The 54117-nt window shown below is 71.8% G+C and carries 57 protein-coding genes (1 of these 57 only partly in view); 27 read left to right on the plus strand and 30 right to left on the minus strand.

All coding sequences use genetic code 11. The features are described from left to right. Window positions 1-127: 127 nt before the first annotated feature. Window positions 128-1018, minus strand: a complete 891-nt coding sequence (locus tag ACTOWY_RS13045) for an AraC family transcriptional regulator (protein ID WP_441309865.1) — start codon at window positions 1016-1018, stop codon at window positions 128-130. Window positions 1019-1117: 99 nt separating this feature from the next. Between ACTOWY_RS13045 and ACTOWY_RS13050 the strand changes: the two genes are divergently transcribed. Both ACTOWY_RS13050 and ACTOWY_RS13055 read left to right on the plus strand, forming a co-directional pair. After that, complete coding sequence (locus tag ACTOWY_RS13050; protein ID WP_441309866.1) at window positions 1118-2293, plus strand: DUF1015 family protein; 1176 nt, start codon at window positions 1118-1120, stop codon at window positions 2291-2293. Window positions 2294-2471: 178 nt separating this feature from the next. After that, a complete protein-coding gene (locus ACTOWY_RS13055) occupies window positions 2472-4583 on the plus strand; it encodes a putative bifunctional diguanylate cyclase/phosphodiesterase (RefSeq protein ID WP_441309867.1) in 2112 nt (703 codons plus the stop codon). Here ACTOWY_RS13055 and ACTOWY_RS13060 read toward each other — a convergent pair. The 4 genes from ACTOWY_RS13060 to ACTOWY_RS13075 are packed head-to-tail and all read right to left on the minus strand — an operon-like array spanning window position 4561 to window position 8184. Beyond that, window positions 4561-5064, minus strand: a complete 504-nt coding sequence (locus ACTOWY_RS13060) for a DUF5666 domain-containing protein (RefSeq protein WP_441309868.1) — start codon at window positions 5062-5064, stop codon at window positions 4561-4563. The two genes, ACTOWY_RS13055 and ACTOWY_RS13060, sit on opposite strands and share 23 nt — an antisense overlap. Window positions 5065-5075: 11 nt before the next feature. Then, complete coding sequence (locus ACTOWY_RS13065; protein WP_441309869.1) at window positions 5076-6263, minus strand: ABC transporter permease; 1188 nt, start codon at window positions 6261-6263, stop codon at window positions 5076-5078. Then, window positions 6260-6964: an ABC transporter ATP-binding protein gene (locus ACTOWY_RS13070; RefSeq protein WP_441309870.1), complete on the minus strand. Its 705-nt coding sequence runs from the start codon at window positions 6962-6964 to the stop codon at window positions 6260-6262. Before ACTOWY_RS13070 ends, ACTOWY_RS13065 begins: the two co-directional genes overlap by 4 nt. Next, window positions 6961-8184: an efflux RND transporter periplasmic adaptor subunit gene (locus tag ACTOWY_RS13075; protein WP_441309871.1), complete on the minus strand. Its 1224-nt coding sequence runs from the start codon at window positions 8182-8184 to the stop codon at window positions 6961-6963. Before ACTOWY_RS13075 ends, ACTOWY_RS13070 begins: the two co-directional genes overlap by 4 nt. 74 nt (window positions 8185-8258) lie before the next feature. On the opposite strand from ACTOWY_RS13075, the gene ACTOWY_RS13080 reads away from it, so the two are divergent. Then, complete coding sequence (locus ACTOWY_RS13080; protein WP_441309872.1) at window positions 8259-8897, plus strand: maleylpyruvate isomerase N-terminal domain-containing protein; 639 nt, start codon at window positions 8259-8261, stop codon at window positions 8895-8897. Here the strand turns inward: ACTOWY_RS13080 and ACTOWY_RS13085 are convergent. Next, window positions 8884-9408: a nuclear transport factor 2 family protein gene (locus ACTOWY_RS13085; protein WP_441309873.1), complete on the minus strand. Its 525-nt coding sequence runs from the start codon at window positions 9406-9408 to the stop codon at window positions 8884-8886. The genes ACTOWY_RS13080 and ACTOWY_RS13085 overlap by 14 nt on opposite strands. A 61-nt stretch (window positions 9409-9469) precedes the next feature. Here ACTOWY_RS13085 and ACTOWY_RS13090 point away from each other — a divergent pair, with 61 nt between their 5' ends. After that, entirely contained in the window at window positions 9470-10354 is an 885-nt protein-coding gene (locus ACTOWY_RS13090; protein ID WP_441309874.1) for a LysR family transcriptional regulator, read from the plus strand. Between the two features lie 94 nt (window positions 10355-10448). Here the strand turns inward: ACTOWY_RS13090 and ACTOWY_RS13095 are convergent, their stop codons facing one another. After that, complete coding sequence (locus tag ACTOWY_RS13095) at window positions 10449-11417, minus strand: hypothetical protein (protein ID WP_441309875.1); 969 nt, start codon at window positions 11415-11417, stop codon at window positions 10449-10451. Window positions 11418-11598: 181 nt separating this feature from the next. Here ACTOWY_RS13095 and ACTOWY_RS13100 point away from each other — a divergent pair, with 181 nt between their 5' ends. Continuing rightward, window positions 11599-12747 (plus strand): mechanosensitive ion channel family protein, encoded by a 1149-nt coding sequence (locus ACTOWY_RS13100; protein ID WP_441309876.1) that lies wholly within the window; start codon window positions 11599-11601, stop codon window positions 12745-12747. On the opposite strand, the gene ACTOWY_RS13105 is transcribed toward ACTOWY_RS13100, so the two are convergent. Both ACTOWY_RS13105 and ACTOWY_RS13110 read right to left on the minus strand, forming a co-directional pair. Then, window positions 12713-12952 (minus strand): hypothetical protein, encoded by a 240-nt coding sequence (locus ACTOWY_RS13105; RefSeq protein ID WP_441309877.1) that lies wholly within the window; start codon window positions 12950-12952, stop codon window positions 12713-12715. The two genes, ACTOWY_RS13100 and ACTOWY_RS13105, sit on opposite strands and share 35 nt — an antisense overlap. A gap of 105 nt (window positions 12953-13057) precedes the next feature. Beyond that, on the minus strand, window positions 13058-13678 hold the full coding sequence (locus tag ACTOWY_RS13110; RefSeq protein WP_441309878.1) for a Crp/Fnr family transcriptional regulator: 621 nt from the start codon (window positions 13676-13678) through the stop codon (window positions 13058-13060). A gap of 233 nt (window positions 13679-13911) precedes the next feature. Here ACTOWY_RS13110 and ACTOWY_RS13115 point away from each other — a divergent pair, with 233 nt between their 5' ends. Then, a complete protein-coding gene (locus tag ACTOWY_RS13115) occupies window positions 13912-15045 on the plus strand; it encodes a hypothetical protein (RefSeq protein WP_441309879.1) in 1134 nt (377 codons plus the stop codon). On the opposite strand, the gene ACTOWY_RS13120 is transcribed toward ACTOWY_RS13115, so the two are convergent. The 3 genes from ACTOWY_RS13120 to ACTOWY_RS13130 are packed head-to-tail and all read right to left on the minus strand — an operon-like array spanning window position 15038 to window position 18027. Beyond that, a complete protein-coding gene (locus ACTOWY_RS13120; RefSeq protein ID WP_441309880.1) occupies window positions 15038-16090 on the minus strand; it encodes a copper resistance D family protein in 1053 nt (350 codons plus the stop codon). The genes ACTOWY_RS13115 and ACTOWY_RS13120 overlap by 8 nt on opposite strands. Before the next feature lie 20 nt (window positions 16091-16110). Then, window positions 16111-17031, minus strand: a complete 921-nt coding sequence (locus tag ACTOWY_RS13125; RefSeq protein ID WP_441309881.1) for an alpha/beta hydrolase — start codon at window positions 17029-17031, stop codon at window positions 16111-16113. Window positions 17032-17058: 27 nt separating this feature from the next. Then, on the minus strand, window positions 17059-18027 hold the full coding sequence (locus ACTOWY_RS13130; protein ID WP_441309882.1) for an FUSC family protein: 969 nt from the start codon (window positions 18025-18027) through the stop codon (window positions 17059-17061). 47 nt (window positions 18028-18074) lie between these two features. Between ACTOWY_RS13130 and ACTOWY_RS13135 the strand changes: the two genes are divergently transcribed. After that, the gene (locus ACTOWY_RS13135; RefSeq protein ID WP_441309883.1) at window positions 18075-19310 is read left to right on the plus strand and encodes a cation:proton antiporter; all 1236 of its coding nucleotides are present in this window, start codon (window positions 18075-18077) and stop codon (window positions 19308-19310) included. Window positions 19311-19320: 10 nt separating this feature from the next. Here ACTOWY_RS13135 and ACTOWY_RS13140 read toward each other — a convergent pair whose 3' ends face one another. Then, complete coding sequence (locus ACTOWY_RS13140; RefSeq protein ID WP_441309884.1) at window positions 19321-20175, minus strand: DUF4436 family protein; 855 nt, start codon at window positions 20173-20175, stop codon at window positions 19321-19323. A gap of 117 nt (window positions 20176-20292) precedes the next feature. On the opposite strand from ACTOWY_RS13140, the gene ACTOWY_RS13145 reads away from it, so the two are divergent. Next, on the plus strand, window positions 20293-21885 hold the full coding sequence (locus ACTOWY_RS13145; protein WP_441309885.1) for a phytoene desaturase family protein: 1593 nt from the start codon (window positions 20293-20295) through the stop codon (window positions 21883-21885). 29 nt (window positions 21886-21914) lie between these two features. On the opposite strand, the gene ACTOWY_RS13150 is transcribed toward ACTOWY_RS13145, so the two are convergent. Both ACTOWY_RS13150 and ACTOWY_RS13155 read right to left on the minus strand, forming a co-directional pair. After that, the gene (locus tag ACTOWY_RS13150; RefSeq protein WP_441309886.1) at window positions 21915-22358 is read right to left on the minus strand and encodes an SRPBCC family protein; all 444 of its coding nucleotides are present in this window, start codon (window positions 22356-22358) and stop codon (window positions 21915-21917) included. Between the two features lie 92 nt (window positions 22359-22450). Beyond that, window positions 22451-22711 carry a hypothetical protein gene (locus tag ACTOWY_RS13155; RefSeq protein ID WP_441309887.1) on the minus strand — a complete coding sequence of 87 codons (261 nt, stop codon included), beginning with the start codon at window positions 22709-22711 and terminating at the stop codon, window positions 22451-22453. A gap of 221 nt (window positions 22712-22932) precedes the next feature. Between ACTOWY_RS13155 and ACTOWY_RS13160 the strand changes: the two genes are divergently transcribed. Further along, the gene (locus ACTOWY_RS13160) at window positions 22933-23364 is read left to right on the plus strand and encodes a GNAT family N-acetyltransferase (protein ID WP_441309888.1); all 432 of its coding nucleotides are present in this window, start codon (window positions 22933-22935) and stop codon (window positions 23362-23364) included. Between the two features lie 339 nt (window positions 23365-23703). Here ACTOWY_RS13160 and ACTOWY_RS13165 read toward each other — a convergent pair whose 3' ends face one another. Then, window positions 23704-25161, minus strand: coding sequence for an aldehyde dehydrogenase family protein (locus ACTOWY_RS13165; protein ID WP_441309889.1), 1458 nt, complete (start codon window positions 25159-25161; stop codon window positions 23704-23706). Window positions 25162-25215: 54 nt separating this feature from the next. Here ACTOWY_RS13165 and ACTOWY_RS13170 point away from each other — a divergent pair, with 54 nt between their 5' ends. From ACTOWY_RS13170 to ACTOWY_RS13185, 4 genes are all read left to right on the plus strand, one after another. Then, window positions 25216-25671 (plus strand): MarR family winged helix-turn-helix transcriptional regulator, encoded by a 456-nt coding sequence (locus ACTOWY_RS13170; protein WP_441309890.1) that lies wholly within the window; start codon window positions 25216-25218, stop codon window positions 25669-25671. Window positions 25672-25790: 119 nt separating this feature from the next. Further along, window positions 25791-27242, plus strand: a complete 1452-nt coding sequence (locus tag ACTOWY_RS13175; protein WP_441309891.1) for a helix-turn-helix domain-containing protein — start codon at window positions 25791-25793, stop codon at window positions 27240-27242. Between the two features lie 78 nt (window positions 27243-27320). Continuing rightward, window positions 27321-27953 carry a GTP cyclohydrolase II gene (locus tag ACTOWY_RS13180; RefSeq protein WP_441309892.1) on the plus strand — a complete coding sequence of 211 codons (633 nt, stop codon included), beginning with the start codon at window positions 27321-27323 and terminating at the stop codon, window positions 27951-27953. A gap of 5 nt (window positions 27954-27958) precedes the next feature. Then, a complete protein-coding gene (locus ACTOWY_RS13185) occupies window positions 27959-28720 on the plus strand; it encodes a dioxygenase family protein (protein WP_441310174.1) in 762 nt (253 codons plus the stop codon). Between the two features lie 13 nt (window positions 28721-28733). Here the strand turns inward: ACTOWY_RS13185 and ACTOWY_RS13190 are convergent, their stop codons facing one another. Together ACTOWY_RS13190 and ACTOWY_RS13195 are read right to left on the minus strand one after the other, a co-directional pair. After that, window positions 28734-29579, minus strand: coding sequence for an alpha/beta fold hydrolase (locus ACTOWY_RS13190; RefSeq protein WP_441309893.1), 846 nt, complete (start codon window positions 29577-29579; stop codon window positions 28734-28736). 428 nt (window positions 29580-30007) lie between these two features. Then, complete coding sequence (locus tag ACTOWY_RS13195; RefSeq protein ID WP_441309894.1) at window positions 30008-30448, minus strand: MarR family winged helix-turn-helix transcriptional regulator; 441 nt, start codon at window positions 30446-30448, stop codon at window positions 30008-30010. 76 nt (window positions 30449-30524) lie between these two features. Between ACTOWY_RS13195 and ACTOWY_RS13200 the strand changes: the two genes are divergently transcribed. Then, window positions 30525-30941: a nuclear transport factor 2 family protein gene (locus tag ACTOWY_RS13200; RefSeq protein ID WP_441309895.1), complete on the plus strand. Its 417-nt coding sequence runs from the start codon at window positions 30525-30527 to the stop codon at window positions 30939-30941. Here the strand turns inward: ACTOWY_RS13200 and ACTOWY_RS13205 are convergent. Genes ACTOWY_RS13205 through ACTOWY_RS13220 form a run of 4 tightly spaced genes read right to left on the minus strand, consistent with a single transcriptional unit; the run spans window position 30933 to window position 34950 of the window. After that, on the minus strand, window positions 30933-32471 hold the full coding sequence (locus ACTOWY_RS13205; RefSeq protein ID WP_441309896.1) for an AbgT family transporter: 1539 nt from the start codon (window positions 32469-32471) through the stop codon (window positions 30933-30935). The two genes, ACTOWY_RS13200 and ACTOWY_RS13205, sit on opposite strands and share 9 nt — an antisense overlap. A gap of 16 nt (window positions 32472-32487) precedes the next feature. Further along, window positions 32488-33456 carry an alpha/beta hydrolase family esterase gene (locus ACTOWY_RS13210; RefSeq protein WP_441309897.1) on the minus strand — a complete coding sequence of 323 codons (969 nt, stop codon included), beginning with the start codon at window positions 33454-33456 and terminating at the stop codon, window positions 32488-32490. Between the two features lie 46 nt (window positions 33457-33502). Further along, on the minus strand, window positions 33503-34267 hold the full coding sequence (locus ACTOWY_RS13215) for a creatininase family protein (protein WP_441309898.1): 765 nt from the start codon (window positions 34265-34267) through the stop codon (window positions 33503-33505). Beyond that, the gene (locus tag ACTOWY_RS13220; RefSeq protein WP_441309899.1) at window positions 34264-34950 is read right to left on the minus strand and encodes a FadR/GntR family transcriptional regulator; all 687 of its coding nucleotides are present in this window, start codon (window positions 34948-34950) and stop codon (window positions 34264-34266) included. Before ACTOWY_RS13220 ends, ACTOWY_RS13215 begins: the two co-directional genes overlap by 4 nt. A gap of 56 nt (window positions 34951-35006) precedes the next feature. On the opposite strand from ACTOWY_RS13220, the gene ACTOWY_RS13225 reads away from it, so the two are divergent. Beyond that, entirely contained in the window at window positions 35007-35585 is a 579-nt protein-coding gene (locus ACTOWY_RS13225) for an HD domain-containing protein (protein WP_441309900.1), read from the plus strand. A 34-nt stretch (window positions 35586-35619) separates the two neighbouring features. On the opposite strand, the gene ACTOWY_RS13230 is transcribed toward ACTOWY_RS13225, so the two are convergent. Both ACTOWY_RS13230 and ACTOWY_RS13235 read right to left on the minus strand, forming a co-directional pair. After that, window positions 35620-38118, minus strand: a complete 2499-nt coding sequence (locus tag ACTOWY_RS13230; RefSeq protein WP_441309901.1) for an ABC transporter permease — start codon at window positions 38116-38118, stop codon at window positions 35620-35622. A 3-nt stretch (window positions 38119-38121) separates the two neighbouring features. Then, window positions 38122-38847 carry an ABC transporter ATP-binding protein gene (locus tag ACTOWY_RS13235; RefSeq protein WP_441309902.1) on the minus strand — a complete coding sequence of 242 codons (726 nt, stop codon included), beginning with the start codon at window positions 38845-38847 and terminating at the stop codon, window positions 38122-38124. Window positions 38848-38924: 77 nt separating this feature from the next. Between ACTOWY_RS13235 and ACTOWY_RS13240 the strand changes: the two genes are divergently transcribed. The 5 genes from ACTOWY_RS13240 to ACTOWY_RS13260 all read left to right on the plus strand — a co-directional run bounded on the left by ACTOWY_RS13240 (window position 38925) and on the right by ACTOWY_RS13260 (window position 43812). Then, entirely contained in the window at window positions 38925-40157 is a 1233-nt protein-coding gene (locus ACTOWY_RS13240; protein ID WP_441309903.1) for a sensor histidine kinase, read from the plus strand. Window positions 40158-40171: 14 nt separating this feature from the next. Beyond that, a complete protein-coding gene (locus ACTOWY_RS13245) occupies window positions 40172-40819 on the plus strand; it encodes a response regulator (RefSeq protein WP_441309904.1) in 648 nt (215 codons plus the stop codon). A 15-nt stretch (window positions 40820-40834) separates the two neighbouring features. Then, entirely contained in the window at window positions 40835-42004 is a 1170-nt protein-coding gene (locus tag ACTOWY_RS13250) for a lactate 2-monooxygenase (protein ID WP_441309905.1), read from the plus strand. Next, complete coding sequence (locus ACTOWY_RS13255; RefSeq protein ID WP_441309906.1) at window positions 42001-42963, plus strand: 2-hydroxyacid dehydrogenase; 963 nt, start codon at window positions 42001-42003, stop codon at window positions 42961-42963. Before ACTOWY_RS13250 ends, ACTOWY_RS13255 begins: the two co-directional genes overlap by 4 nt. A 606-nt stretch (window positions 42964-43569) precedes the next feature. Continuing rightward, window positions 43570-43812 (plus strand): response regulator transcription factor, encoded by a 243-nt coding sequence (locus ACTOWY_RS13260; protein WP_247763650.1) that lies wholly within the window; start codon window positions 43570-43572, stop codon window positions 43810-43812. On the opposite strand, the gene ACTOWY_RS13265 is transcribed toward ACTOWY_RS13260, so the two are convergent. From ACTOWY_RS13265 to ACTOWY_RS13275, 3 genes are read right to left on the minus strand one after another with little or no spacing between them, the layout of a single operon-like run. After that, a complete protein-coding gene (locus ACTOWY_RS13265; RefSeq protein WP_441309907.1) occupies window positions 43805-44569 on the minus strand; it encodes a class I SAM-dependent methyltransferase in 765 nt (254 codons plus the stop codon). The genes ACTOWY_RS13260 and ACTOWY_RS13265 overlap by 8 nt on opposite strands. A gap of 49 nt (window positions 44570-44618) precedes the next feature. Then, the gene (locus tag ACTOWY_RS13270) at window positions 44619-45893 is read right to left on the minus strand and encodes an RNA polymerase sigma factor (protein ID WP_441309908.1); all 1275 of its coding nucleotides are present in this window, start codon (window positions 45891-45893) and stop codon (window positions 44619-44621) included. A 15-nt stretch (window positions 45894-45908) separates the two neighbouring features. Then, the gene (locus tag ACTOWY_RS13275) at window positions 45909-46325 is read right to left on the minus strand and encodes a YciI family protein (protein WP_441309909.1); all 417 of its coding nucleotides are present in this window, start codon (window positions 46323-46325) and stop codon (window positions 45909-45911) included. A gap of 173 nt (window positions 46326-46498) precedes the next feature. On the opposite strand from ACTOWY_RS13275, the gene ACTOWY_RS13280 reads away from it, so the two are divergent. Further along, on the plus strand, window positions 46499-47638 hold the full coding sequence (locus tag ACTOWY_RS13280) for a GDSL-type esterase/lipase family protein (protein ID WP_441309910.1): 1140 nt from the start codon (window positions 46499-46501) through the stop codon (window positions 47636-47638). Here the strand turns inward: ACTOWY_RS13280 and ACTOWY_RS13285 are convergent. Beyond that, a complete protein-coding gene (locus ACTOWY_RS13285; protein WP_441309911.1) occupies window positions 47629-48081 on the minus strand; it encodes a cupin domain-containing protein in 453 nt (150 codons plus the stop codon). The genes ACTOWY_RS13280 and ACTOWY_RS13285 overlap by 10 nt on opposite strands. Window positions 48082-48089: 8 nt before the next feature. After that, window positions 48090-48848, minus strand: coding sequence for an SDR family NAD(P)-dependent oxidoreductase (locus ACTOWY_RS13290; protein ID WP_441309912.1), 759 nt, complete (start codon window positions 48846-48848; stop codon window positions 48090-48092). Window positions 48849-49014: 166 nt separating this feature from the next. Between ACTOWY_RS13290 and ACTOWY_RS13295 the strand changes: the two genes are divergently transcribed. Genes ACTOWY_RS13295 through ACTOWY_RS13320 form a run of 6 tightly spaced genes read left to right on the plus strand, consistent with a single transcriptional unit; the run spans window position 49015 to window position 53397 of the window. Continuing rightward, complete coding sequence (locus ACTOWY_RS13295) at window positions 49015-50088, plus strand: NAD(P) transhydrogenase subunit alpha (RefSeq protein WP_441309913.1); 1074 nt, start codon at window positions 49015-49017, stop codon at window positions 50086-50088. Beyond that, on the plus strand, window positions 50085-50375 hold the full coding sequence (locus tag ACTOWY_RS13300; RefSeq protein ID WP_441309914.1) for an NAD(P) transhydrogenase subunit alpha: 291 nt from the start codon (window positions 50085-50087) through the stop codon (window positions 50373-50375). Before ACTOWY_RS13295 ends, ACTOWY_RS13300 begins: the two co-directional genes overlap by 4 nt. Continuing rightward, window positions 50372-51742, plus strand: a complete 1371-nt coding sequence (locus ACTOWY_RS13305; RefSeq protein ID WP_441309915.1) for an NAD(P)(+) transhydrogenase (Re/Si-specific) subunit beta — start codon at window positions 50372-50374, stop codon at window positions 51740-51742. The genes ACTOWY_RS13300 and ACTOWY_RS13305 overlap by 4 nt, the downstream gene beginning before the upstream one ends. A gap of 11 nt (window positions 51743-51753) precedes the next feature. After that, a complete protein-coding gene (locus tag ACTOWY_RS13310) occupies window positions 51754-52566 on the plus strand; it encodes a class I SAM-dependent methyltransferase (protein ID WP_441309916.1) in 813 nt (270 codons plus the stop codon). A gap of 44 nt (window positions 52567-52610) precedes the next feature. Beyond that, on the plus strand, window positions 52611-52943 hold the full coding sequence (locus ACTOWY_RS13315; protein WP_441309917.1) for a hypothetical protein: 333 nt from the start codon (window positions 52611-52613) through the stop codon (window positions 52941-52943). Window positions 52944-52956: 13 nt separating this feature from the next. Further along, complete coding sequence (locus ACTOWY_RS13320; RefSeq protein WP_441309918.1) at window positions 52957-53397, plus strand: MarR family winged helix-turn-helix transcriptional regulator; 441 nt, start codon at window positions 52957-52959, stop codon at window positions 53395-53397. Window positions 53398-53936: 539 nt separating this feature from the next. On the opposite strand, the gene ACTOWY_RS13325 is transcribed toward ACTOWY_RS13320, so the two are convergent. Continuing rightward, window positions 53937-54117, minus strand: the end of a protein-coding gene (locus ACTOWY_RS13325) for a DJ-1/PfpI family protein (protein WP_441309919.1). 503 nt of this gene lie beyond the right edge of the window; the window shows 181 of its 684 coding nt (coding positions 504-684); its start codon lies beyond the right edge, outside the window; the stop codon is at window positions 53937-53939.

Raw genomic sequence — 54117 nt, forward strand, 5'->3', positions numbered from 1 at the left:
AGACTGGTTGTCCAACGGAGTTCCTGCCGACAGTGATCTTGGTCGATTTCTGTTCTAGCAGGGACTCCGTTGGCTGTTTCACCAGGCTTGACAACCAGCCCCAAACACTAACTACGCGGCATTGGCGCTAACGCAGCAGCCCGGCCCGGAAGGTCGAGGGGGACTGGCCGGTCTCGCGCTGGAAGAACTTGCCGAAGTTGGTCGGCTCGCTGAAACCGAGCCTGCGGCTGATGTTGGCCACCGGCAGGTTGGTGTAGGCGAGCAGACGTTTGGCCTCCAGGGCCACCCTGGCGTCGATCAGCTGTTTGGCGGCCTGACCGGTGGCCGAGCGGCAGGCCCTGGTGAGGGTCTTGCTGGAGCAGCCGAGCCGGTCCGCGTAGTCCTCGACCTGGCGGGTCTGGGCGAAGAAGCGTTCGAGTTCGCGCTGGAACTGGGTGAAGGTGGGATTGTTCCCGTCGTTCCGCTCGGTCTCATTCGGCCGGGGCAGCTGGGCGATCCGCAGCAGCAGGGTGGCCAGCAGATGCCGGAGCAGTTCGGTCCAGGCGGTGTAGTCGCCGGTGTCGGTGCGCTGGTAGTCCGCGGCCAGCAGCTCCAGGTTCGCGGTGATCGCGGCCAGCTCCGCCCCGCTCAGCTGCCAGCGCACCGGACCGCCACGCCGGGTCAGCAGGTAGTCCGCGGCGCGCAGCCGGGGCGGGAAGGCGGGCGCGAAGAACACCAGCGCGGCCTGCAACCCGGTGTCCGCGGTGAACTGCTGCACCTGGCCCGGCCGCACCCACAGCAGCGTGCCCGGACGGCATTCGTGCGGCACGAAGTCCACCGTGTGCGTGCCGGAACCCGCGGTGACCAGGGCGATCAGGTGGAAGTCGATCCGCTGCGGGGCGTGCGGCGCGGCCTCGCCATCGGCGCCGGCGCGCAGTTCGGCGAGGGTGCCGCTGGCCATGCCGAGTCCGGGGAGCTGCGGGTTCTCCGCCGCGCTGGCTCCCCGTCCTGGCCGGTGCTGTCCGAAAACAACCCCCATACCCAGCTAGATTACCTTCCCCGGTAACGACTGTGACAGTCGCGACACCACGACCTGGGTCTGATTGACCATTTTTTCACCGGGTGGGACGGTGGCGGGATGCTGCGAGCACTGGAAACGGCGTGGGTGGTGCGGGAGGCCGTGCCGGGACCCGATGTGGACGAGTTCACCGATCCGCGCCAGATCCGGGCCGCGCTGTCGGCGCAGACCGCGGGCCGGGTCACCCTGCTCGCCGTGCAGCACCCGCACCGCACCCCCGACTCGCTGGCCCACCGCCGCGGCCTGAGTCAGCTGCTGCCGGACGCCCGCGCCAGCCTGCGTCGCCTGCAACGCGAGTCCTACCGCCGGGTCGCCGACGTGGTCGCGCCCTACCAGGTGGATGGCCCCGACGGCAGCACCCTTGGCCTGCTCTGCCTGGCCGATCCGGCCGCGGTGGACCCGGCGCACGGCCGTTCGGTGCGCCGCACCGAGGAGGTCTACCCGGACATCGTGGCCGAACGCGCCGCGGTGCTGGCCGAACTCGGCTGCCTCACCAGCTCCGCGCTGCTCGTCCCGGTCTCCGGCGGCGAAGAGCTGACCACGCTGCTGCGCGCCACGGTCGCCGGGCTCGGCGCGCCCGAGGTGTCCATTGTGGACGTACTCGGCAACCGGCATCGCCTGTGGCTGCTGGGTCCCGGCCCGCAGCGCGAGGAACTGCTGGCCCTGGCCGGGCGGCATCCGCTGCTGGTGGCCGACGGCAACCACCGGGTCGCCGCCGCCGAGACCGCCGGACTGGGCGGCCTGCTGGCCCTGATCACCGCCGGACCGCTGCTGCGGGTCGGCCCGATCCACCGGGTGCTCGCGGGCACCGGACTCAGCCTCGCCCAGGTCGCCCAGGCCTGGCGGGCGCACGGCCTCACCGTGACCGAGGCCGAGCCGAATGAACAACCGTGCCAGGGCAGTGTGCTGGCCAGGGCAGAAGGCTGCGCCGTGCGGGTCGAGTTGCCGCCGCCCTCGGCCGGGGAACCGTTGCCGCGCATCGACCACGGCGCGGTGGAGGAGACGCTGATCGCCGCCGCGCTCGGCCTGGACCCGGCAGGGCCGCGGGTGCTGGCCGTGCCCGGCGGACGCCGTCCCGCGCCGCGCGAGGCCGGGGACATCGAGCTGCTGATCGCGCCGGTGCCCCTCGACGACGTCCTCGCCGTGCACGCGGACGGCCGCCGGATGCCCCGCAAGAGCACCTACTTCACCCCCAAACCACGCAGCGGACTGCTGCTCGCGGAGCTGAACGGCTGAGCTGCCCAGACCCGACCGCGGCTGAGCCGCGCAGACTCGATGGAGGGACGGCGGGTGCTGGCGTGTCGTGATCGTGACCGGACGCGATATGCTACAGGCGGTAATTGCCTGGCTCTGGTGAGTATTGCCATGGTCGATACAGCCGGGCCTCTGGTGCAGGCTGCCAGGAGAGGTGGGATTGAGCGCCACGGGTCGCACCGAGCTGGCCCGGCAGTGGGCTACGGCGGTCGCCACGGCCGGCTATGTCCCGCTGTCCAGGGAACAACTCGAACAACAGCTGCTCGACCTGGTCGATGAACTCCTCGACCTGGTCCTCGCTGACCCGTTCGACGCCCGGCCCGCCGGCCGCGCGGGCGCCCAGCTCGTCGTTGGCAACATCACCAGCAGGCTGGCCTTACGCCGCAGCATCGAGATCCTCGGCGCGGCCTGCCGCCGCGAGCTGAGCGAGCACCGCGGCGCGCCGGATGAGCAGCGGGTCACCGCGCTGCTCGCCGAGTTCGCCGCCGGGTACAGCGAAGGGGTCCGGCAGTTGACCTTCAACCAGCAGGAGGAGCTGAAAAAGGCCCTGCTGCACGCCAAACGCGATGCCGAACGGGAACTGCGGGTCAGCGAGAGCCGGTTCCGCGAACTGTTCACCGCCTCCGCGATGGGCATCGCGATCAGCGATCTGGACGGCAACTTCATCGAGGTCAACCAGGCCTTCACCGAGATCCTCGGCTACACCGGCGGCGAACTGGGCTTCCTGACCGTGCCCGATCTGTTCGCGCCGGAGGAGACCGCCGATCTCGCGGTGCTCTACCGGCACCTGGTGGACGAGCCGGTGGACCGGTTCCGCTGCCGCACCCGGCTGGTCAGCAAGGAAGCGGACAGCGTGTTCGCCTACCTGGCCGTGTCCCTGCTGCACGACGCCGACGGTCAGCCCAACGGGCACGTCACTATGGTCGAGGACCTGACCAACCTGCACCTGCTGCAGGGCAGGTTCAGTCACCAGACCCTGCACGACCAGCTCACCGGCCTGCCCAACCGGCAGTACCTGCATTCCCGGTTGCAGAGCGTGCTCGGCCGGGTCGAGGACGGCCAGATCATCACCCTCTGCCACCTGGACCTGGACAGCTTCACCGTGATCAACGACGGGCTGGGCCACCACATCGGCGACGAGCTGCTCAGGACCACCGCGCAGCGGCTGCGGGCCGCGGTGGCCGGGCACAACGCCATGGTGGCCCGCTTCGGCAGCGACGAGTTCGCCATCCTGATCGAGGATTCGCCGACCCCGCCGGATGTGGCCGCGCTGGCCGGCCGGATCAGCGAGGAACTGGCCGAACCCACCTACCTGGACGGCTACGGGGTGGCGGTCTCGGCCAGCATCGGCATCGTGCAGCGCCCGGCCAAGGGCATGGTGGCCGCCGAGCTGCTGCGCGCGGCGGACCTGACCCTGCACCGGGTCAAGGCCAGCGGCAAGGCGCAGTGGGGCCTGTTCGACCCGGCCCGCGAGGCCCGCGACCGGGCCCGGTTCAAGCTGGCCGCCTCCATGCCGGGCGCGGTGGAGAACGGCGAGTTCAGCCTGCGCTACGAGCCGGTGCGCTGGCTGGCAGGCGGCGAACTGGTGGCCACCGAGGTGCTGGTGGAGTGGGCGCATCCGGAGCTGGGACCGCTGCCGCACGACCGCTGCGTGGAGCTGGCCGAGAGCACCGGGCTGATCCTGGCGCTGGGCCGCTGGGTGCTCAAACGGGCCTGCCGGGACGCCGCGGAATGGCGGCCGAGCGAGGGCGAGCCGCCGATCGTGCTGGCCACCCTGACCCCGCACCAGTCCCAGGACCCGGATCTGGTGGACACCGTGCGCAAGGCCCTCGCTGAGGCCGGACTGCCGCCGCAGCGACTGCGGTTGCGACTGCCGCTGCGCACGGTGGCCAGGGAGGACAGCGACGCCGCGGAGAACCTGCGGGTGCTCGCCGACATGGGCGTGGTGATCGGGCTGGACGAGTTCGGCCGCGATGTCACCGATTTCGTCCGGTTGCCCGACCTGCCCGTCTACGCCGCGCGGTTCGACCGGGCGCTGGTGGATCGCCTCGGCGAGGAACCCGATCCTGGCTCGCCGGTGGCCCGCGCGGTGGCCACGCTGACCGAACTGGCGCACCAGGTCGGGTTCAAGGTGATCGCCTCCGGGGTGGACAGCCGGGCCAAACTGGACTGGCTGACCGGGATCGGGGTGGACGCCGGTCAGGGCAGGCAGCTCGGACTGCCCCGCCCGGCGGAGGCGTTCAGCGGGGTCAGCGCGGGGGCTGCTCTGTGACCTGACGGGCGGTGACCGACCCGTCCGCGGCCCGCTCGCCGGTCACCGTGACCGCGTCGCCGGGGGCCAGATCGCTGACCTTGCCGGGCTGGGTGAGCTGCACGGTGGTGTCCGTGCCGAGCTTGACCTTGACCTCGGTTCCGTTGGCGCCCTTGAGATACAGCGTGTCGCCCTCGATCCGGTCCACCGTGCCGACCGCGCCGTTGCGCGCGCCGCCGGGAGCCGCGCCGCCGGGCGCCTGGGGTGCGCCGCTGGGCCTGAGGCCGCCCGCGCCGCGCTGACCGGGGGCGGCGTTGGCCGAGTCGGAGCCGAAAGCCGTTGCGGCCCACAGGCCACCGGCGAAGGCGACCGCGGTGAGCGCCGCCGCGGCCAGTCCGATGGTCAGTCTGGACGGGCCCTTGCCCGCCTCGGCGAGCTGCTCGCCCAGGTCCTTGTCGTCCACCGGGGTGGCCAGCACCTGTTCGGGATCTGGTGTGGTCATGGGGAAATCTCCTATTCGTGGCGCAGGGCTTCGATGGGGCGCAGCCGGGCGGCCCTGGCGGCCGGGTAGCTGCCGAAGAACAGTCCAATGAGGACGGACACGCCGAAGGCCAGGGCCACCGCGGAGGGCTGGACCACCGGCTGGATCCCGGCGATGGTGAACTGGGCGGCGAGCACGCCGATCAGCGCGCCCAGCCCGCCACCGACCATGCTCAGCACGGTGGCCTCGATGACGAACTGCCCGGAGATGGCCAGCCGGGGCGCGCCGGTGGCCTTGCGGATGCCGATCTCCCTGATCCGCTCGGTGACCGTGACCAGCATGATGTTGGTGATGCCGATCCCGCCCACCAGCAAGGACAACGCGGCCACCGCGGCCAGCAGCACGGTGAAGGTCTCGGTGGTCTGGGTGCGCGCGGTGAGCAGCTGCTGCTGATTGGCGATCCGGAAGTCCGAGACGGCCTCGCCGGTGATCCCGTGCCGCTGGTCGAGCACCGCGGTCACCTGCGCCTGCGCCGCGGACAGGGTGTCCGCCGAGGAGGCCTGGACCACGATCTGGTTGAGCGAACCCACCCCGGACAGCGCGTACTGGGTGGTGCTCAGCGGCGCGATCACCGTGTCGTCGGCGTTCTGCAACCCGGTGGCGCCTTTGGGTGCCAGCACGCCGACCACGGTGAACGGGATGTTGTTGAGCTGCAAGGACAAGCCGAGTGGATCCGCGCCGCCGAAGACCTCATGGGCCACGGTCTGGCCGATCACCACCACCTTGCGCGCCTCGGTGACATCGGCCTCGGTGAAGGCCGCGCCCGAACCGACCGGGGAGTTGGTGATCTCGAAGTAGCCGGGCCGGGTGCCGATGAGCTGGCCGACCTGCTGACTCACCCCGCGGTAGGTCGCGGTGGCCTGCGCGGTCACGATCGGCGCCACCGCGCCGACATCGGGCGCGATCAGCTTGTCCGCCAAGGCTTCCGCGTCCAACGTGGTGAGTGGGCGGGCGGTGCCGCGGGCGGGGGAGACGGTGAGCAGGTTGGTGCCCAGTCCGGCGATGCTGCGCTCCACCGCGGCCGAGGCCCCGTTGCCGACCGCGGTCAGCAGGATCACCGCGGCCACCCCGATGGTGATGCCCAGGGTGGTCAGCACCGAGCGCAACTTGTTGGCCAGCAGCCCGCGCACCGCGACCCGCAGGATCTCCCAGAGGCTCATCGACGGCTCCCGGTGTCGGCCACGATCCGCCCGTCCACCAGCCGGATCACCCGGTTCGCGTGCGCGGCCACCTCGTTCTCGTGGGTGATGATCACGATGGTGCGGCCGAGCGCGTTGAGCCGGTCCAGCACGCCGAGCAGTTCGGCGCTGCTCTGGCTGTCCAGGTTGCCGGTGGGTTCGTCGGCCAGCAGCAGGGCGGGCGCGTTGACCAGCGCCCTGGCCACCGCGACCCGTTGCTGCTGGCCGCCGGAGAGTTCGGTGGGCAGGTGATGCCCTCGGTCCTGCAGGCCGACCAGTTCCAGTGCGGCCAGCGCGCGCTCGCGGCGGTGTGCGCGGCCGAGTCCGGCGTAGATCATCGGAAGCTCCACATTGGACAGTGCGGAGATCCGGGGGACCAGGTGGAAGGACTGGAAGACGAAGCCGATCCGCCGGTTGCGCAGCAGGGCCAGCTGGGCCTCGGTGAACGCGCCGATGTCGATGCCGTCCAGGCGGTACCGCCCGGCGGTGGGGATGTCCAGGCAGCCCAGGATGTTCAGCATGGTCGACTTGCCGGAGCCGGAGGCGCCCATGATGGCCAGGTAGTCGCCACGGCGCACGGTCAGGTCGACCCCGCGCAACGCGGCCACGGCGGTCGCGCCCGCGCCGTAGGTCTTGGTGAGCCGGTTGATCTGGATCACCGGCGGACTGTCCACAGTGGTCACCGGACACCCGTCCCGGCACCCGCGCCGCCCGCACCGCCGCCGCCACCGGCACCCGCGCCGCCGCCACCCGGCACCACTCCGCCGCCCCGGCCGCCGCCGAAACCGCCCGTGCCGCCGCCCGGTTGCGTGCTGCCCTGGGCGGTCGGCACCACCACCTGCGTGCCCTCGGTGAGCCCGCCGGTGATCTCGGTCAGCGCCTCGCCCTTGATGCCGACCTGCACCGTCCGGGTCACCGGCTGCCCGTTCTCCAGGACCGTCACCCGGCTGGCCGCGCCGGAGCCCTGCACGGTGAAGGTGGGCACCGACAGCGCGTTCTCCGCCCGGGCCACCACGATCCGCACACTCGCCGACTGCCCCGGCTTCAACCCCTCCGGAGCCCCGTCCAGGACCAGGGTGGCCCCGTACTGCACCACGTTCCCGGTGCTCGACGGCGTCAAGTCGACCTGGGTCACCTTGGCCGCGAACTGCTGATCCGGCAACGCGTTCACCGTGATGTTGGCCAGCTGGCCGGGTTTCACCTTGGCCACGTCGATCTCGGCGATGGTCGCCCGCACCTGGAAGTCGCTCAAATCCGACAGCACCACGAACCCGGTGGCGCTACTGGTGTTCGCGGCGGTGCTGCTGCTCCCGGTGCCACTGGACCCGCTGCTCGTGCCGCCACCGGCCCCGCCGGTGCCCGCCTGTGCGCCGACCGTGCCGGAGATCGAGATGACCGTGCCGTCCGAGGGTGCGGTGAGGGTGGCCGCGGTCAGGTTGGCCCTCGCCTCGGCCACCGTGGTCTTCGCCTGGGTGAGCTGGCTGCGCCGCTGGGCGACCGTGGCCGGGTCGGGGCCGGTGGGATTGGTCGTGGTCTGGGCCGCGGTCAGGCTCTGCTGGGCGGCCTCCAGGCTCGCGTTCGCCTCGTCCACCTTGGCCTGCAACGGCACCGTGTCCAGCCGGGCCAGGGCCTGGCCCTTGGTCACCTTCGCGCCGACCTTGACCAGGATCTGCTTGACCGTGCCGGTGGCGCCGAAGTTGGCGCCCACCGTGTTCGCGCTCTGCACCGACCCGGCCGCGGTCACCGTGGCGGTCACCGTCGCCCGGCTCGCCGCCACGGTGCGGCTCTGCGCGGTGGTGGCCGCGGGGGCGGGGCGCAACGCGAAGTAGGCGGCCACCGCGGCCGCCACCAGTACCGCGCCCAGGGCTAGGTTCAACACCAGGGCACGCCGAGACCTCGTCATGGGCGGCATGCTCGAAGCCGGAGGTGGGAGCGCGCTGGGCGTTCCCTGGGAATTGCCTGGGAGAGGGGAACCCGTTGCTGAACACCCGGTCCGACTTCCTCGCCACCGCGCGAGTCGCCGCTCAGTTGTTGCGGCACCCGGCGCTGGCCGGGTCCTGGGACAAGCCGAGCGCGCTGCCGGAGTTCTCGGTGGCCGGACTGGCCGGTCACCTGGCCTTCCAGGTCACCGCGCTGCCCGCGATCCTGGCCGGGCCGATCCCGCCCGAACTGCCGATTTCGCTGGCGGAGCACTACAACCGGGTCGAGTGGGTGGACGCCGACCTGGACCACGAACTCAACGTGCGCATCCGGGACAGCGGCGAGGCGGCCGCCGCCAACGGTCCGGCCGCGCTGGCCGACTCGGTGGACGCGGCGATCGCCAGCCTGTCCGAGACGTTGCCGGACACCCCGGAGCGCACGGTGCGTATCCAGTTCTGGGGACCGTGGTCGCTGACCCTGGCAGACATGCTCCGCACCCGCATGATGGAGCTGACCGTGCACAGCGACGACCTGGCGGTCAGCCTCGGTGTGCCCACCCCGGACTTCCCGCCCGCCGCGGTGGAGGCGGTGGTGGACCTGCTCAGCCGCCTGGCCCTGCGCAGGCACGGCGCGCCCGCGGTGCTGCGCGCGCTCACCCGCGCCGAGCGCGCGCCCGCGAGTATCACCGCGTTCTGAGCAGCCGGTCGGGCAGTGGGGCGAGGGGGTAGCGCTGCCAGAAGAAGGCGTCCGCGGCGTGCTGGTCGGCGGCGAAGTTGATCGCCTCGACGATCTTGCCGCGCTGGATCCGGTAGGCCAGCACCCAGGTGATGTCCAGTCCCGGCGGGCTGGTGCTCCAGCCGCGGTGCAGGTCCACCACCCAGTCGCCGTCCGCGCCGAGGAAGAGCACCTCGGCGCGGAACCCGGCCCGGCCCAGCTCGGCGAAGAAGGCCAGCACCTCGCGGACGCCAACCTTGGTGCCCGCCAAGGGATGGTGGCCCGGGATGGTCCAGCGGATCTCCGGCGCGAAGAACTCGCGCAGCGCCTGCGGATCGCCCTTGGCGTAGGCGGCGTAGTAGCGGCGGATCAACGCCACGTGCGGATGGTCCCGGCCACCCGCCTGCGCCGTCCCGCCCAGCACCGCCGCCGCCACCAGTCCCGCGCCGCCTGCCCGCAACAGGTTGGCCCGGCTCACCATTCGCTCTGTCATGCCTCCAGGCAACCGCGCGGGCTTCACCGCGGTCCAATACCCGTGCCCATACCGTTCGGGCATGGCTGATGTGGACACCCGGCTGCTGCGTTACTTCGTCGCGGTCGCCGAGCACCTCAGCTTCACCGCCGCGGCCAAGGCGCTCTACCTCGCCCAACCCTCGCTGAGCCGCCAGATCCGGCAACTGGAGGCCCGCCTGGACGTCGCCCTGTTCCAGCGCGCCAGCACCGGGGTCCAGCTCACCGCCGCGGGCACGGCCCTGCTGACCGCCGCCCGCGCGCACCTCGCCGACTGGCAGCACACCCAGCGCCTGGTCCGCTCGGCCGCCGCCGCCGAACGCGGCGCGCTGCGGGTCGGCTTCGTCGCCACCGGCTGGGGCGCACTGGCCCGGCAGGCCAGAACCCTCCTGTCCCAACGACATCCCGGCGCGATCGAACCCAAACGCCTGGACTGGGGCGGCGAACCCCAGGCCCTGCGCGAGGGCGCGGTGGACATCGCCTTCCTCTGGCTGCCCGCCGACACCACCGGTCTGCACGTCGAGCCGGTCGGCACCGAAGCCCGCTGGGTCGCCCTGTCCCGCGGCCATCCGCTGGCGGACAAGGACTCCGTCACCATTCACGACCTGCGCGACGAACCGGTCATGTGGACCCGCCGCGCCCCGGCCGCCTGGGTCGACTGGTGGGCGGTCAACCCCCGCCCCGACGGATCCACACCCCGCTGGGGCCCGGAGAACGACAACGTCGAGGAAATGCTGGAAGGCGTGGCCACCGGGGCCGCGATCTGCATCAGCCCGGAATCAATGGCCCGCTTCTACACCCACCCCGAGCTGACCTGGCTCCCCATCACCGACATCGCCCCCCTGCGCATCGCCCTGGCCTGGCCCCAGGACCGCACCGACCCCCTCCTACACGCCTTCGCCCACGCCGTCCTGGCCAGCACGGCCTGATCCCCACCCCGCCCGCCGCCGAGTTGGCCCAACTCGTACGCCCACTTTGCCCAACCGGGCGTACCACTTGGGCCAACTCGGCGGCGGTGGGTGCTCAGTGGCCGAAGCTGGACATCAGCTGGCCGGTGCCTGGGGCGCGCCAGACCAGGACCACGCCGCGCCACAGCGCCGATCCGCCGGAGACCGCGGGGGCGACGGCCGGGTCCAGGTCGGTGGCCGCGCCGGTGAGCGTGGTCAGGGGCTTCCAGGCCGTGCCGGCCTTGGCCGTGTAGTGCAGCCGAGTGTCGGTGCCGCTGCCCTTCCACGCCACGAACGGCGCCAGGAAACCGCCGCTGGACTGGGCCGGGGTCGCGGCCGGGGTGTGCGAGCTGAGCCCGGTCCACGGATTCGGGAACGGCCCCCAGACGATCGGGTTCAGCCCCGCGGCGCTCATCCGCACCGAGCCCTGCGCGCCGAGGTAGCTCAGCAGCACCCGGTCGCTGAAGGCGTCGATGTCCGGCGGCGTCTCGCTGCTCACCCCGGGCACCGCCCGCGCGGGCAGCCAGTTCGGGCCGATCCTGGCCGCCACGTAGAGCTGGGTGTCCGCGCCCGAACCCCGCCAGGCCAGGTAGAACGGGTGCGTGCCGCCGGTGCTGGGCCCGCCGGAGGCGGCCAGGCCGAGGCCGGCGCCGGGCGGACCGATGGGTTGCGGCGGCGACCAGGTCTGGCCGTGGGTGGTGCTGCGGATGGCCTGGATCCTCGGCGGGGTCGCGGTGTCCCGCCACAGCACGGTGAGCACCCCGTTGTCGCAGGCCAGCGTGGGCACGTCCGGGGTGGTGATGGTCAGCGCCCTGGGCAGCCAGCGGCGCATCTGGTCCCAGGTGGCGAAGCCGAGCCGCCCACTCGGTTCCCGCCACAGCAGGTAGGTGCCGCTGCCGCAGCTGGCCACCGACGGCCGGTGACTGGCCACCGCGCCCACCGGCCCCGGCTGCTGCCAGGCCAGTGCGGCGGGCGCGGCCTGTGCCGCCGGACTGACCGTGGCCAGCAACGCCAGTAGCACCAACAGGATTCTCGCTCTACGCATGTCGGACTCCCTTGTGCGTGCCGGAATCCAGCACAGCAGGGCAGTCCGGGAAATCGTCATCCCGGTACCAAGGGGCATCGGTTCCCGCCCGCTCAGGCAGTCGTGTGGCGGATCACGGTGTGTGATGCCGCCTGTCTGGGTAACGGACAGGGAGACGTTGTCCCACAACGAAAGGAGCATCGTGCCCTGGTACCTGCTGCTCGGCGTGGGCGCACTGGCCGCGGTCGCCGCCGCGATCCTCGGGGTGTACCTGCTGCACCGGCTGATCAGCAGGCTCGGCAGGCGCGCCAGGGTACTGGCCAGCCTGGCCAGCCGCGCCTACCGGCCTGCCCAGGCGCTGGCCGTGCTGTTCGCGCTGCAGCTGTCCCTGCTGCTGGGCGCGCCCGGCGGCGGCTGGCGGGAACCCGTGCTGCACGGCCTGGGCCTGGCGCTGATCGGCGCGGGCGCCTGGCTGGTGATCGCGCTGGTGCTGGTCTTCGAGGACGCCAGCCTGGCCCGGATCCGGCTCGATCGGGCCGACAACCGGCAGGCCCGCCGGATGCACACCCAGATCACCCTGATCCGCCGGGTCGCGGTGGCGGTGATCGCGGTGCTCACCATCGGCGCGATGCTGATGACCTTCCCCGGCGCCCGCGCCGCGGGCACCAGCCTGCTCGCCTCCGCCGGTGTCATCGGCGCGATCTCCGCGCTGGCCGCGCAGTCCTTGCTGGGCAACGTCTTCGCCGGGGTGCAGATCGCCTTCAGCGACGCGATCCGGATCGAGGACGTCGTGGTGGTGGAGAAGGAATGGGGCCGGATCGAGGACATCACCCTGACCTACGTGGTGGTGCACCTGTGGGATGACCGGCGGCTCATCCTGCCCACCTCCTACTTCATGGCCAAACCCTTCGAGAACTGGACCCGCCGCGAATCCCGGCTGCTCGGCACGGTCGAGCTGGACGTGGACTGGTCGGTGCCGGTGGAGGCGCTGCGCGCCGAACTGCGCCGGGCCCTGGAGGCCAGCGAGCTGTGGGACGGCCGGGTGTGCGTGCTCCAGGTGACCCAGGCCGTCAACACCCTCATCCGGGTGCGCGCCCTGGTCAGCGCCGCGGACGCGGGCAGCCTGTGGGACCTGCGCTGCCTGGTCCGCGAGGATCTGGCGCGCTGGCTGCGCGAACAGCACGCCGAGGCGCTGCCCCGACTGCGGGTAGAGCAGGCCCGTACCGGCGGTGGCCGGGACGAGCCGGCGCCCGCGGACGACGCGGACGCCCGGCTCTTCGGCGACACCGCCGACGGCAGGGCACGCACTCAGGTCTTCAGCGGTCCCGCCGGGAACCCCGCCGAGAACTGAGCAGCACCTCTTCCCAGGCGTTGAGCACCGACAACACGGTCCCGGCCAGGGCCACCGCGAGCGCGAGCTGTACGAGACCCTCGGCCGGGAACCGGTTGATCACCAGCACCAGCGCCCACACCTGCACCGCGGTGAACAGCAGCGTGATCACCAGCCTGCTGGTCACGGTCGAGTTGTCCGGACGAACCTGTTCCTGCTGACTCATGACGCCGACCCCTTCCCCGGGTGAACTCTCCAGGGCACAGGTGTAAACCCGTTTCCGCAGGTTGATTGCGTCACCTGACACACAACTCCAGGGATGTCGCCCGGCTCACGCCGATTCGGCGCCCAGTGCCCGCAACCCGGCCAGGTCCAGCACCGTGATCCGCTGCCTGCCGGTGTCCACCAGTCGCCGGTCCCGCAGCTCACGCAGCACCCTGGCCAGGGACTCCCTGGAGACCGACATGGTGTCGGCCAGCTGCTGCTGACTGATCGACAACGCGATCTCCACCCCCGCGGCCACCGGGCGCCCGTACTGCTCGGCCAGGTCCAGCAGCAGCGCCACCGTGCGGTGCGCGACCGAACCGTCCACGTACTCGCTGCGCCGGCGGTCGGACTGGCGCAACCGGTCGGCCACCACCCGCAGCATCGCCCAGGCCACCCTCGGGTGCTCCTCGCACAGCCGGTCCAGCCGCGCCGCGGGCACTACTAGGACCTCGACCTGGTCCACCGCGGCCACGTTGGCCGAGCGGGTCCGCCCGTCGACCGCGGACAACTCCCCGACGATCTCGCCGGGTCCGCAGATCGCCAGCACGGCCTCCCGCCCGGCCACCGAGCCGGTGCTGACCCGGATACGCCCTTCCAGCACCACGAAGACATGCTGGGACGGCTCGCCCTGGCTCCAGATCACCGCACCGGGTGAGAACCGCCGCCGGGTACCGGCCGAACGCATCGCGGCACGCTCGGCTGGCTCGAGGAGCCCCCAGAAAGTGCCGATCGAAGGCCGCCTTCCGCACTGCCCGACGGTTGTTCGGTTCCCAGACTCCCCCACGGGGGTTTCTCCTTCCGTGACCGCGATCACGCTCATCACGGATCGGTTGCGATCCGCTGAGAACAGTCCGACACGAGTGTCGATATTGCCGCTTTTTCCGCACGAACTGCGGGTTGAGGTGCATCATCCGGAGAATGAGCACGGGGGCAAGAAGCCGACTGGCCGATCTGGCGGAGCGCTACTGGACCAGAGGGGCTCCGGGACGGGAGACCCCGCCGGAGCTGCTGACCGGTCTGTTCCGGCTGTGGCTCCTCGCGCTGTTCCTCAAGGTTCTCGGCGCGTCCTGGGATGTGTCCTGGCACTTCAAGTGGCTGCGCGACGACCTCGCGCCGCCGCACCTGATCAACATCACCGGCAACGCGATCGTGGTCGCCCTGGTGCTCTTCCACGGCTACACCGGCTACGGCACCGACCGGCTCGGCCTGCGGCTGATGCAGTGGGGCGCGGGCATCTTCTTCACCGCGGTGCCGCTGGACCTGATCAACCACCGGGTCAACGGCCTGGACATCACCTCCTGGAGCGTCTCGCACGCGCTGCTCTACCTGGGCACCGTGGTGATGATCTCCGGCGCGATCCGGGCCTGGTGGGTCAACGCCCCGGAGAACCGGGCCCGCCCGGTGGTGCTGGGCCTGCTGTGGCTGTTCTTCCTGGAGAACGTGTGGTTCCCCAACCAGCACCAGGAGTACGGGGTGCTCTCGGTGGCGGCCTGGGACCGCGGCGCGCCCTACGCCGAGCCGATCCTGTTGCAGTTCGCCGCCGACCAGATCGGCAAGCCGAGCGTGGACCGGGACTCCCTGGTCGCCTTCTCACTGCCGGTGCCGGACTGGGTGTACCCGGTGTGGGCCTGCACCGCGGCGCTGCTGGTGCTGGCCATGGCCAGGGCGATGGTCGGCCGCCGGTGGACCGCGACGCTGATCGCGGCCGGGTACGTGGGTTTCCGCGCGGTGCTGTGGCCGCTGCTGGCCGGGATCGACTTCCCGCCCTCGGCGGTGCCGTTCTTCTTCGTGCTGGCCGCGCTCGGCGTGGACCTGGCCTTCCTGCTGCCGGTGCCGGAGTGGGCGCGGGCCCCGATCGGTTCGGTGCTGGCCATCGGCCTGGGCTACGGCGCGGTCGCGTTGCAGGGCTTCGTGCTGGTCGCGCCGCCGGTGGACTACGGCTCGGCGGTGCCTGCCGCGATCCTGCTCGCCGCGAGCTGGTCGGCGGTGGTGTGGCTGCACCAGCGGCGCGGCTGGCACGTGCTGCCCGGCGCGCAACCCCTGGTCAGCTGATCACCGGGGCCCTGGTGAGCACGACCGCGATCCCGTAGGCCAGGCCCATCACGCTGACCTCCAGGGTCGCCCAGCCGAACAGCGCGGTGCGCTCCCGGCGGGCGATCCGGGGCAGCAGCCGGAACCTGATGTGCGCGCCGAGTCCGGCCAGCACCACCAGGAACACCGTCTTGGCCACGATGAGCTGCCCGTAGACGCTGGTGACCAGCGCGCCGGGCAGGCCGCCGCCGGGGGTGAGCTGGAGTTCGACCAGGCCGTTGAACAGCCCGGTCGCGCCGACCAGGAACAACGCCACGGTGGCCAGCTTGGAGAACTTCGGCAGTGCCCGCGCGAGGAGTTCGCCGTGGCCGAGCAGCAGGGTGGCGATCACCGCGAGCCCGCCGGTCCAGATCGCCGCGCCCATCACGTGCAGCTCCATCGAGACCATGCTGACGTCGTGCCACTTCCAGTTGGAGGCGTGCCCGGTCAGCGGCAGCAGCAGGATGCCGAAGACCGCGACGAAGATCCGCAACTCGGCGGGCACCGCCTCGCCGTGCCGCACGGCGAGGCGCCCGATCAGCACGCAGGCCAGTGCGCACCCGGCGCTGACCAGCAGGCCCTTGCCCGCGCCGACCAGCATGACGTAGTCGTAGACCAGTCCGGGGGTGGGCGCGGCGCCGGGGGAGAGGTCGGTGGCCTGCAACACCACCGAGGCCAGCGCGCACACCAGCCACACCGTCGCGGTCCACACGGTGAACCGGCGGGCCACCGACAGCACGCCGTCGGTGTGCTCGGGGTCGTCGATGCCGACCAGTTTGGGCAGCAGGCTCAGCCCGACGGTGGCCACCGCGGCGATGTCCAGGAGCACCCGCACCACCGGCAATCCGAAGGTGACCAGCGCCCACGGTGTCGGCAGTCCGGGCACCTCCACCAGCGGCACCAGCGCCGTGCCTGCCAGCGCCGCCGCGATTCCGGCGACGATCAGGCACAGCGCCAGCACCGTACGGGCCAGTACGGGCGAGACCTCCGGCGCCTCGGCCCGCTCCCCATCCACACCCAGGCTCACACCGGGCATCCTGCCATCCGTTACCGGCGGGTACGCAGCCAGTGGACGACCGTGTCGACATAACGCCGGGACGAGGGCAGCAGCCGGGTCAGATAACTGGAGCCGTGGATGTGCCCAGGCAGGTCGAACCAGTCCACCGCGACCCCGGCCGCGCGCAGCCGCTCGACGTAGGCGGTGCCGCTGCCGCGCAGGGTGTCGTACTCGCAGGTGAGCACCAGGGTCGGCGGCAGTCCGGTGAGATCGGCGGCCAGTCCGGGCGAGGCGTAGTCGGCCAGCGCGTGCTCGCCGCCGCCGGTGTAGAGGTCGGCGGCCTGCCGCAGGTACCCAGTGGACAGTCCTGCCCCGGTGTCCGCCGCGGTGCGCAACGTGGTGTCCAGGAACGGGATCTCCAGCACCTGGGCCAGGGGCGACGGCGTGCCGCGATCCCGCGCCATCAGCGTGGCCGCGGCGGCCAGTCCCGCCCCCGCCGACACTCCGCCGACGGACACCCGAGCCGGGTCCGCGCCCAGTTCGGCGGCGTGTTCCCGGGTCCATTGGAAGGCGGCGTAGACGTCCTCGGCCGGGGTCGGGTACGGGTGTTCGGGCGCGAGTCGGTAGGCCACCGAGACGATCACGGATCCGGCGTGCGCGCAGTACCAGCGGCACAACGGGTCGGTGTCCTCGATCGAGCCCATCCAGAACGCCCCGCCGTGCGCGAACACGTGCGCAGGGAACGGCCCGGTCCCGTGCGGCAGGTAGATCCGCAGCAGGATCTCGCCGCCGGGCACCGGGATCCGCCGGGCGAGCAGCCGGGCGGGCCGCGGCGGCCGGGACATCAGCCGGTGGATCACCCGGTAGGAGCGCGCGTCCCAGGCCCGGTAGTCCTCCAGGGAGGTCATCTCCGGCATCCGCACCCGCTGTGCCAGCCATAGTCCCAGCCGGACCACAGGATGCAACGCCACCGGCCGATCCTAGGGCGTGTCCGCCGGTCAGCTCCCGCCGGTGATCTCGGCCAGCACGTCCGCGCTGTGCGCCACCGAGCGCATCAGCGGGCCGTGCGGCGCGGGCGAGGTGGCCAGGCACTCGCGCAGGCGGCCCACGGCGGCCCGGACGGCGCCCCCGGTGTCGGTGGGGTCGGCGCCCAGCGCGGTGACGGCCTCGGCCAGTGGCGGCAGTAGTTCCCGGTAGCCGGTCAGCCCGTCCTGGCCCTCGGGCAGGTCGCGCCGGGTGTCGGCCTGGTGCCGCAGCTCCTCGGCGACGCGGCCCAGCGCGTGCAGCGCGGCGGCCCGGCCACCGGCTTCGGCCCGGCTGGGATGACCGGGGTTCCAGCGCGCGCTTTCCGCGTCCCGGCGGTTGGTCCGCTGGGCGGCGCGGGCCTGCTCGCACAGCCGGTCCGCGCGCCGGGCCCAGTCCCACGCCCGCGTTTCCGGCTGCCCGGCCATGTCCCCGGCCAGTCCGGCCAGGTCCGTGGCCAGGTTCGCCAGCGCCCGGCGGGCACTGCGCAGGTGGGCGGGCGGCAGGACCAGCAGGTTGACCGCGGCCCCGATCAGCACGCCCAGCGCGCTTTCCCCCACCCGGGTGAGCAGGTATTGCTCCTCGGTGGCCATGCCGTAGGTGAGCATCAGCAACGCGGTCACCGCGACCCACTGCCCGTCGTCGCCGAAGATCCGCGACCGGCCCACGACCAGCCCGACGGGCACCACCACGCCGAGGGCGAGCAGCGGCCACGGGATCAGCTCGCCTGCCGCGAAGGCCAGCAGCACCCCGGCGAGCAGTGCGCCGAGTTGCTGGGCGCCGTTGGCGAAGGAACGGTAGATCGTCTCGTTGACCACGAAGAACGCCGCGTACGGGGCCAGGAACGGGTGCGGCACGCCCAGCAGCCAGGCCGCGACGAACCAGGCGAGCACGGTGGCGAGGGCGGTCTTGGCGGACTGGATCCAGAACTGGCGTTCGCGCATCACTTACCCGGGTATCCCCGGGGCCGGGGTTCAAGCCGGGAGGCAGGGTGGAACTGGTGCTGACCGTGGCGGGCGGACTCGCCCTGCTGGCGGCGGTGTTGCCCAGGGTGCTGCACGGGCGGCCGCTGTCCGCCCCGCTGGTGCTGACCCTGCTGGGCGCCTCGGTGTTCCTGTTGCCCGAGGGGACGGTGCGGCTGGACCCGCGGCCGGAGCCCGCGCTGGTGCAACTGCTCACCGAGCTGGCGGTGATCGTCTCGGTGGCGGGCGCCGGGCTGAAGCTGAACCGCCCGATCGGGTGGCGCCGGTGGAGTTCGACCTGGCGGCTGCTCGGGATCACCCTGCCGCTGTCGGTGCTGGCGGTGACGTTGCTGGCGCTGGGGTTGCTGGAGCTGCCGGTGGCCGCGGCGCTGTTGCTCGGGGCGGCGCTGGCGCCCACCGATCCGGTGCTGGCCGCCGAGGTGCGGGTGCCGGGCCCGGACGAGGCGGAGCTGGGCAGTGACAACGAGGTGCGCACCACGCTGACCGCCGAGGCCGGTCTCAACGACGCGCTGGCCATGCCGTTCGTGCTGCTGGCGGTGACCATGGCGGCGCGGCCGGGTGACCTCGGCCCGCGGTGGGTGCTGACCGAGGTGGTGTGGTCGGGGCTGTGCGGGCTCGCGGTGGGCTGGCTGGCTGGCAAGGCGTTGCACCGGCTGTTCTTCCGGGCGCGGTCCCGTTCGTTGCGGCTGGCCGAGCACACCGACGGCTTCGTGCTGCTGGCGGTGGCGCTGCTGCCGTACGGGATCGCCGAACTGGCGGGCGGACTCGGCTTCCTCGCGGTGTTCACCTGCGCCTGCGTGGTGCGCGGCAACGCCGGATCGCACGACTACCACGAGGTGCTGCACGATTTCGGCGAGCAGCTGGAGATCCTGTTCGTGGCGGCGCTGCTGACCGCGCTGGGCGTGGCGGTGGGCAGCGGGCTGCTGACCGGGCTGCGGCCGGTGGAGGTGCTCTTCGCGGCGCTGGTCGTGCTGGTGGTGCGGCCGGTGCTGGCCGGCGCGGCGCTGCTCGGTGGCCCGGCGGGCAGGCCGGCCGCAGCGGTGATCGCCTGTTTCGGGATGCGCGGCATCGGCACCCTGTTCTACCTCGCCTACGCGCTGGGACACGCCGACTTCGGGCCCGCCGAGCCACTGTGGCGGGTGGTGACCTGCGCGATCCTGCTCTCGGTCGTGGTGCACGGGCTGACCGCGGGACCGGTGATGCGCCTGCTGGAACGGCGCGGCGCGCACCAGCCCCGCGGGTGACCCGGCGCGCTCAGGACTTCTGTTTCAGCCGGATGCCCTTGACCACCACCAGCACCAGCGCCAGGGTGATCACCGCCTCGGCCCAGAAGAAGGCGCAGTAGTCGATCATCGACCCGATCGGCGGCAGCCCGGGGGCGGCGTTGCGGAAGCCGACCAGCGCGAACAAGGTGGCCGCCATCCAGCCCAGCGCGGGCCAGACCAGCCCGAGCCCGCGCCGGACGATGTGCAACGCCCCGGCCAGCACCGACAACGCCAGCGCCCACATCACGATCACCTGGAACCAGGCCAGGATGAAGGTGCTGCGCGACCGCTTGATCAGCAGATCCGCTCGCGCCTCCCCGTCCGCGGCGTCCCCACCGGTGACCCTGGACAGGAAGAACGGGTCGTGGTCGGCGTAGCTCATCGTGGTGGCCACGTGCTCGCCACCGCTGGTGACCTCGAAGTACAGCTGGGTCCGGTAGCGGTCGAACGGGAAGTCCGAGACCACCCCGTCGTCCAGGGGCACCCGCAGTTCCTTGGCCGAGATCCGCTCACCCGCCCGGAACCGCAACGGCACCGCCGCCACCGACGAGCTGTCCACCACGAGATCCTTGGCCGAGGACCGGTCATCCCCACGGTCCCTGGCCGTCCCGTGTGGGGTGACCAGCACCTGCAGCACCAGTTCCCTGGCGGGCGCGTCCACCCGCTGCACGACGACCCCGAGATCGATCCGATCGGCCTGGCCGGTGTCCCCGACCTCGTAGAAGCCTTCGCGGGTGTCGCGTTCGTGGTAGTAGGCGAGGATGCCGACGGCGACCGCGAGCAGCACCCCGAGGGGCGCGAGGAAGTAGGTCCACTTGCGCCGTGTGGCGGTCGCGACGCTCACGGCGGCCAGGTTAGGGCACGGCGTCGCCGATGGCGGGCGGGCACGCCGACACTCCGTCCCACGACGGCGCGGCCGCGAGTCGGCTACCGTCGGACCGGGCGGGGAAAGGGGTTCGGCATGACGGTGCCCGAGGTGGACGCGATCGTCATCGGCTCCGGCCCGAACGGCCTGGTCGCGGCGAACCTGCTGGCCGACGCGGGCTGGGACGTGCTGGTCCTGGAGGCCGAGGACACCCCTGGCGGCTCGGTGCGCACCGCCGAGATCACCGCCCCCGGCTTCCACAACGACCTGTTCTCCTCCTGCTACCCCTTCGGCGTGGCCTCCCCGATCCTGGCCGGCCTGGACCTGGCCAGGCACGGCCTGCGCTGGCGGCACGCGCCACACCCGCTCGCCCACGTCCTGCCCGACCAGCGCGGCGTCCGCCTCGGCGCCACCGCCGCCGACACCGCCGCCTCGGTCAGCGCCTTCGCACCGGCCGACGGCGACGCCTGGCTGGCCGAGTACGAGCTGTGGCAACGGGTCCGGGACAGCCTCATCGACGCGATCCTGCGTCCGTTCCCGCCGGTCCGCCCGGCCCTCGCGCTGGGCCGGGCCCTGGGCGCGGCCGACGGCCTGCGGTTCGCCCGCCTCGGCCTGTCCTCGGTGCGCGGCTTCACCGGCGAGCGGTTCGCGGGCGAGGGCGCGCGGGTCCTGTTCGCGGGCAACGCGATGCACACCGATCTCAGTCCCGACGGCGCGGGCAGCGCGGTGTTCGGCTGGTTGCTGAGCATGCTGGCCCAGGAGGTCGGCTTCCCGGTCCCGGCCGGTGGCGCGGGCGCGCTGACCTCGGCCCTGGTGGCCAGGCTCGCCGAACGCGGCGGCGGAGTCCACTGTGCACGGAAGGTGGCCAGGGTGCTGACCGCCAGGGGGATCGCGGTCGGCGTGCAGGACGTGACCGGCGAACGCTTCCGCGCCCGCAAGGCGGTGCTCGCCGACGTGCACCCGATCCCGCTCTACCGCGACCTGGTCGGCGTGGACCGGCTACCCGCCCGGCTGGTGCGGGACCTGTCCCACTTCACCTTCGACGACGCCACCGTGAAGATCAACTGGGCGCTGTCCGGCCCGATCCCCTGGCTGACCCCGGAAGCCCACGGCGCCGCGGTGGTGCACCTGGGCGCGGACCTCAACGGCATCAGCCGCTTCGCCACCGATCTGGCCTGTGGCGCCGAACCCGTGCACCCGTTCGTCCTCCTGGGCCAGATGAGCACCGCCGACCCCAGCCGGTCTCCGGCGGGCACCGAAGCGGTCTGGGCCTACTTCCACGTGCCCCGCGGCCTGGACTGGACCCCGGATCGCCTGCACCGCTACACCGATCTGGCCGAATCCCTGCTGGAACGGCACGCCCCCGGCTTCCGCTCGATGATCCTGGGCCGCGCGGTGCAGTCCCCACCCGACCTCCAGGGCCGTAACCCCAGCCTGGTCGAGGGTGGTGTCAACGCGGGCACCGCGGCGCTGAGCCAGCAACTCCTGTTCCGGCCGCTGCCCGGCCTTGGCCGGGCGGACACCCCGATCGACCGCCTGTACCTGGCGGGCGCCGGCGCCCACCCCGGCGGCGCGGTGCACGGCGGTCCCGGCGCGAACGCGGCCCGCGCGGCCTTGGCCCGCAACGGAATCGCCGGTGACGTGTACGCCACGATGATCGGCGGCCTGCACCGGATGATCTATCGCTGAGCACCGCCGCGAGCCGGTGCCGCGCCCCGTCAGGGGGCGGCGCGGCCGATCGCGATATCGGCCAGGCGGGACAGTGATTCCCGGTTGCGGGGGCGCAGCACCACGGCCTGCAGCGCGGATGGCAACAGCCGCGCCGGTCCCGCGTCGGCCAGCTCGGACATCGCCACCACCGTCACGCCGTCGGCGGTCGGCGCCAGTTCGATGCGCACGGTCGCCTTGCCCACCGGCCACAACCTGGCCTCCAGCACCAGCAGCCGGGACGGCTCCAGCTCCTTGACCACTGTCACGTCCTCGACCTGGAGCGGCCAGGGCCCGATGCTGTGGTGGATGCGGGAGCCCACCGCGGGCCAGCCGGTGTCCACCTTGCGGATGTGCGAGGCGCCCACCACCCAGCCCGCGTAGGTCCATCCGTCCGCCAGTACCGCGAACACGGCGCCCGGCGCTGTCTCGATCCGCTGCTCGACCTCGATCATCCCGCCTCCGTCGTCGCCAGGGGGCTACCCGGTGCGCGCCGGAACATGCCGGAGCCCCGCCGGGCGGGGCGGGACTCCGGCAGGCTGGTGACTCAGAGGTCGATGTCGATCCGGATGCCCAGCAGGGTGCCGTGCACGCCCTCGGACAGGCTGATGTCCAGGTCGTTGTCGTTGAGGTCCAGCGTCAGCGGGCTCAGGTCGACGCTGGCGCCGACCGGGGACAGGCTCGCCGAGACCGAGGGGCCGCCGTCGTGGCTGTCCCGCTCGGCGGCCAGTGCGGTGCCCGCACCCGCTCCGAACAGTCCGGCGACGACGATTCCGGTGGCGGCGACCTGGGCGAGACGACGACGCATGAGCTTTCTCCTATCGACGTTTCCTGTACTGCTGCGGCGGAATCCGAACACGCCACCCGGACCACGGCAAGAGTTGATCATCCGATCCGGGCAACCCCCCGCCCAAGCGGGTGACCCCGCCCAGCGCACGCCCGACAGGGATGCCACAGTGTCCGCCCCAAGATCACCAACCCCGGAATTCCCCAGCCCCCGGCCAACTCCCGGCTGCCACACTCCGCACCATGACCACCCCGCCGCACACCCTCACCACCGGCCCCGCCGACGCCGCCCTGGAGCAGCGGCTGACCGAGGAACTGATCGCGTTCAACAACACCGCCACCGGCAACGCCGAACGAACCGAGTTCACCGTCCGCGTCACCGGCGACGAGGGCGACCTGGTCGCCGGCCTGGTCGCCTGGACCTGGGGCGCCCTGGCCGGAATCGACCTGGTGTGGGTACGCGCGGACAGCCGCGAGGCAGGCTGGGGCAGCCGCCTGGTACAGGCCGCCGAGGCCGAGGCGCGCCGCCGCGGCTGCGACCGGATCTCGGTGTCCTCCTTCACTTTTCAGGCGCCGGGGTTCTACCGGCGGCACGGGTTCGTGGAGACGGGGCGGACGTTGGGCATCCCCGGCGGGCACGAGGATGTGCACTTGTTCAAGCGACTCGCGGAGTAGGGCGGGCAGTTCCCGGTGGCGGACCACCGCGACAATCCAGCCGCCAGCCGCCAGCCGCCAGCCGCCAGCCGCCAGCCGCGGCCTGGCAGGCGCCGCCGCCCACCACCCGACCGCCGCCCACCACCCGACCGCCGCCACCCAGCCGCCTGCCAGCCGCCTGCCAGCCGCCTGCCACCCGACCGCCGCCACCGACCGCGGTCAGCCGCTGTGGCTGGCCGCCGCCCGCCCGCCGTCATCGCCCGCCAACCGGGTGCCCGCCCGGCCGACTTTCTTGGCCCTCCTGGCTGTCCGCAGGGGCGTCGAGGCGGTCGCCGTCTGCCCGTTGGGCCGCCGGGCAGGCTAGATCGGGTAGTTGCTGTGCTGGGGGCCCAGGGTGATCCAGCGGGTGGTGGTGAAGGCGTCCACACCCCAGCGGCCGCCGAACTTGCCGTAGCCGCTCTGGCCCACGCCGCCGAAGGGGGCCTGGGGTTCGTCGGCCACGGACTGGTCGCCGACGTGCGCGATGCCGGTGTGCAGCTGGCGGGCGATGGTCAGGCCGCGGCCCTGGTGGGTGGTCAGGATGCCGGTGCTCAGGCCGTAGTCGGTGCTGTTGGCCAGCTTGATGGCCTCCTCGTCGGTGTCGAAGGTGAGCACGGTGCAGACCGGGCCGAAGACCTCCTCGTGGTGGATGCGCATGTCGGGGGTGATGCCGGAGAGCACGGTGGCGGGATAGCTCGCGCCCTCGGCCGGGCCGCCGCTGGTGTGCAGGGTGGCGCCCGCGTCGACCGTTTCGGCGACCAGGGCGGCTACCCGGTTGGCCGAGCCTGCGCTGATCAGCGGGCCGAGGGTGGTGTTCGGGTCGGTGGGGGAGCCGCGGTGCAGGGTGGCGGCGCGGGTGGTGAGTTTGGCGGTGAACTCCTCGGCGACCTCGCGCTGCACCAGGACCCGGTCCGCGGACATGCAGATCTGGCCGGTGTTGGCGAAGGCGCCGAAGTTCACCGCGGCGGCGGCGTGGTCCAGGTCGGCGTCGTCGAGCACCAGCACCGAGTTCTTGCCGCCCAGCTCCAGGATCGCGGGCTTGAGGTGTTCGGCGGCGGCGATGCCGATGAGGCGGCCGACGCCGGTGGAGCCGGTGAAGTTGACCAGGCGGACCCTGGGGTCGGCGATCAGGGCGCGGGCGATCTCGGCGGCGTCCTGCCTGGCATTGCTGATCACGTTGAGCACACCGGGCGGCAGGCCGGCCTGGTGCAGCAGGTCGGCCAGGAAGTAGCCGGCGGCGATGGGAGCGTCCTCGGTCGGTTTGAGCACCACCGTGTTGCCGACCGCCAGCGGCACCGCGATCGACCGGATGCCCAGGATCACCGGGGCGTTCCACGGCGAGAACGCAGCCACCACCCCGGCCGGTTCGCGCACGGCCAGGGAGAGCTGACCGCCGAACTCCGTGGTCAGCACCTCGCCCACCGGCTGGGTGGCCGCGGCGGCGGCCTCGCGCAGGATCTGGCCGCCCAGGTCGACGTTGAACAGGCCCCAGCCTCGGGTGCCGCCGGTCTCCGCGGAGATCAGCTCGACCACCTCTTCAGCGCGCTGCTCCAGTAAGTCGGCGGCCTTGAGCAGGACCGCGCGCCGCTGGCTCGGCCGGGCCGCCGCCCAGGCCGGGAACGCCGCCTGGGCGGCCTCGGTGGCGAGGGTGACATCGGCCGGGCTCGCCGCGGCCACCTCGGCGAACACCTCGCCGGTCCAGGGGGAGTGGTCGGGGGTGGTGCGCTGGTTCGTGGCGGGGCGGTCGGCGCCGTTGATCAGGAGCTGGCGAGTGCGCACGGGATCTCCTCCGGTGAGGTTCAAGTTTGAACTAATGGGGTAGGGTGGGGGGTTGTGGACGAACCGCGTTGGCTGGACGGGTCGGAGCTGACCGCGTGGCAGGACTTCCTGACCGCGGGCGCCCTGCTGAACCGCCTGGTGGAGCAGCAGCTCAGGGAGAACGGGCTGTCGCATCCGCAGTACGAGGTGCTGGTGCGCCTGTCCGAGGCCGGTGGCGAGCTGCGGATGACCGAGCTGGCCGAGGCCGCGGTCACCTCCAAGAGCGGGCTGAGCTATCAGGTGGCGCAGCTGGAGAAGCTGGGTCTGGTGACCAGGCGGAGCTGCCCGACCGATGTGCGTGGCGTGATCGCCGAACTCACCTCGGCGGGCTGGGCCCGGCTGCGCGCCGCCGCGCCAGGGCATGCCGCGCTGGTGCGGGCGGCGTTCGTGGACGGTCTGGACCCCGAGCGGTTCCGCGGACTGGCCGCCGGTCTGGCGGCGCTGGCTGATCGGTTGCGTTCGCATGAATGAAGGATGGGCATAGGCCCTCCGGGTGTTCGCATAGCGAAGTTTTGTTCGTTCTGAGTGCGGTGCAGTCTGGCGGGGCGCAAGCTGAACCGTCAACAGCCATCGGCGAGAAGGGACGGACCGTGCCGGAGAACGGGCCATTGGCACGCGGACTCGCGGTGCTGCGCGCGATCGGCGCGCATCAGGGAGTCAGGCTGCGCCGGGCCGACCTGGTCCGGCTGACCGGGCTGCCGCGGTCCACCGTCGACCGGATCGCGACCACCCTGCTGCACCTGGGCCTGCTGCGCGCCGAAGGTCCCGACCTGCTGCCCACGCCCCGGTTACTGATCTTCGGCAACGCCTACCTGGCGGGCTCTGGCCTGGTCGAGCCGCTGCGACCACTGCTGGCCAGGCTCGCCGCCGAACTGGACGAGTCGGTGTCGCTGGCCGTGCCCGATGTCGGCGGCGCGCGGCTGGTGGCCCAGTCCGCGCGGCGGCGGGCGATGTACCTCGCCTTCCACGTCGGCGGTCTGCTGCCGGCCGACCGGTCCGCGGCGGGTGTGGTGCTGGCCGCGGGCTGGGAGGCCGAGCAGTACTACGAGTGGTCGCAGGCCAGGGCCGCGGACCCGCTCGACCACGGCTATCCCGCGGTGCCGCCGCTGCGGGAGGAGCCCTTCGACCGGCTGCGCCAGTTCCACCTGCGGGTGCACCGGGCCTGGAAGGCGGGCTGGTGTCTGGACGAGGAGTGGGTGGAACCCGGGCTGCTCGCCCTGGCGGTGCCGGTGCGCGGGCGCGGTCAGCTGGGCGCGGTCAGCGTGCTCAGCCACACCAGCAGGCACACTCCGGACAGCCTCCGGGCCAGGGTGCTGCCGCCGTTGCGGGCGGCGGTGCGGGAGATGGAGGCCGTGCTCGCCCAGCCGGAGCCGCCGGTCGAACTGCCGACCGCCGCGGTGCCCTCGGCCAAGAACGAGCTGGGCATGGAGTTCCTGGCGGCGCTGGCCCGCGGCCTGGCTGTGCTCGCCGCCTTCCGCGCGGGCGGGCTGACCGTGGCCGGCGCCGCCAGGATCGCCGGGCTGACCAGGGCCACCGCCCGGCGCGCGCTGCTGACCCTGCACGAGAACGGCTACGCCACCGAGGACGAGGGCGTGTACCGGCTGCTGCCCGCGGTGCTCGACCTGGGCTACGCCAAGCTGTCCGCGCTCACCCAGCCCGAGGTGGTGCAGCCGCGGATCGCCCAGCTGGCCGCGGCGGCCGGTACGCCGGTGGCCGCGTTGCTGCTGGACGGTCCTGACCTGCGTTGTGTCGCGGTGGTGGGCACCGGGCGGGTGGTCCGGCTGGATCTCGCCGTGGGCTCGCGGCTGCCCGCCGAGGGCTCTGAGCTGGGCCGGGCCCTGCGCGGTGGGGAATGGGACCGGCTGGACACCGAGTTACCCGGCGGGCTGCGCTGCCTTGCCGTGCCGGTGGGCGGGGCGGCGCCGCTCGCGCTGACCCTGTTCCCCGGCGTGGGCGCGGCCCGGCCGGAGCTGCTGACGCGGATGCTGTGGGAGACCGCACGCTATGTCGAGGCCGAACTGGCCCTGGTCGAGGGCTGCTGAAAAACTAGTTGTTCAAATTTGAAATGGAGCGTAGGGTCCAAGATAGTTAGAGTTTGAACCACCTGCTCGGAGGTTCCCATGGCACAGCCCCGGCCCCAGGCCACGGTACGCACCAGGGTGCGGATCCCGTTGCGCTTCGGCGACGGCTTCTCGGTGACCGCGACCGCGGTGACCTTCCGCGGCCTCGTCGACGGCCTGGAGCACCTGGCGCTGGTCTTCGGCGACCCGGTCCGCACGCCGGATCCGTTGGTGCGCCTGCATTCGGAGTGCCTGACCGGCGATGTGTTCGGTTCGGCCCGCTGCGACTGCGGACCGCAGCTGCGCGAGGCGGTCGAGCGGATCGAGGCACGCGGCGGCGTGCTGCTCTATCTGCGTCAGGAGGGTCGCGGCATCGGCCTGTACAACAAGCTGGACGCCTACGCGCTGCAGGAGGCGGGCCTGGACACCTACGCGGCCAACACCGCGCTGGGCCTGCCCGAGGACGACCGGGACTACACCCCGGCCGCGCAGATGCTGCACGCGCTCGGCCTGGGCGAGGTGGACCTGTTGTCCAACAACCCGGACAAGGCCGGACAGCTGCGCGCGCTGGGCGTGCGGATCCGGCACACCGCGCCCACCGGCGTGTTCGCCACCGAGACCAACCTGCGTTACCTGCGGGCCAAGGTCGACCACACCGGGCACACCATCGCCCTGCACGGATTGGCGGTGTGACCGCGATGAGAATGCCCGCGCTCTACCTCTCGCACGGCGCGCCGATGCTCGCCGACGATCCACAGTGGACCAAAGAACTGGCCGGCTGGTCGGCGAACCTGCCGCGCCCCAAGGCGATCCTGATGGTCTCCGCGCACTGGGAGGAGGCCCCGCTTGCGCTGGGCGCCACCACCACGGTGCCGCTGGTCTATGACTTCACCGGCTTCGAGCAGCGCTTCTACCAGGTGACCTACCCGGCGCCGGGCGCGCCGGAACTCGCCGAGCAGGTCACCAAGTTGTTGCGCGGCCCCGGAACCCCGGTGCAGCACGTGCCGGACCGGGGCCTGGACCACGGCGCGTACGTGCCGCTGGTGGAGATGTACCCGGACGCGGACATCCCGGTGCTGCAGGTGTCCCTGCCCGCGCTGGACCCGCGGCGGCTGCTGGAGGTGGGCCGCAGACTCGCGCCACTGCGGGAGGAGGGCGTGCTGATCGTCGGCAGCGGGTTCTTCACGCACAACCTGCGCGCGATGACCACCGGAGTGCCCCAGTCGGTGATGACCGAGTTCGACGACTGGGGCGCTCGGGCGCTGGCCACGGGGGACCTGGACGCGTTGCTGGACTTCGAGCACAAGGCCCCGGCCGCCCGGCTGGCCCACCCGCGCACCGAGCACTTCGCCCCGCTGTTCGTCACCCTGGGCGCGGGTCTGGACGAACTGGCGGGACAGCGCACGGTGATCGACGGGTTCTGGTACGGGCTGGCCAAACGATCAACGCAACTCGGTTAGGAGGTGATCTTGGTCAGGCGGTGGTGAGGAACGGGATCACGGTGTCGCGGAAGGCTTCCGGGTCGTCCAGCCACGGGACGTGCGAGACCTGCGGCAGCTCGACGTGAGTGGCGTCGCGGAACAGCGGGACCATCGACTCGACCACCTTGGGCCGAGGTCCGGTGTCCAGGCTGCCGGAGATCAGCAGCACCGGGGCGGTCAGCAGGCCGAGTCCGGCGCGGGTGGCCTCCGGGTCGAACGCGCCCTCGCCCGCGTAGGCGGCGGCCGCCTCGTTGTTGCGGTGGGTGTCGCAGTACTCGGCGTCGGTCTGACTGTCCGCGTTCCAGTGCCGGTAGGTGAACGGCTGGAGCTTGGCCCACAGCTCCGGGCTCGCCTCGCCCGCGCGGATCTTGTCCAGGGCGGCGATGGCCTCGGGGTACCAGGGTTCGCCGGTGCGCAGCGCGATGGCCTCGTCCCGGTCGGACTGCGGGAACTCAATGCCGACCGCGCGGGCCCGCCCGTTGAGCAGCACCAGCGCGGAGATCCGCTCCGGGTACGCACCCGCGTAGGACAAGCTGAGGTCGCCGCCCGCGGAGTGCGCGAGCACGTCCATCCGCTCCAGGCCGAGGTGCACGCGCAGAGCCTCGACGTCGGCGACCTGGTGGTCGCAGCGGTAGCTGGCGTGCTCGGCCGGGATGGCGGAGTCGCCGGTGCCGCGCAGGTCCAGGCGGATCAGGGTGCGGTGCGCGGTCAGGCCTGCCAGGTCGCCGAGGTAGCCGGAGGCGACCATCGGGCCACCGGGCAGGCAGATCAGCGGCGCGCCGGCGCCCTCGACGTGGTAGGTCAGCTTGGTGCCGTCGGGGGCGAGGAAGGTTGGCATGATCGGCAGGATAATCGCTGGTGGAGCCGGTTGTGCGGGTTTTGGCCGGGGTGGTGGGCAGCTGCGGAGAGCAGGGGGTGGCGCGGATGTTGAGGCGGGCCGGCGGCCGGGAAGCTGCAGCGGATCGGCCTGGTGCGGGGCGGTGACCTGCGGTTGGTGAGATGGTCCGGGGCGGAAGGCAACCTTTTCGGCGCGAAAAGCGTTCCGCAGAGGAAGCGGCGGGCGGGGCGGGGAAGACGCGGGCCGGGATCACGTGGGCCGGGATGACGTGGGCCGGGATGACGCGGGCCGGGATGACGTGGGCCAGGCAGACGTGAGCCAGGCAGACGTGAGCCGGAGCGACCGGTGACAAGGGTGGCGCGGGGGCTGGCGGAGCGGGGCGGTTGATGTGGTGGGCTGGTGCGGCGTGGTCGTTGATCGCCGGGGCGTCAGTCCTGGGTGTGGTGGGCGAGCAGCCGGGTCAGCAGGCCGACCAGCTGGGTGCGTTCGGCCGCGGACAGCGGCGCGGTGAGCTGGTCCTGCGCCGCGTCCAGGGTGGCGTCCAGGCGGCGTAGCCTGGCCTCGCCCGCGGGGGTGAGGTGGATGATGTTGCGGCGGCCGTCGGCCGGGTCCGGGGTGCGTTCGGCGTGGCCCTGGGCGACGAGTTCGTTGAGGGTGCCGACCACGTCGCTGCGGTCCATGTTGCCGCGGCGGCCCAGTTCGGCCTGACTGGCCGGGCCGAACTCGTGCAGGGTGGCCAGCAGGCGGTACTGGTAGCCGCGGGCGCCCGCGGCGGTGAACGCCTCGGTGACCAGCCGCCGGGCGTGCGTGGCGGTCTGGGTCAGCAGGTAGCTGGGGCGGCTGCTCAGCCGGTGCGGGGCCTCGGACATGGGCGCAGCCTAGCAGGATCGTTGGCGTCACCAACGTTCTGTGTTAGCGTTGGTCTCACCAACGAAATGAGGGATCATGAACGACCTGGGGAAGTTGTTGGACCGCAACGAGATCGCCGATCTGCTGACCAGGCTGGGGCGCTGGCTGGACGGGCAGGGCGGCGATCCGGCGGCGATCTACGACGAGGATGTGCTGGTGCGGAGTCCGCGCGGGGAGTTCCGCGGGCTGGCGCGGGTGGTCGAGTTCGTCCAGGGCTCGGACCAGGGGGAGCGGTGCCAGCACTTGTTCACCGATGTGCTGATCGAGGTGGCCGGGGATGCGGCGGTGGTGCACGCCAACCAGATGGTGCACTTCTACCAGCCGGGTCAGCCGCCGCACCGCGGCTCCGGCCTGCGCGTCGGCTACACGGCGGCGCGCAGGCCGGCGGGGTGGCGGCTGACCACCTCGGAGATCCGGCTGGAGTGGATCATCGGCGAGTTGCCGTCAGCGTGACGGCGCGCCCGGCCCCCACGGGATGCCCAGGCCCCACCAGGCCAGGAACAGCAGCGTCCAGCTCAAGGTCATCGCCACCGCCAGCGGCAGCGTGTAAGAAGCCAGGGTGCCGATGCCCGCGTTCTTGCGGTACCGCTGCATGAACCCGAGCGCCATGATGAAGTACGGGCTCATCGGGGTGATCGCGGTGGACCCGGAGTCGGCGATGCGGAACAACGCCTGGGTGGTCTCCGGGGAGATGTGCACCAGCATCAGCATCGGCACCAGCACCGGGGCCGCGATCGACCACATCGCCGAGCCGCTGGTGACCATCACGTTGACCAGGGTCAGCAGCACCAGCACCAGCAGGAAGATCACCGGGATGGGTAGTCCGCTGTTGCGGAAGACCTCGGCCGCGTTCACCGCGAGCACATCACCGAGTTTGGTCCACTCGAAGTAGGCCAGGAACTGGGCGATGGCGAAGAACAGCACCAGCACCGGGGCCATCTGCTTGATGCCCTCGACCATCAGCTTCGGCACGTCGCCTGCCTTGCGGATGGTCCCGGCGGTGACGCCGTAGACGATGCCGACCACGCCGAACAACAGCGCGACCACCGCGGCGATGCCGTCCAGCAGCGGCGAGTCGATGATGCTGCCGCCCTTGCCCCGCAACGGGGACCAGCTCGGCAGGGTGATGGCGGCCAGCACACCCAGGGAGAGCACCAGGGTGGCCAGGGACCAGCGCAGGGCCAGGCGTTCCCGTTGGGCGACAACCAGATCGCCGATGTCGGTCAGGTCGGCGTCCGGATCGGGGTCCAGGTCGGTGCGCTTGTTCAGCACCAGCTTGGTGACCAGGGTGATCACCAGGGCCAGCAGCAGCGAGGAGGCGATGTTGAAGAACCAGTTGCTCAGCGGGGAAACCGTGATCTCCGGGCTGATCAGCCGGGCCGCCGCGGTGGTGATCCCGGCGAAGATCGCGTCGTTGGGAGTGGGCACCGGGCTGGCGTCATAACCGGAGGCGATGGCGGTGTAGGCCACCACGATGCCCAGGATCGGCGATTTGCCGACCGCGCGGAAAGCCAGGCCGCCCAACGGGACCAGGATGATGTAGGCGGCCGCGGAGGCCACGTGCGCCACGGTGCCTGCGAAGGCGACCGCGAAGACCACCCAGGAGGCGGGCACCCTGGACACGCCGACCTTCATCAGCGTGCCCAGGAATCCGCTGCGTTCGGCCACCGCCACACCCATGATCACCACCACGATGGTGGCCATCGGCGGGAACTTGGCGAAGTTCTCCACCATTGTGGACAGTGCCATGGCCAGGCCGTCACCGCTGAACAGGTTCCGCACGGTGACGGTCTTGCCGTTGCTGGGCGAGACCACGGACACGCCGAACCCGGCCAGCACCGCGCTGATCACGCCCAGCAGCAAGGACAACAGCCAGAACAGCCAGAACGGGTGCGGCAGCGCGTTGCCCGCGCGTTCGATCACGGCCAGCAGGCGGAGCACCCTGGGCAGCTTGGGTGTCTCGGTGGCAGGGGAGTTGGTCATGTCGGGATCCCGGGGGTCAGCAGGGGAGTCGGGGCAGGCGGTACTGGCGGACGAAGTTCCACAGCACCTCGTGCGCCTCGATGGTCTGGGTGGTCACGCCGCCACCGCTGTAGCTGTCGGCGCCGGGCCAGGTGTGCCCGCCACCGGTCACCGCGACGTGCTTCACCTCGACCCCGTCCTTGCACCGGGTCCAGCCGGTGACGGTGACATCGCTGCCGATCTGCTGTGCTGGCAACGTTTGCGTGCACTTGTCGCGATTGGCCCACTGCTTGACCCAGCTCTGGATCGGCGGCAAACCGCGGTCCTCGTCGCCGGTGTAGGGGATGGTCACGTCGGCGGTGCCGTGGAAGTCGATCACCGGCACCGGCCGGGACGGCTTGCAGTTGATCCCGTTGGGGTAGAAGGCGCCCGCGATCGGCGCGATGGCGGTGATCCGGTCGGCCATGGTGCAGGCCAGGATGCCGATGAACCCGCTGCCGTTGGACTTGCCGGTGGCGTAGACCCGCCGCATGTCCAGGCACAGCGTGGACTTCAGCGAGTCCAGGAGGTCCTTGGTGAAGGCCACGTCGTCCACGCCGGGAGCGGCGTAGGGCGCGCCCTGCCAGGCCTGGCGGTCGCCCTCGCCGGTGCCGATGACCCCGTTGGGGTAGACCACGACCGCGGGCAGGGTGGACAGTTTGGAGAACTCCTCGGTGCCCGCGCCGGTGTTGCCGCGGCCATGGTAGGCCAGGATCAGCGGCCAGTCCGAAGTGGACTCGTAGTCGGCGGGCAGGTGTAGCTGGTAGGTGCGGTCCCGGCCGCCGCTGTCGAGGTGGTGCAGGGCGCTGGTGCCCGGCGACTGCGGCGATGGTGTGCCGCAGCCGCCGGGAACAGTGGTCCGAGTGGGGGGCTCGGACCCGGCCGCCGCCCCGGCAACACTGGGGAGGATTGCCGCGACGGCGGTGCACAACAGGGCTGCGGTGCGCAGCCTGGACAGGCGAGACATGGCGCTATCCCTTTCGTCGGCTCTGACGAGGGGTGGGGCGGGATGATCAGGTGGCCAGCCAGTCGTCGAGGTAACCGACGATCCGGTTCACCACAGTGTCCACAATGGACTCACCGGCCTGCGCGGTGGCGCGGCGCGGATCGCCCAGCACCCCGTTGGGGCTGAGCCGGTCGTAGCGCAGTGCGAGCTTGGGATGACCGTCCTTCCGGGACAGTCGAGCCAAGGGGGAGAGTTCGTCGAGGGTGGTGGTGCCGGGCCGCAGGTGGCTGGTGCGCACCAGTTCCGGCGCCAGGTGCAGCATTTGCGCGGTCTCGGCCTCACCGCTGTGCCCGTGCACCTCGCTGACGCCCATCTCGGCCACCACCTGCCCGGCCAGTGCGGTCAGCGGTGTCCAGGCGAATTCGAGATCGGGATGGGTGGCCAGGTAGTCCTGGGCGACCGTGCCGAGCGCGGCGTTGTTGCCGCCGTGCCCGGTGATCACCAGGATCTTCCGCCAGCCATGCCGGTACAGACTGTCGCTGTACTCGCGCACCAGGGTGGCGAAGGTGGTGGTGGACAAGGAGATGGTGCCCGCGAAGGCCAGGTGGTGCGGGGACACCCCGACCGGCAGCGAGGGCCCGATGACCGCGCGGCCGCCGAGTTTGGCCGCGACCAGCTCGGCCACCCGTTCGGCCCGGATCAGGTCGGTGGCCATCGGCAGCCCCGGCCCGTGCTGTTCGAAGGCGCCCGCGGGCAGCAGTACGACCGGGCTGTCCCGGACCGCGGCCGCGGCCTGTTCGGTGGTCAGTTCACCAAGCCGGTGGCTGGTCATTCCTGGCCGCCGATCGGCTCGGCGGCGACTGCCGCGCGGATGGACTGGAGGTGCTCGCGCACCAGTTGTTCGGCAAGGTCGGCCTCTCCGTCCCGGACCGCGGTGACGATCTCGCGGTGCTCGGCGTGGTCCCGGTCTCGATCGTGGTAGCGGTGCCGGATCTCGATCTGCTCCCGGGACCGCATGTGCAGCAACGCCTCCACCATTTCCCGCAGTAACCCGTTGCCGGTCACCGCGGCCAGTGCGACGTGGAAGGTCAGGGCGGGCCGGATATCGCTCACCGGCGGCCGCAACGCGTTGTCCGCGGCGGATTCCAGCGCGGCCAGGGCTTCCGGCATCCGGGCGCGGGCCGCCGCGGCGGCGATGGCCGGTTCCAGCACCAGGCGGGCGTCGACCAGTTCGAGGATGGACTCCCTGGTCACCGGCGGGCGGTGCGGGTTGGCCAGCAGCCGCCGGTCCAGGCCGGGCCCGACGTAGGTGCCCGAGCCGTGCCGCAGCTCGACCACGCCGGTGGCTTCCAGGCGGCGCAACGCCTCGCGCACGGTGGGGGTGGTGACGTCGAGCCTGCGCGCGAGGTCGCGGGAGGAGGCCAGCGCCTCGCCGGGCGCCAGCCGCTCACTGCGAATGATCTCGACGATGTCGTCGGCCAGTCGCTCGGACAGCGTCTGCTCGCGTCGGCTCATAAAGTGACTAAATCACTTAGTCGGAGGTGGGTCAAGAGGGCTCATACTGTCGAGTGATGACCCGTGACCTGCTGCGCCGCGCGCTGACCGACCCCGGCCCCCGTCCGCTGCCCGGCCCGGCCGCGGACCTGCTGACCAGCCTGGATGCCCCGCCGAGGCTGGCCGCGCACCTGCGCCTGGTACACGAGGTCGCCGCCCAGCTCGCCGACTGGCTGACCGCCGCGCACCCGGCCGCCGGTTTCGACCGCACCGCCGTGCTCTTCGGCGCGGCCACCCATGACATCGGCAAGACCGAGCACGTCGAGGAGCTGTCCGGCCCTGGCTCGCGGCATGAGCAGGCCGGGTACGAGCTGCTGCTGACCTTCGGCGTGCCGGAGGAGTTCGCCCGGTTCGCGCGTACCCACGGCGACTGGACCCAGCCGGGGATCGCCTTCGCGGACCTGGTGGTGAGCCTGGCGGACAAGGTGTGGAAGGCCAAGCGGGTGCCGGAGCTGGAGCAGCTGGTGGTGGCGCGGCTGGCGGCGCTGGGGCAGCCGCCGTGGCAGGTGTTCCTGGACCTGGACGAGGAACTGACCCGGATCGGCGCGGGCGCGGACGAGCGGCTGGCCTTCCAGAACCGCTACCCGGTGCGCTGACCCGCGGTCGTGGGTTCGACCGCGGGTCAGCGGATCAGGCCGCTCGGCTGAGCCTGCGCGCGGGCAGCCGGATCGAGCACAGTCCGATCAGCACGGACACCCCCACGATGCCCAGGTACACCCACGGTGGCCCGGCCGGGATCGGGGTGCCGGTGAGGTTGAGGCTGAGGAAGGCCAGGGGCAGCACCGGCACCGCGGAGCCGATCAGCACCGCGATCGAGACCACCAGCGCCGATTCGGCCCGGAACATCCGCAGCACCTGGCGCCGGGTGCCGCCGAGCAGGCGGAGCAGGCGCACCTCGCCGAGGCGGTCCAGGGTGGAGGTCACCAGGCTGTTGACCACGGAGAGGGCCACGTAGAGCAGGATGACGCCGAGCAGGATGCGGTTCAGCCAGAGGTTGGCCTCCTGCTGGGCGTCGGTGGCCACGGTCAGCTCGGCCTTGTCGCGCACCTGGAGGCCGGGGTACTGACCGGCCAGTTCGGACAGTGCTTTGTGGACTGACGAGTTGCTCGCGACCAGGATGGAGTCGGCCAGGCGGTCGGTGGTGTGCGGCAGCAGCACGTCCTGGGGGAACAGCGCGTCGCCGTAGCCCAGGTTGCGGTCGAAGGTGGCGATGAGGGTCGGGGTGACCTTGGTGCGGTCGCCCAGGTACAGCTCGACCCGGTCGCCGATCTTCTTGCCCAGCCAGGATGCCTCGGTGCTGCTCAGGGCCACAGTGTCGCCGCGCAGGTCGGCCAGGTTACCGGTGACGCCGGTCAGCTTCAGTGTGCCGGTGAGCTGGTTTCCTTCCACGCCATAGGCTTTGGACTTGGACAGCGGCTCCTCGGTGGCGGTCTTGTCCTCGGCGATGATCTCGGTGCCGATCAGCGGGGTGGCGGCGGTGACGCCGGGGATGCGGCGGGCCGCGGCGGCCACCTCGGCCGGCACGCCCTGCGGGGCGGTCAGCACGTAGTCGGCCACGGTGGCGGCGCGGGCCTGGTGCTGGGTGGCCTCGCTCAGCGTGGTGCCGCTGTAGAACTGGGTGACGGCGAAGCCGATGGTGAGCACCAGCGGGGTCACCGCGGCGGCCAGCCTGCGTGAGTTGGCGGTGCTGTTGTGCGCGGCCAGGAACTTCTCCGCCCGCCTCGACCGCAGGAACACGCCCGCGGCCACCCGGGTCGCGAGGCCGGTGATCACCGGGCCGAGCAGGCCGATGCCGATGATCGCGATCAGCACCGAGGAGCCCGCCGGGACCATGGCCAGTTCGCCGGGCAGGAACAGGGTGGCCAGCACGCCCGCGCCCGCCACCGCCAGCAGTGCGGCGCCGGTGATCTTGCGGCCCCGGCCGAGCGCGGCCGGTTCCACCGCGGCCTCGCCGAGGGCCTCGGTCGGCTTGAGCCGCAGCATCCGGCCCGCCGAGGACCAGGCCGCGAGTTGGGCCGCGCCCACGCACAGCAGCGCGGTGGCCAGGGCGGGCACCGGGCTGAGGGACAGGGTGAAGTCCGGCGAGATGACGCCGATGGTGACGAAGAAGTCCCGCAGCCAGTGCGCGACGTACAGGCCGGGCGCGACACCCAGCAGCGCGGCCACGCCGGAGACCAGCAGGGTTTCCGCGCCGATCAGTTTGCGCACCTGGCGTGGGGTGGCCGCGATGGCGCGCAGCAGGGCCAGTTCGCGGCGGCGCTGGTTGAGCACCAGGGCCAGGGTGCTCGCGGTCACGAAGATCACGATCATCAGCACGAAGCCGGAGAACGAGCCGGAGACCATCATCAGCACGAACCTCGACTGCGCGCCGTCGAGCTGTTCCGCCTCGCCGCGGTCGAGTCCGGTGTGCACGAGCACGCCGGGTGGCAGCTTGCCGTCGAGGTCGCCGACCTGGCCGAACACGCCGATCGCGGCCACCTGGTCCGGGCTGCCGGAGAGGGTTTTCGCGGTGTTGTCGTGGAAGAACAGCGCGGACTGGCGGATCAGCCGGTCCCGGCCGGACGGTGTCGCGATGCCGCTGACCCGGTAGGCACGCGGGGCCGAGTCGACCATGATCCGCACCTGGTCGCCGACGGCGAACCGGGACCGCTGGGCGAGTTCGGCATCGAGGACCACCTCGGTGGGACCCGGTGCGGCGCCGCTGCTGAGGGTGAACGGGGCCAGGCCTGCGCTGCCCCAGCCGTGGCCGAGGGACCGGCCCCCGTCTGCGCCAGGGAGCACCTGGTTGTCCCTGCCGACCACGGTGGCCGGGAAGCTGATCTCGCCGACCGCCTTGGTCACCCCGGGAATCCGGTCCACTTCACCGACCAGCGCGGCGGGCAGCGGGACCTTCTCGGTCAGGTCCTCGCTCTTGTCGGACTTCTCTTCCATTTCCACGGTGATCGTGCGGTCGGCGGCGAGCACCGCGGGCGCGGCCGAGTAGCGCTGCGCGGCGACCCCGCCGAACAGCCCCGATTCCAGCAGCACCCCGCAGGCGGTGAGCAGGATCGCGCCGCCGAACAGGGCCAGGAACGCCGCGGCGAACCCGGCCTTGCGGGCGCGAATGGTCTTCCAGGCGAAGGAGAACACGGCTCACCACTCCCCGAGGTGGGTCATCCGGGCGGCGACCTGATCCGGGGTGGGCGCGAGCAGTTCGTCCACGAACCGGCCGTCGGCCAGGAACAGCACGCTGTGCGCGTGCGCGGCGGCCACCGGGTCGTGGGTGACCATCACCACGGTCTGGCCCAGCTCGTCCACCAGCTGGCGGAGCAGGGCCAGCACCTGGGCGCCGGTGCGCGAATCCAGCGCGCCGGTGGGCTCGTCGGCGAAGACCACCTCGGGCCGGGTGACCAGCGCGCGGGCGATCGCCACCCGCTGCTGCTGACCACCGGAGAGCTGGTTGGGCCGCCGGTGCAGCAGGCCGTCCAGGCCGACCCTGCGGGTGATCTCGGCCAGCCAGGCCTGATCCGCGGCGCGCCCGGCGAACCGCAGCGGCAGGGTGATGTTGTCGGTGACGCTGAGCGCGGGCAACAGGTTGTAGCCCTGGAAAACGAATCCGATGCGCTCCCGGCGCAACTCGGTCAGCTTCGTCTCCTTGAGACCGGTCAGTTCGGTCTCACCCAGGCGCACCGAACCGGAGGTGGGCCGGTCGAGTCCGGCCGCGCACTGCAGAAAGGTGCTCTTGCCCGAACCGGACGGTCCCATCACGGCGGTGAACCGTCCACGCGGGATCGACCGGCTCACCCGGTCCAGCGCGGTGGTCGAGCTGTCACCGTTGCCGTACACCTTGGTGACCGAGTCCAGTCGTACTGCTGTCATGGCCACGACGGTAGGTTTGCCCGGGTGCGCCGCGACATCCCGCGGAGTGCCGGATCAAGGGTGGGGCAGGCTCCACCATGGGAGGCGAGATGCGGGCCGCGCTGCGGCGATTCGGGCGAGCGGTGCTCGGCCTCTCACTCGGTTTCGCCACCGCGATGGCCGGGATCATCGTCCTTTCCGGACTGCTGATCTGCGCGCTGCTCGTGGTCACCCTGCCACTGCTGCCCACCGTGGCGCGGGCGCAGCGCTGGGTGGTGGCGGTGGACCGCCGCCGGATCGCCGCGCGCACCGGCACGCCGATCCCGGTCCACTACGCCGAGCTGTCCGGCCCGCTGTCCCAGCAGATCATCACGGTGATCACCGACCCGGCCACCCGCCGGGACCTGCTGTGGCAGGCGGTGCACCTGCCCGCGGGCATGCTGCTGGGCCTGATCGGCTTCGGCCTCCCGGTCTCGGTGCCGCAGAACCTGGTGGTCGTGCCGCTGATCTGGTGGGCGGTGCCCGGCGGGATCGACGGCTCCTACGGGGTGCACGTGCACTCCTGGCCCACCGCCGCGTTGTGCGCGGGCAGCGGACTGCTCGCCGCGGCCCTGGCCTGGTTCCTGGTGCCCAGGGCGGCGGACTGGGAGGCGCGCTGGGCACCGAACCTGCTCGCGCCGGGCCGGGCCAGCCTGGTGCAGCGGGTCGCCGAACTGACCGCGACCAGGGCCGCCGCGCTGGAGGCGCACGGCGCCGAGTTGCGCCGGATCGAACGCGATCTGCACGACGGCACGCAGAACCGCCTGGTCGCGGTGGTCATGCACCTGGGCATCGTGGAACGCGCGCTGCGCCGGGACCCGGCGGTGGCGCTGTCCTCGGTGCTCACCGCGCAGAACGCGGCCACCGACGCGCTCACCGAGTTGCGTGAGGTGGTGCGCAGCATCTACCCGCCGGTGCTGGCCGATCGCGGTCTGGACGGCGCGGTGGACGCGGTGGTCGCCCGCTGCCCCATCCCGTGCACGCTCACCGTGACTGGGCTGCGCAGGCTGCCCGCCGCGGTGGAGGCGGCGGCCTACTTCGTCATCGCCGAGGCGCTGACCAACGTGGCCAAGCACAGCGGCGCCGAGTCCGCCCAGGTTTCCCTTGCGGTGCAAGGAGATCACCTGGTAGTCGAGGTCCGCGACGACGGTCACGGCGGCGCCGAGGAGGCCAACGGCACCGGGCTGACCGGGATCCGCCGCCGGGTCGCGGCCTTCGACGGCCGGACCACCCTGTCCAGTCCCGAGGGCGGCCCCACCGTCCTGGGCGTCCGCCTGCCCACCGGAACCTGAGAGAGGACCTCCCGTTGCGGATCGTGATCGCCGAGGACGACGCCCTGCTGCGCGAGGGCCTGTCCCTGTTGCTGCGCAGCGAGGGTTTGGACGTGGTCACCGCGGTGGAGCACCCGGACGCGCTGCTCGCCGCGATCGCGGCCGAGTCGCCGGATGTGGCCGTGGTCGACGTCCGGCTGCCGCCGACCTTCACCGACGAGGGCCTGCGCGCCGCGGTCGAGGCCCGGCGCAGACATCCCGGACTCGCCGTGCTGGTGCTCTCGGCCTACGTCGAGGACAGCTACGCGGGAGAGTTGCTGGCCAGCCCCGGCGGCGGGATCGGCTACCTGCTCAAGGAACGGGTCGGCAAGGTCGCCGACTTCCTGGACGCGCTCAACCGGGTCGCCGCCGGCGGCACCGCGCTGGACCCCGAGGTGGTCGCCCAGCTGCTGGTCCGCCGCCGCGCCGACGACCCGATCCGGAGCCTGACCGCCCGCGAACGCGAGGTCCTCGCGCTGATGGCCGAGGGCCACTCCAACACCACCATCGGCGAGATGCTGGTGATCAGCGCGGGCGCGGTGCACAAGCACATCGGCAACATCTTCACCAAACTCGACCTGCCCAGCACGGACGGGGCTGGACACCGGCGGGTGCAGGCCGTGCTCGCCTACCTGCGTGCCTGAGTAAGGAGAATGGCCATGCCAGCTCAGTACGGGCAGTACCAGAACGAGATCTACCTCCAGGGCCTCGGTGACGTCCGGCCGCCGATGAGCACCGACCCCACCACCCTGGAAACCATGGCCAAGGGCCTCCTGGACCCCGGCCCGTTCGGCTACGTCGCGGGCGGCGCGGGTTCCGGGGCCACCGTGCGGGCCAACCGGGAGGCCTTCGACCGCTGGCGCCTGGTGCCCCGGATGCTGCGCGACGCCACCGACCGCGACCTCAGCACCACCGTGCTCGGCCAGCGGCTGCCCGCGCCGATCCTGCTCGCACCCGTTGGCGTGCAGGCGATCGTGCACCCCGAGGCGGAATCGGGCACCGCCCGCGCCGCCGCCGCGCTGGGCCTGCCGATGATCCTGTCCACCGCCTCCTCCACCACCATCGAGGATGTCGCCGCGGCCAGTGGCGAGGGGCCGCGCTGGTACCAGCTGTACTGGCCCAACGACGACGAGGTGTGCGCCAGCCTGCTGCGCCGGGCCAAGGCCGCCGGGTACACCGCGCTGGTGGTCACCCTGGACACCTGGACCCTGGCCTGGCGGCCGACCGACCTGGACCAGGCGTATCTGCCGTTCCTGCGTGGCATCGGCACCGCGATCCCGTTCTCCGACCCCGCTTTCCGGGCCGGGCTGGCGAAATCGCCCGAGGACGATCCGCAAATGGCGATTCTGCGCTGGGTGGGGCTGTTCACCGGGCAGGACAAGAGCTGGGACCGGCTCGCCTTCCTGCGCGAGCACTGGGACGGGCCGATCGTGCTCAAGGGAATCCAGCACGTCGACGACGCCCGCCGGGCTGCGGACGCCGGGATCGAGGGCATCGTGGTGTCCAACCACGGCGGTCGGCAGGTGGACGGCGCGATCGCCTCCCTGGACGCGCTGCCCGGTATCGCCGAGGCCGTCGGGGACCGCCTGGACGTGCTGTTCGACTCGGGCGTGCGCACCGGCGCCGACGTGCTCAAGGCCATCGCGCTCGGCGCCAAGGCGGTGCTGCTGGGGCGGCCGTGGGTGTACGGGCTCGCGCACAGCGGCGAGGCGGGCGTGCGGCACGTGCTGCGCTCCATCCTGGCCGACACCGAACTCACCCTCGGCCTCTCCGGCCACCGCACCCTCGGCGAACTCGGCCGGGACGCGCTCGCGGAGGTCACCCGATGAAGGTCCTCGCGGTGCTGTCCCCGCACGTCGGCGGGGTGAAACTGAGCGGCATGATCGGCGCCGCGCTGGGTGCGGGCTTCGAGCTGACCGCGGTGGAGGAGACCGGGGCCGACCCGGTCGCGCTGCGCGAGGCGGAGATCATCCTCAGCGCGCTGGCCCCGGTCACCGCCGAGCACCTGGCCCAGGCGGCCAACGCCCGGTTCCTCCAGGTCTCCAGCCACGGCTTCGACCACGTCGACCTGGCCGCCGCCCGCGCCCGCGGCATCACCGTTTGCACCATCGGCTCCAGCGACGCCGAGGCCCAGGACGTGGCCGAACAGGCGCTGTGCCTGATGCTCGCGCTGGCCAAACAACTCATCCCCGGCCACAACGCCCTGGTCCAGGGTGATTGGGCGCTGCCCCGGCTCCAGTTCAGCATCACCGAACTCTTCGGCAAGACCCTGGGCATCGTCGGCTTCGGCGCCATCGGCCGCGAACTCGCCAAGCGCGCCAAGGCATTCGACCTGCGGCTGCTGTGCGCCACCCGCCGTCCGCTGGACCCTGCACTTGCCGCCCGCTACGACATCACCGAGCGCCCCCTGGACGAGCTGCTCGCCGGATCCGACTACGTCTCCCTGCACCTGCCATTGTCCGCGGCCACCCACCACCTCATCAACGCGGAGCGGCTGGCGCTGCTGAAACCCACCGCCATCCTGATCAACACCTCCCGCGGCGCGCTGGTCGACCAGGACGCCTTGGCCGCCGCGCTCACCGCGGGCCGCCTGGGCGGCGCGGGCCTGGACGTCTTCGACCCCGAACCGCCACCCGCCGACCTGCCGCTGCTGCGCGCGCCCAACGTGGTGCTGTCCCCGCACGCCGGCGGGGTCACCAGGGAGTCCATGCTGCGCATCGCCGCCGCGGCCCTGGACAACGTGCGCCGCTACGCCGCGGGCCAGACCCCGGCGGACATCGTGAGCTGACTGCCCGCTACAGCGGACAACAACGCCAGCCAGACCACGCTGGGCAAAAGGGTTTTTGATGTCAAGCAAAGGAAAAGTCAGGCAACCGGTGCGGCTGAACAACCCCTGACCATCCCGCACTCGCACCAATCCGGCGTACCCGCATGCCCGCTCGCCGGGTGAACCATGCCCGTTTCACGCCCGTTCGAGACAACGTTTTCTCATCCGGGCACCCCGGTACACAGTGGACAAACGCGGTGCGCCCCCGCCACCGGTCGTAGACCACCCGGCCTCGGTCACCTGGCCCATCCGGTCCGCCAGAGGCGGCCCCCTGCCCGGTTTCCGCCCGCCCGGACCGGTAAGCGCTTACCGATATCCCACAAATCCACTCGTGTTGATGCCCGAATGAACCACGAAGTGTGCCCGGCAAGATCGCAACTCCCCGTAAGTCAGTCGCTGCCGATCTTGTCGACCTGGTGCCAGACTGGCGGTTCGAACGGGGGCTGAGCTGCGGCGCATGGTCTGTGCGGGATCGCCAGATCCCCACCACAGGACGTGGTGACGCCCGACCGGTCCCTGGTATAGACCATTTGGGCGGTTGTGTCCGTGGTGTGAGGAGGCCCTGAGATGATGTTGCAGACGAGCCAGGCACCGCGTCCGGCGGAGCTGACCGAGGACCTGCTGGACGCCCAGGCGCGGGCCCTGCTGTCGCTGATGCGGTCCGGCTGCACGGACGAGTCGATCGCCCGCCAGCTGGGCATCAGCCCGCGCACGGTGTTGCGCCGGATCCGCACCCTGATGGACCGGGCGGGCTGCACCACCCGGTTCCAGCTGGGGTGTCACGCGCAGCGGCGGGGCTGGCTCACCTGACCGGCTTGACCGCCTCGATCAGGAATCGGGTGGTGTGCGCCAGGAACGGGCCCTGCTCCCGGATCCGCTCGTGCAGCCGCCGCAGGGTCGGCAGGTAGTCGGTCACGGTGAACCCGGGCACCATCCAGATCACCTTGCGCAGGAAGTAGATGACCGCGCCGATGTCGTGGAATTCGGTGCGCAGTTTTTCCAGTCGCAGTTCCCGCACCTCCAGTCCGGCGGCCTCCGCCGCGGCCTTGGCGTCCTCCGGGTTCCGGCCGTTGCGCACTGATTCCGGTTGCGGGCCGAGGAAGTACTCCACCAGCTCGAACACGCTGGCCGGTCCGACCTGCTGGGAGAAGTAGGTCCCGCCGGGCGCCAGCACCCTGGCGATCTCCGCCCACCAGGTGGTCACCGGATGCCTGCTGACCACCAGGTCGAAGGTGTTGTCCGCGAAGGGCAGCGGCGGTTCGTCCGAGTCCAGGATCACCTGTGCGCCGCGGGGTTCGAGCAATTCCCGGGCCTTGGCCAGGTTGGGTTCCCAGGATTCGGTGGCGTAGGTCTGCCCGGCGAGTCGCGGCACCCCGGCCAGGACTTCGCCGCCGCCGGTCTGGATGTCCAGGGCGGTGCGCGCGGCCGCCATCCGCTCGCCCATGGCCCGCTGATAGCCCCAGGACGGGCGCTCTTCGCTGGCCCGGCCGTCGAGCCAGGAGAAGTCCCAGCCGTCCACCGAGACCTCGGCCGCCTCGGTCACCAGGTCGTCGAAACTCCGGTCCATACCGGCAGCCTGTCATTCGCGCGGGGAATCGGCGAGGCGATAATCCGGCTCAGTCGAGCGCGGCGAGTTTGCCTGCCAGGACTGCCCGTTCCCGTTCGTTCCCGCACAACTCGATCGCCCGCCTCAGTTCCTCACGGGCCTCCGCGGTCCGTCCCAACCGGCTGAGCAGTTCACCGCGCACGCTGGGCAGCAGGTGCGAGTGGGCGAGAGTCTGAGCCGCGGCCAGGTCGTCCACTATGGACAGTGCGGCCGCCGGTCCGTGGGCCATGGCCACCGCGGCCGCCCGGTTGAGGTCGACCACCGGTGACGGCGCGAGCTGCCCGAGGGCTTCGTAGAGCAGCACGATCCGTTCCCAGTCGGTGGCCGCCACCGACTCGGCCACGGCGTGGCATTCGGCGATCGCGGCCTGCAACCCGTAGGCGCCCAGCCCGCGTCCGGCCTGCTCGGCGCGGGCCAGGGCGGCCCGGCCGCGGCGGATTGCGGCCCGGTCCCAGCGTCGCCGGTTCTGCTGCTCCAGCAACACCGGTTCGCCGTCCGGCCCGGTGCGTGCGGGGAAGCGGGCCGCGGTCAGTTCCAGGAGGGCCAGCAGTCCGTGCACCTCGGGCGCCTGTGGCATCAGCCGGGCCAGCACCCTGGCCAGCCGCTGGGCCTCACCGGCCAGGTCGAACCGGATCAGGTCCTCCCCGGAGCTGGCCGAGGAGCCCTCGGTGAAGATCAGGTAGACCACGGTGAGCACCGACCCGATCCGCGCGGGCCACTCCTGCGCGGGCGGCACCTCGAAGGGCACCCTGGCCGCGGCGAGGGTCTTCTTCGCCCTGGTGATCCGGGCCTGCACGGTGGCGGTCGGCACCAGGAACGCCTTGGCGATCTCGTCGCTGGTCAGACCGCCGACCACGCGCAGGGTCAACGTCACCCTGGCTTCCCTGGACAGCACCGGGTGGCAGGAGATGAACATCAGCGCGAGCACGTCGTCGTCGATCTGCTCCGGGTCCCACAGCACGTCCTGGCCCTGCTCGACCGCGGTGCCCGCGTACGCCCCGCCCTCGCCGAGGTCGTGCGCGAGCGCGGCGTAGCGCTCGTCCAGGGCGGCGCGCCGCCGGTAGCTGTCGATCGCCCGGCGTTTGCCCACGGTGAGCAGCCAGCCCGCCGGGTTGCGTGGCACGCCCTCGCGCGGCCAGGTCACCAGCGCCTCGGCCAGGGCTTCCTGGGCGAGGTCCTCGGCCAGCGCGAAATCGCCGGTGCTGCGGGCGAGCGCACCGACGATCCGCGCCGACTCGATCCGCCAGACCGCGGCCACCGCCTCCCGGCCGGTCGGATCAGCCATGCCGGGTCGTCCTGGTCAGAGCTGGCCCGCGGCCTCGCGCCACGCCCGCTCCTTCTGGATCCACTCGTTGTCCTGCGGGAATTCGTCGATCGAGGCCACCCGCCGGATCTCGACCTTGGCCCCTGGCCCGGTCATCGGCGCCCGCCGGGCCCACTCCACGGCTTCCTCCCGCGAGGCCACGTTGAGGATCCAGAACCCGCCGAACAGCTCCTTGGTCTCCCCGTACGGCCCGTCGGTGACCACCGGCGGCTCGGCGGAGTAATCCACCACCACGCTGTCCTTCTCGTCCAGGCCCTCCATCGCGACCAGCACCCCGGCCCGGATCAGCTCGTCGCCGTACTTGCCCATGGAGGTCATGATCTCGGACCATTCGATGTCCCGGTACGCGGCGACGGTCTCGTCGGTGGCCCGCATGATCAGCATGTACTTCATGGTCGGGTGCTCCCTGGTCGCTCAGGGCCCGTCTTTCGGGCCCGTTCACTCCTAGGTCGAACGGCTCGGGCCACGGATCGACAGACCCGCCGAACTTTCTCCAGAAACTTTTCCGCAGCCTACGACGAGCCCGCTGACCAGGCGCGTCAAGCCGCTGGGAGAGGATGGGGCCCATGGTCACCATCCCGATCACCGCCGAGTTGCTCCGCGGCGCGCTGGACCTCGAACCCACCGCGCACGGTCTGCTGCCGCACCGCCTGCCAGCCAGGGCTCGCGCGCAGAACACCGACGGTCAGCTGGCCATGGCCGAGTCCCAGCCCTCCGGGGTGCGCCTGGTCTTCCGCACCGCGGCCACCGAGATCGAACTGGACGTGCTGCGCACCAAACTCGCCTGGGAGGGCACGCCGCCGCGGCCGGACGGCGTGTACGACCTGCTGGTCAACGGTCGCCTCGCGGCCCAGGTCAGCGCGTCCGGCGGCAATCTGCTGACCCTGGACATGGCCACCGGCGCGGCCGAACTCATTCCCGGCCCGGTCGGCACCGTGCACATCACCGGCCTGTCACCGGAGCCGAAGGACCTGGAGATCTGGCTGCCGCACCGGGAGCGGACCGAGCTGGTCGCGCTGCGCGCCAACGCCCCGGTGCAGCCCAGTGTGAGCAGCCGCCGGACCTGGCTGCATCACGGCAGTTCGATCAGCCACGGCTCGGACGCGGCCAGTCCCAGCACCACCTGGCCGGGGGTGGCCGCGGCACACGGCCGGGTCGAACTGATCAACCTGGGCTTCAGCGGCAGCGCGCTGCTCGACCCGTTCGTGGCCAGGACCATCCGGGACACCCCGGCGGAGCTGATCAGCCTCAAACTCGGCATCAACCTGGTCAACCACGACCTGATGCGGCTGCGTGCCTTCGGCCCGGCGGTGCACGGGTTCCTGGACACCATCCGCGAGGGCCACCCGGACACGCCGCTGCTGGTGGTCTCGCCGATCCTGTGCCCGATCCACGAGCACACCCCCGGCCCCTGCCTGCCGGAGCTGATCAGCGGCGAGCTGAAGTTCCGGGCCACCGGCGAACCCGGTCCCGGCAAGCTGACCCTCACCACCGTCCGGGAGGAACTGGCCCGGATCACCACCGAGCGGGCCGCGCAGGACCCGAACCTGCACTACCTGGACGGCCGCGAGCTGTACGGCGAGGCGGATCTGGCCGAACTGCCGCTGCCGGACGACCTGCACCCGGACGCCGCCACCCACCAGCGCATCGGCGACCGCTTCGGCACACTCGCCTTCGCCTCGGCCTGGGCGGCCCATCATCCTTGAGGTGACAACCGCCGGATTTCCCCGGCGAATTCCGGATAGGCGACGAGGAGTTCGTCCCCGGCCGGGAAGTCGATGACCTCATCGGTGTAAGGCGGCGCCATGAACGTGCCCAGCAGCGACCAGTCGCCGATCGGCTCGCTCGCCTGCCACACCCCGGCGGGCACCACCACCTGCGGCCGCTGCCCGGCGGCCAGGTCCAGGCCGAGCACCGGCTGCTCGACCCGGCCGCCGGGATGCAGCAACAGCATCCGGGCGGGTGAACCGGCGTGGTAGCTGAACACCTCCGGGTGTTTCAACCTGTGCAGCGCGGAGAAACCGCCGCCGCTCATCAGGTAGTAGATGCCGGTGCCGTCCTCGGTCCGCCAGGTCTGCGCCCAGAAACCACCTTCCAGGGGCAACGGCTGCAATCCGAGTTCCGCGATGATCTGTTCCGGAGTGAGCACCTGAGTCCTTACCAGTTCGGGTGAGCGGACATTCCGCCGTCGACAACCAGATTCTGCCCGGAAATCCAGGACGCCAATCCCGACGCCAGGAAAACGCAGGCGTTGCCCACGTCCTCGGCCCGCCCCAGCCGTGCCAGGGGTGCGGCCCGCTGCCAGCGTGCCACGCCGTCGGGCCACTGCTCGGCCAGCCCGTCCCGGTCCAGCAGGCCGGGGCTGACCGCGTTCACCCGCACGCCCAGCGGCCCATACTCCAGCGCCGCTGCCCGGGTTTGCATGAGCAGGCCGGCCTTGGCCGTGCTGTAGTGCGCGTGCCCGAACGCTGGCTGGCTGCCCTCGATCGAGGCGATGTTGATCACCGAGCTGCCGGGGCGCATGTGTTTCACCGCGAGGCTGGTGGTCAGGAACACCGCGTCCAGGTTGGTGCCCACGACCTCGCGCCACTGCTCGAAGGTCATCTCGGGCAGTGCCTGCACCGGCTGCACGGCGGCGTTGTTCACCAGCGTGTCCAGCCGCCCGAAGTGGTCCACAGTGGACTCGATCAGGTGCTGCGCCTGCTCGGGGGACAACAGGTCGGCTGGCAGGGCCAGGGCCTGCGCGCCGAGGTCGCGGAGTTCGGCGACCAGGGTGTGCGCGGCCTCGACGCTGGCGCGGTAGTGCACGGCCACCGCGGCGCCCGCCTCGGCGAAGCGCCGGGCGAGTCCGTGGCCGAGGCCGCCGGCCGCGCCGGTGATCAACGTGACGGTGCCGGAGAGGTCAGGAAGGGTCACGAACCGACCGTATCGGCTACGGCCGTCCGAGTGGATCCGGTTGCCCTCAGTGATCGCCGGTACGGCCGGAAGTGGCTGACCAGGAGGGTTCTGGCGGCGTGCCGGGTTAATACGGTGAAGAGCACAATGTGGTCCAGATCACCGTACGTCCGTTACGGTTGGCCGCGTGAAGGTCGGCGTACCCGCGGAGTCGCGGGCCGGCGAACGCAGGGTTGCCTGTCTGCCAGGCACGGTTCCCCTGCTCACCGGCGCGGGACTCACCGTGCTCGTGCAGTCCGGCGCCGGCCACCATGCCTGCGCATCCGACGATGACTACCGCGCCGCGGGCGCCCAGATCGCCGACGACCTCGGCGCGGCGGACCTGCTGATCGGCGTGCAACCCCCGGATCCGGCCACCACCCGGGCCGGGATCACCACGGTCAGCCTGTTCGCGCCACCCGAGGACGTGGTGGAGGTCTTGCGGGACAAGGGGATCACCGCCTACAGCCTGGCGCTGCTGCCGCGCATCAGCCGGGCCCAGGGCATGGACGCCCTGTCCTCCCAGGCCCTGGTGGCGGGCTATCGGGCGGTATTGCTTGCCGCGGAACGACTTCCGCGCTTCCTGCCCATGTTCACCACCGCCGCGGGCACCATCGCCCCGGCCAAGGTCCTGGTGCTGGGCGCCGGAGTGGCCGGCCTGCAGGCGATCGCGACCGCGCGGCGGCTCGGCGCGGTGGTCACCGCCTACGACGTGCGCGCCGCCGCGGCCGAGGAGGTGCGCAGCCTGGGCGCCCGGTTCCTCGAACTCGACCTCGGCAGCCAGGACGGCGCGGGCGGCTACGCCAAAGCCCAGTCCGAGGACTTCCTTGCCCGGCAACGAGAACTGCTCACCACCGCGATCGCCGCCGCCGATGTGGTGATCACCACCGCGGCCGTGCCGGGCAAACGCGCGCCGGTGCTGGTCACCGCGGCCATGGTGGCCGGGATGACCCCTGGCTCGGTGCTGGTGGACCTGGCCGCGGAATCCGGCGGCAACTGCGAACTTTCCGTGGCCGGACAGGAGATCCGGCACGGCGAGGTGACCGTGCTCGGTGCGCTCAACCTGCCCAGCGGCATGCCAGCGCACGCCAGTGCGCTCTACGCGCGCAACATGGCCAACTTCCTCCGGCACCTCACCGTCGACGGTGAGCTGCGGACCGACGCCCTCGACGACGAGATCCTGGGCAGTTGCCGCGTCACCAGGACCAGGGAGGCGACGTGACGGGCGAGATCAGTCTGCTGACCATCTTCGTGCTGTCGGTCTTCGTCGGATTCGAGGTGGTCTCCAAGGTGGCCGCCATCCTGCACACCCCGCTGATGTCCGGCGCGAACGCCATCCACGGCGTCATCCTGGTCGGCGCGATCCTGGTGGCCGGCAAGGCGGAGAGCACCGTGGAACTCCTCCTCGCGCTGCTCGCGGTGGTCTTCGCCACGGTCAACGTGGTCGGCGGCTTCGTGGCCACCGACCGGATGCTGAGCATGTTCGGCGGCAAGGAGCGCAGGCGATGAGCCAGGACCTGGTGCACCTCGTCTACCTGCTCGCCGCGCTGTGCTTCATCCTGGCGCTCAAGGGATTGAGCACACCGCGGCACGCCCGCGCGGCCAACCTGGTCGGCGCGCTGGGCATGGTGTTCGCGGTGGCGATCGCCTTCGGTGACGGCCGGATCGGCAACGTGGGCTGGATCCTGGCCGCCATCGCACTCGGCGTGATCATCGGCATCCCGGCCGCCCGCGCGGTGAAGATGACCGCGATCCCGCAGATGGTGGCCCTGTTCAACGGCGTCGGCGGCGCGGCGGCGGCACTGGTCGCGCTGACCGAATTCCTGGCCACCACCGGGAACGCGGGCATGCGCGCGGCCACCGTGTTCGGCGTGCTGGTCGGCTGGGTCAGCTTCTCCGGCAGCCTGGTCACCTTCCTCAAACTCCAGGAACTGATGACCACCCGCCCGGTGATCCTCCCTTATGGACGGTCCACCGCGATCGGGGTTTCGGTGCTGTGCCTGGGCTTGGCCGTGGCCGTGGTGCCCACCGCGTCCACCGCGCTGGTGCTCGGGCTGACCGTGGCCGGGTTGCTGCTCGGCGTGCTGTTCGTGCTGCCGGTGGGCGGCGCGGACGTGCCGATCGCGATCTCGCTGCTCAACGCCTTCACCGGCCTGGCCGTGGCCGCCTCCGGCTACGTGCTCGGCAACACCCTGCTGATCGTGGCGGGCACCCTGGTCGGCGCCTCCGGCACGCTGCTCACCCGGATGATGGCCAAGGCCATGGGCCGCTCGCTGACCAACATCCTCTTCGGCGCGTTCACCCCGGCCGCGGTCGGCGGCGGCGGGCCCGCCGAGTCCAGGACGGTCCGCACCGGCACCCCCGAGGACATCGCGATCATGCTCGGCTACGCCCGGACCGTGGTGGTCATCCCCGGCTACGGCCTTGCCGTCGCCCAGGCCCAGCACGTGGTGCGCGAACTCGCCGACCTGCTCGCCGGGCGCGGCGTGGAGGTCGCCTACGGCATCCACCCGGTCGCCGGCCGGATGCCGGGCCACATGAACGTGCTGCTCGCCGAGGCCGATGTGCCCTACGCCCAGCTCAAGGAGATGGAGGAGGTCAACCCGCGGCTGGCCAGCACCGACGTCGCCCTGGTGATCGGCGCCAACGACGTGGTCAACCCGGCCGCCCGCGACCAGCCGGACAGCCCGATCTACGGCATGCCGATCCTGGACGTGGACAAGGCCGACTCGGTGGTCTTCCTCAAACGCTCGATGCGGCCAGGGTTCGCCGGGATCGAGAACGAGCTGCTGTTCAACCCCCGGACCACGCTCCTTTTCGGTGACGCCAAGGACTCGCTGAGCAGCCTGGTGACCGCGGTGAAACAGCTCGCGTAAATTCTCCGGCCATGATGGTTGCCGCGCGGGAGGCGTCGCTGGGTCCGATCCACCTCGGGCGGCTCACCGTCGACGCCGGCCGGGCGCCCGACGGCCGGACCAGCTACCAGGTGCTCTGCGACACCGTCGCCGGCCGCCGCCGGGTCCTGGACCTGGGCTGCGGTGACGGCCACCTCCTCGATCTGCTCGCCCGCGACCGGCGCCGCCGCCTGGCCGGGATCGACCTCGCCGAAGAGCCCCTGGCCCTGGCCCGCGAACGGCCCGCGCTCACCCGGGCGGCGCTCGCGCTGGCCAGTGCGCACGAGCTGCCGTTTCCCGCCGACAGCTTCGACGCCTGCGTCTCGCACCTGGCCCTGGCCCAGCTCACCGACATCGACCGGGTGGCCGCCGAACTCGCCAGGGTGCTCGAACCCGGCGGCCTGCTCGCGGTGGTGCTCAGCGGCGCGGCCGTGCCCGGCACCGCCTACGAGGTGTTCAACGACCTCACCCGCTCCGTGCTGGACGAGGTGCCCGCCGACCGCAGGCAGCCCGCGCTGGGCGACCGCCGCACCCGCACCAGGGCCGGACTGGACCAGGTGCTCGGCGGGGCAGGGTTCGGCCCGGTGGACTGGCGCACGATCCGCCTGGACCTCACCGGCACCCTGGACGAGGTGTGGACCCGCATGATCGAGATCTACGACCTGGACCCACTGGACCCGGCCGCGCTGGCCACCCTGCGCCGCTGTTTCGACCACACCGTCACCGTGCTGGCCGACGGCCGGGTGCCGTGCGCGATGAACCTCCACCTGGCCGTGACCTTCGCCCCCCATAGTTTCACTGGGTGAGCACAGGGGTACGCTCCGCAAGCAAGCTGGAAACGGGGTGAGCTGTGACCGGGCCTGAGCAGGCCGAGCACGATCCGGAACTGATCGTGCTCGCCGCCCTGCGCGACGCAGGCTGGGTCTTCCGGCCCTGGGTCGAGGCAGGCCACACCCTGGGCCTGGCCGGGTCCTTCACCGACCGCGACTACACCGACGCGGTCTTCATCGCCGACCGCGACGACGCCCGCGCGGTCCGCCTGCTCGCCGATCAGCCCGGCGCCACCGGCGGCGTGGTCTGGGACTTCTCCGGCAGCCTGCGCGAGGTGGTCGCCGAACTCATCGCGCTGCCCGCCCCGCACAGCCGGCTGGCCCCGCAACTGGTCATCGCCAAGTGGCCGTGATCCATACTTGGGCATGGCCGAGCAGCCGACGGTGGCGGACTCCACCACGCTGATGCTGGTGACCGTCGGCCGCCTGCTGAGCCGCCGGGTCGACGAGGAACTCGCCACCCAGGGCCTCACCCTGCGCCACCTCGGCGCGCTGGGACACCTCTCGCACCGCCCGGATCTGTCCTATTCGGACCTGGCCCGCCGCGCCGGGGTCACCACGCAGAGCATGCACACCACGGTCCGCGCGCTGGAAGAACAGGGCGCGGTGGTGCGGGTGCTGGCCGGTCACGGGCACGCCGCCCGGCTGGAGATCACCGAGCACGGGCGGAAGCTGCTCGCGCGGGTGGCGGAGGCGGCGGTGCGCCTGGATGAGGAGTTGTTCGGGCATCTGAGCGCGGAGCAGGTGGCCGGATTGAGGGCGGGGTTGACGGCACTGGCGGCGGCGCCGCGGCGACTGCCGCTCTGACCACCTGACCGGCTCGCGCCCGGCCGCCCGGTGACCGCCCGACTGGGCTCGCGCCCGCCTGACCTCCCGTCCGACCGGACGGGCGTGGTTGTCGGTTGCGGTCCCGGCTGTCTACCGAACGGTCGGTAGTGGTGCTGGCTGTCGTATCCGTTCGTCGACCGACCGGTTGGTTGGGCCGCTGACCACCATTTCCGTGTGCCATACCGAATGGTCGGTAGAGATTGCTGACCGCCGATCTGCAGGTCGACCGACCGGTTGGTTGGGGCGTTGATCGCGGTTCCGCTCGCCTACCGAATGGTCGGTAGGGACCGCTGGCCGCTGCTCTGTGCCTCTACCGACCGGTCGGTAGAGACTGCTGACCGCTGCTCGGTGCGTCAACCGACCGGTCGGTTGGGGTTGATCGCGGTTCTGTGCCGACCGAACGGTTGGTAGAGACTGCTGGCCGCCGCTCCGGCCGCCAACCGAACGGCCGGTTGGCGCTGCCGCCCGCCGCCCGGCCGGTCCCGGCGGTCGCGATCCGCCAGGACCGGCGACCCGGATCAGGCAGTGCGCGCCGCCGCCGAGAGCAGGTCCCGCAACTCATCCCGCATCGGCTCGAACGCCTGCATCGACTCCGCCGTCAGCTCCGGCCCGGCCAGTGCCGGACTGCCGGTGCCGAACGGCGGGTTCGGTGCGAACTCCAGGTCCAGCTCGGTTCGTCGGGCCACCTCGACGCCGCGG

This window comes from Crossiella sp. CA198 (genome assembly GCF_052078295.1).
Taxonomy (GTDB): domain Bacteria; phylum Actinomycetota; class Actinomycetes; order Mycobacteriales; family Pseudonocardiaceae; genus Crossiella.

Excerpts from the sequence above, each read along its gene's own strand:
- ACTOWY_RS13240 (WP_441309903.1), top strand. The coding sequence starts at position 38,925 with ATGGGAGGCGAGATGCGGGCCGCGCTGCGGCGATTCGGGCGAGCGGTG.
- ACTOWY_RS13260 (WP_247763650.1), top strand. The coding sequence starts at position 43,570 with ATGATGTTGCAGACGAGCCAGGCACCGCGTCCGGCGGAGCTGACCGAG.
- ACTOWY_RS13075 (WP_441309871.1), bottom strand. The coding sequence starts at position 8,184 with ATGACGAGGTCTCGGCGTGCCCTGGTGTTGAACCTAGCCCTGGGCGCG.
- ACTOWY_RS13215 (WP_441309898.1), bottom strand. The coding sequence starts at position 34,267 with ATGACCAGCCACCGGCTTGGTGAACTGACCACCGAACAGGCCGCGGCC.
- ACTOWY_RS13255 (WP_441309906.1), top strand. The coding sequence starts at position 42,001 with ATGAAGGTCCTCGCGGTGCTGTCCCCGCACGTCGGCGGGGTGAAACTG.
- ACTOWY_RS13095 (WP_441309875.1), bottom strand. The coding sequence starts at position 11,417 with ATGCGTAGAGCGAGAATCCTGTTGGTGCTACTGGCGTTGCTGGCCACG.
- ACTOWY_RS13050 (WP_441309866.1), top strand. The coding sequence starts at position 1,118 with ATGCTGCGAGCACTGGAAACGGCGTGGGTGGTGCGGGAGGCCGTGCCG.
- ACTOWY_RS13305 (WP_441309915.1), top strand. The coding sequence starts at position 50,372 with ATGAGCCAGGACCTGGTGCACCTCGTCTACCTGCTCGCCGCGCTGTGC.
- ACTOWY_RS13250 (WP_441309905.1), top strand. The coding sequence starts at position 40,835 with ATGCCAGCTCAGTACGGGCAGTACCAGAACGAGATCTACCTCCAGGGC.
- ACTOWY_RS13145 (WP_441309885.1), top strand. The coding sequence starts at position 20,293 with ATGACGGTGCCCGAGGTGGACGCGATCGTCATCGGCTCCGGCCCGAAC.
- ACTOWY_RS13220 (WP_441309899.1), bottom strand. The coding sequence starts at position 34,950 with ATGAGCCGACGCGAGCAGACGCTGTCCGAGCGACTGGCCGACGACATC.
- ACTOWY_RS13130 (WP_441309882.1), bottom strand. The coding sequence starts at position 18,027 with ATGCGCGAACGCCAGTTCTGGATCCAGTCCGCCAAGACCGCCCTCGCC.
- ACTOWY_RS13195 (WP_441309894.1), bottom strand. The coding sequence starts at position 30,448 with ATGTCCGAGGCCCCGCACCGGCTGAGCAGCCGCCCCAGCTACCTGCTG.
- ACTOWY_RS13310 (WP_441309916.1), top strand. The coding sequence starts at position 51,754 with ATGATGGTTGCCGCGCGGGAGGCGTCGCTGGGTCCGATCCACCTCGGG.
- ACTOWY_RS13225 (WP_441309900.1), top strand. The coding sequence starts at position 35,007 with ATGACCCGTGACCTGCTGCGCCGCGCGCTGACCGACCCCGGCCCCCGT.
- ACTOWY_RS13235 (WP_441309902.1), bottom strand. The coding sequence starts at position 38,847 with ATGACAGCAGTACGACTGGACTCGGTCACCAAGGTGTACGGCAACGGT.
- ACTOWY_RS13155 (WP_441309887.1), bottom strand. The coding sequence starts at position 22,711 with ATGCGTCGTCGTCTCGCCCAGGTCGCCGCCACCGGAATCGTCGTCGCC.
- ACTOWY_RS13210 (WP_441309897.1), bottom strand. The coding sequence starts at position 33,456 with ATGTCTCGCCTGTCCAGGCTGCGCACCGCAGCCCTGTTGTGCACCGCC.
- ACTOWY_RS13085 (WP_441309873.1), bottom strand. The coding sequence starts at position 9,408 with ATGACAGAGCGAATGGTGAGCCGGGCCAACCTGTTGCGGGCAGGCGGC.
- ACTOWY_RS13160 (WP_441309888.1), top strand. The coding sequence starts at position 22,933 with ATGACCACCCCGCCGCACACCCTCACCACCGGCCCCGCCGACGCCGCC.
- ACTOWY_RS13190 (WP_441309893.1), bottom strand. The coding sequence starts at position 29,579 with ATGCCAACCTTCCTCGCCCCCGACGGCACCAAGCTGACCTACCACGTC.
- ACTOWY_RS13205 (WP_441309896.1), bottom strand. The coding sequence starts at position 32,471 with ATGACCAACTCCCCTGCCACCGAGACACCCAAGCTGCCCAGGGTGCTC.
- ACTOWY_RS13115 (WP_441309879.1), top strand. The coding sequence starts at position 13,912 with ATGAGCACGGGGGCAAGAAGCCGACTGGCCGATCTGGCGGAGCGCTAC.
- ACTOWY_RS13320 (WP_441309918.1), top strand. The coding sequence starts at position 52,957 with ATGGCCGAGCAGCCGACGGTGGCGGACTCCACCACGCTGATGCTGGTG.
- ACTOWY_RS13105 (WP_441309877.1), bottom strand. The coding sequence starts at position 12,952 with ATGAGTCAGCAGGAACAGGTTCGTCCGGACAACTCGACCGTGACCAGC.
- ACTOWY_RS13045 (WP_441309865.1), bottom strand. The coding sequence starts at position 1,018 with ATGGGGGTTGTTTTCGGACAGCACCGGCCAGGACGGGGAGCCAGCGCG.
- ACTOWY_RS13270 (WP_441309908.1), bottom strand. The coding sequence starts at position 45,893 with ATGGCTGATCCGACCGGCCGGGAGGCGGTGGCCGCGGTCTGGCGGATC.
- ACTOWY_RS13280 (WP_441309910.1), top strand. The coding sequence starts at position 46,499 with ATGGTCACCATCCCGATCACCGCCGAGTTGCTCCGCGGCGCGCTGGAC.
- ACTOWY_RS13265 (WP_441309907.1), bottom strand. The coding sequence starts at position 44,569 with ATGGACCGGAGTTTCGACGACCTGGTGACCGAGGCGGCCGAGGTCTCG.
- ACTOWY_RS13090 (WP_441309874.1), top strand. The coding sequence starts at position 9,470 with ATGGCTGATGTGGACACCCGGCTGCTGCGTTACTTCGTCGCGGTCGCC.
- ACTOWY_RS13185 (WP_441310174.1), top strand. The coding sequence starts at position 27,959 with ATGAGAATGCCCGCGCTCTACCTCTCGCACGGCGCGCCGATGCTCGCC.
- ACTOWY_RS13065 (WP_441309869.1), bottom strand. The coding sequence starts at position 6,263 with ATGAGCCTCTGGGAGATCCTGCGGGTCGCGGTGCGCGGGCTGCTGGCC.
- ACTOWY_RS13150 (WP_441309886.1), bottom strand. The coding sequence starts at position 22,358 with ATGATCGAGGTCGAGCAGCGGATCGAGACAGCGCCGGGCGCCGTGTTC.
- ACTOWY_RS13110 (WP_441309878.1), bottom strand. The coding sequence starts at position 13,678 with ATGCGTTCGGCCGGTACCCGGCGGCGGTTCTCACCCGGTGCGGTGATC.
- ACTOWY_RS13060 (WP_441309868.1), bottom strand. The coding sequence starts at position 5,064 with ATGACCACACCAGATCCCGAACAGGTGCTGGCCACCCCGGTGGACGAC.
- ACTOWY_RS13200 (WP_441309895.1), top strand. The coding sequence starts at position 30,525 with ATGAACGACCTGGGGAAGTTGTTGGACCGCAACGAGATCGCCGATCTG.
- ACTOWY_RS13180 (WP_441309892.1), top strand. The coding sequence starts at position 27,321 with ATGGCACAGCCCCGGCCCCAGGCCACGGTACGCACCAGGGTGCGGATC.
- ACTOWY_RS13275 (WP_441309909.1), bottom strand. The coding sequence starts at position 46,325 with ATGAAGTACATGCTGATCATGCGGGCCACCGACGAGACCGTCGCCGCG.